Raw genomic sequence first — 57457 nt, forward strand, 5'->3', positions numbered from 1 at the left:
CCAGGAACGGCGAGGCGTCGAGGTTGGTGACGTGCGCCTGGAGCGGCGCGTCCTCCTCGTACGCCGGCGCCGGGATGGTGTCCAGCAGGGTGCGGAACAGCGGCTCCAGGTTGCTGCTGTCGTCCGGCACGGCGCCGTCGGCCGGCTGGGTGAGCGAGGCGATGCCGTCGCGGGCGCAGGCGTAGACGATCGGGAAGTCGATCTGCTCCTCGTCGGCGTCCAGGTCGAGGAAGAGCTCATAGGTGTCGTCCACGACCTCCTTGATCCGGGCGTCGGGGCGGTCCACCTTGTTGATCACCAGGATGATCGGCAGCCGGGCGCGCAGCGCCTTGCGGAGCACGAACCGGGTCTGCGGCAGCGGGCCCTCGCTGGCGTCCACCAGCAGCACCACGCCGTCGACCATGGTCAGGCCGCGCTCGACCTCACCACCGAAGTCGGCGTGACCGGGGGTGTCGATGATGTTGATGGTGACCGGGTCGCCGTCCGCCGGCAGGTACCGCACGCCGGTGTTCTTGGCGAGGATGGTGATGCCCTTCTCCCGCTCGAGGTCCATCGAGTCCATGACCCGCTCGGTGTCCTCACCACGGGCGCCGTAGGCGCCGGCCTGCCGCAACATGGCGTCGACCAGGGTCGTCTTGCCGTGGTCGACGTGGGCGATGATGGCGACGTTGCGGAGGTCGGTGCGTAGCTGCATACCCTCCATACTCCTGTCTGCGGTTGCCGGGGCACGCCTCGGGGTCACCCCGAGATCGCCCGGATCTGTGGCGAAAGTGCTGTGCCGACCGTTCCAGCGACTGGCATGCTGGCTCCCGTGCGGGGTGCCGGATGCCTGACCTGCTGAACTGGCTGCAGGAGCTGCCGCCCCTGCTGATCTACCTGGCCGCCGCGACGATCGTGGCGGGTGAGACCGCGGTGATCTTCGGGCTGCTGGTGCCGGGCGAGGCGACCCTGCTGCTGGTCGGCTTCCTAGCGTACGCGGGGACGCTACGGCTCGTCCCCGCGCTGCTGGCCATGGTGGCCGCCGCCGTGATGGGAGACACACTCGCGTGGCGGGCCGGGCGGCGGTACGGGCCGCGACTGCGCGCCTCCGGGCTCGGCGCCCGGATCGGAGCGCACCGCTGGCGACGCGCCGACGAGTTGCTGGAGCGCCTGGGCGGGCGGGGCGTGTTCGCCGCCCGCTGGGTGGCGTTCGCCCGCACGTTGGCGCCCCGGCTGGCCGGTGCGGCCGGGCTGCCGTACCGGCGGTTCGCGCCGTGGAACCTGGCCGGGGTGGTGAGCTGGGTCGGCGCCTCGGTGCTGGCCGGCTACCTGGCCGGCGAGTCGTACGAGCGGGTGTCGCAGCTGCTGGGCCGGGCCACCGGGGCGGTGCTGGTGCTGCTGGTGTGCCTGCTCGGCGTGGTGCTGGCCGGCCGGTGGCTGGGACGTAACCCGGACCCGGTCCGGGCGTTGGCGGCCCGGGCCGGCGCGTTGCCGCCGCTGCGCTGGCTGCGGAACCGCTACGGGGTGCTGTTCTTCCTGGTCGGCATGCGCGTCGGCCCGGTCTGGACGCTGCTGATCAACCTGGTGCTGGGGCTGGCGCTGCTGTTCGGCGCCGGGTTGGCCGTGGCCGCCCTGCTGGAGGCGGTGGTCCGGCACAGCGGGCTGGGCGTGCTCGACGGGCTGGTCGCGGACTGGTTCGCCGCCCGGCGTACCCAGGGGGTGGTCGACGCCGCGCTGGGCGCGGTGTCGGTGCTGCGCGGCTGGGTCCTCATCACGGCGGTCGCCCTGGTGGCGGTGGTGGTGACCGGCCGGCGGCGGTCCTGGCGCGCGGACCCGCTGGGGGTGGTGGGGACGGTCGGCGCGGCCGTGCCGTTGGTGCTGCTGGTGGTGGTGGCGGACCTGACCGGTCCGGGCGGGCCGGACGACGTCCGGGACCTGTTCCCCACCCAGAACGCGGTGGTCACCGCGAGCTTCGGCACGCTGGCCTGGCTGCTGTCGCGGGGGGCCCGCTGGCCGGTCGGGGTGGCGGTGTGGACCGCCGCGTCGGCGGGCGTGGTCGCGGTCACCGGCGCCCGGCTCTACCTGGGCTGGAGCACGGCCAGCGGCACGGCGTCCGCGGTGCTGCTGGGCGCCGCGTGGACCACCGTGTTCGTGGTCGCCTGGGCGACCCGGGACCGCGCGGCGGACGGCGACGGCGGGCCGGCGCCCGGGGCCGCCGCCCCGGGCCGGCCGGTCGTGGGGGAGGGCCCGCCGCGGCCCCGGGAGCGGCGGCCGGCGTCGCGGGTACCCCGCAGGCCCGTCGATCCCTGCTAGGGTGCGCCGGACGGGGACCACGGGGAGGTTCGATGCGGCGAGGAGTCAGCCGGTGGGCTGCGGCTGCGGTGGCGGCGCTGGTGGCGGCCGGTCTGGTGACCGGCTGCGGCGGCGAGGAGCAGCCGGTCCGGGAGGTGGCCGCGGAGCTGCCCACGGTGGCCCCGGTCGAGGCGCCGGAGGAGGCGCCCGCCGACGCGCCGAGCGAGGAGCCGCCGGCGGTCGAGGCGATGGGCGGGCGGCCCAGCCCGTCGGCGTCGGCGAAGCCCCGGCCGAAGCCGTCCCGCACGTCCACCAAGCCGCTGGCGAAGCCGAAGCCGCCGACCGAGACCCAGGTGCCGCCGGCCCCGCCGAAGCCGGCGCCCGCCGGCTGCAAGCCCAGCCACCGGGGCACCAAGGCGACGCAGAGCCAGGTGAAGGCGGCGCTGGCCGACGCCGCGGCCCGCACCTACTGGCCCACGTCGGCGCCGGACATCCGCATCCCGTCGGTCCTGATGAAGGCCACCGCCTGGCAGGAGAGCGGCTGGCAGTCCACCATCGTCGCCTGTGACGGCGGCGTCGGGCTGATGCAGGTCATGCCGGCCACGGCGGAGTGGATGAACCAGCGTTTCGGCCAGTCCTACGACATCGACGACTACCGGGACAACGCCTACCTCGGCGGCACCTACCTGGCCTGGCTGACCAAGTACATCGGCGACATGTACTTCGAGTCCGACTACCGGCTGGACGCCTCGCTGTGCACCGCCGAGTTGAACTCGTGCCTGCTCAACGCCGTGATCGCGGCGTACAACTACGGCCACGGCGCGGTCGCCCGGGAGGGGCAGCCACTGGCCATCCCCAACCCGCAGTACGTCTACAACGTGCGCGAGCTGATGACCAGCTGCGAGTGCCTGGCGTTCTGAGGCCCGTCGGGTGTCCGGGGGCCGGCGTGACGCCGACCCCCGGACGTCGGGTCAGTCCCGCGCGGTGACCGGTTCGGCCGGCGCGCCGGGCGCCTCGGCCGGCGCGTCCGCTTCCCGGCTGATCCGACCGGGCCACCAGAACCGGTCGCCGAGCAGGAACGCCAGCGCCGGCACCAGCACGGTGCGGACCAGCAGCGTGTCCAGCAGCACGCCGATGCAGACGATGATCCCGATCTGGGTGAGCGTGATCAGCGGGAGCACGCCCAGCACCGCGAAGACCGCGGCGAGCAGCACACCGGCGCTGGTGATGACGCCGCCGGTGACGCGCAGCGCGGAGAGCATCCCGTCCCGGGTGCCGACCCGGCGGGCGTCCTCCCGGGCCCGGGTGACCAGGAAGATGTTGTAGTCCACGCCGAGGGCGACCAGGAACACGAACGCCAGCAGCAGCACGCCGGAGTCCAGCGCCGGGAAGTCCAGCACGTGGTCGAAGAGCAGCCAGGCCGCGCCGAGGCTGGCGAAGAACGACGCGATCACGGTCAGCACCAGCAGCAGCGGGGCCAGCAGGCCGCGCAGCAGCAGCACCAGCACGGCGCCGACCAGCAGCAGGATGATCGGCAGGATCAGCCGGAGATCGCGGGTGTTGGCCTCGTTCGAGTCGTACGTGGCCGCGACCGTGCCGCCGACCAGCGCGCCGTCGGGGGCTTCCGCGCCGGCCACGGTCGGCGGCGCCGAGTTCGGCACGGCGGCGACCGCGTCGCGCAGCGCCACGACCGCGCGGTCGGAGGCGGCGGTGCCCGGCTCGGCGGTGAGCACCACGTCGACCTGGGCGACCCGGTCCCCGGCCAGGCCCGGGCGGACCGACGCGACGCCGTCCACCGCGTCGGCGGCGGCGACGACCGCCGCGGCGGCCTGCGGGTTGGTGAGCACGGCCACCGGCTGGGTGCTGCCGGCGGGGAAGGCCCGGGCAAGGGTCTCCGCGCCGGCGACCGCCTCGGGCTTCTCGCGGAACTGCTCGGTCTCGGACAGGCCGGTGCGGATACCGAGGCCGCCGAGCGCGAGGCCGGCCAGGAGCAGGGTGGCCAGCACCGCGACCGGCAGCGGCCGGCGGACGACCAGCGCACCGAGGCGTCCCCAGAGCCGGCCCTCGCGGGCGGCGCCGCCGACCCGGGGGACGAACGGCCAGAACAGGCCACGGCCGAAGAGCACCAGCGCCGCGGGCAGCACGAACAGGGCGGAGAGCATGGCGAACACGACGCCGATGGCGCAGGCCACCGCGAGCGCCCGGTTCGTTTCCTGCTCCGACAGCAGCAACGTCAGCACTCCGAGCACGACGGTGCCGCCGCTGGCCAGGATCGGCTCGGCGGTGCGGCGCAGGGCGGAGCGCATGGCGGTGAAGCGGTTCTCGTCCCGGCGCAGCTCCTCGCGGTAGCGCGCGATGAGCAGCAGGGCGTAGTCGGTGGCGGCGCCGAAGACCAGCACGCTGGCGATGCCGGTGACCTGGCCGCTGGGCAGGTAGATGCCGAGCGCGGGCACGACGGTCTCCACCGTGCGCAGGGTGAGCTGCTCGGCGGCGGCCACGACCAGCAGGGGTACGAGCCACAGGAACGGGCTGCGGTAGGTGACCAGCAGCAGCAGCGCCACGACGGCGGCGGTGACCAGCAGCAGGGTGGTGTCGGCGCCCTGGAACACCTTGCTCAGGTCGGCGGTGAACGCCGGCCCGCCGGTGACCTCGACGGTCAGGTCGGCGGGCAGGTCTCCGACCGCGTCGCGCACCTTGACCACCTCGTCGACCACGGCCTGCTGATCGCCGGCGGTGGACAGCGGCACGACGACCAGCGCGACGGTGCCGTCGGGGGAGACCTGGGCGGGGGCGACCCGGCCGCCGGCCGCGAGCGCGCCGAGCTCCGCCGCCGCGCCGTCGAGCGCGCTGCGGTCGGCGGCACTGAGCGGGGCGCGGTCGTCGCGGCTGACCACCACCAGGGCGGGCTGGGTGTCGCGGGAGGGCAGCTGCTCCTGGAGCCGCTCGACCTGCGTCGACTGCCACTCGACGGACAGGCCGGTGGCGGAGACGGGTTGGGGATTGTCCGGCTTGGGTAGGCCGAAGACGACCGCGCCGACGACGAGTGCGGCGACCACGGTGAGCCAGGCGGCCAACCGGCCCCGGGCGACGCGGGTGAACAGTGACATCGGTGCCCTCACAGGTTTCTTTGCGGGGGTGATTCTTGCCGAGAGAGTATCTTGATGAGCGAGATTATCCGGGGAGGGCCTATGCTGCAACCGGACCGGAGCGGGCAGGGGGTGGCGGCGAGCGGTGGCGGGGCACGGCATGTACCGGCGGCGGGACGACCCGCGGGGGCGGATGGTCGCGGAGATCACCAACGACCTGCGTCGCTACTCGTTCGACGCGCAGCACGTCGGGCACGCGTTCGCCGGCCTGCACGGGCTCAACGCCACCGACCTGCAGGCTCTCATCGCGGTGATGGAGGCCGAGCTGGTCGGCGAGCCGATCACCCCGGGACGGCTCGGTGAGGTGCTCAATCTCTCCTCCGGGTCGGTGACCGCGCTGGTCGACCGGCTGGAGCGCGCGGGCCACATCCGGCGCGACCGGGACACCGTCGACCGCCGCAAGGTCCTGCTGCACTACGCCGACCGGGGCGCCACCCTGGCGCAGAGCTTCTTCGGGCCGCTCGGCCGCCGCACCGACGAGGTGATGGCCCGGTTCACCGACGACGAGCTGGCCGTGGTGCACCGGTTCATGGCCGAGATGATGCGGTCCATGCGGGCGCACCGCGACGAGGTGCGCGCCGCCCGCGGCGAGCCCCGCCGCGCCGCCGCCCCCGACCCCGCCGGCGACCGCTGACCGTGCGACCGGTCACCCGGCTCGTCGCGGCGGCACTGCGGTTGCCCGCCGCCCGCACCGGCCGGGTGACCGTCACCCGGAACCTCCCGGTCCGGGTCCGTGACGGCACCTGCCTGCGCACCGACCACTACGCGCCGGATCTCGCCGGCGCCCCGTGCGTGCTGATCCGCACCCCGTACGGCCGGGGCGGGCCGGTCCGGTTGCTCGGTCGCCTGATCGCCGAACGGGGCTTCCACGTGGTGATCCAGTCCTGCCGCGGCACGGACGGCTCCGGTGGCGAGTTCGTCCCGCTGGTGCACGAGCGTGACGACGGCCTGGACACCCTCGACTGGTTGCGCCGCCAGCCCTGGTGGACCGGCGCGTTCGGCATGTTCGGCGCCAGCTACCAGGGGTTCGTGCAGTGGGCGGTGGCCGCCGAGGCGGGCGACGAGCTGCGCGCGATGGTCGCCGTGGTGACCGCCTCGGCCACCCGCGACTCGACGTACGCGGGTGAGTCCTTCGCGCTCGACACGGTGCTCACCTGGGCGGAGCTGCTCGAGGCGCAGACCGTGCCCTGGCTGGCCCGGCAGTGGGAGCTCAAACGCGGCCAACCCCGACTGGCCCGCGCGTTGTCCCACCTTCCGCTGGCCGAGGCGGACCGGGTCGCCACCGGCGTGACCGTGCCGTTCTTCCAGGAGTGGCTGCGTCACCACACGCCGGACGCCGACTACTGGCGCACCCGCGTCTTCGGCGACCGGATCACCGACGTGCGCGCGCCGGTGACCATGGTCAGCGGCTGGCAGGACATCTTCCTCCCGGCGCAGCTCGACGACTGGGCCCGGCTGCGGGCCGCCGGCGCCCGGCCCCGGCTCACCGTCGGTCCCTGGACCCACGGCAGCCCGGGGCTGCTCGTGGCGGCCCTGCGGGAGGGCCTGGACTGGCTCGACACGCACCTGGCCGGCCGGGTCCGGCCGGAGCGCGCACCGGTGCGGGTGCACGTGGGCGGCGACGGCGGCGGGTGGCGGGACCTGCCCGACTGGCCGCCGCCGGCCACCCCGACGCGCTGGCACCTGCGGTCGGACGGCCGGCTGGACCGCACGCCGCCGGACGCCGAGGCGCCGGACCGGATCTGGTACGACCCGGCGGATCCGACCCCGTCGCTGGGCGGACCGCTGCTGGTGGCCCAGCGGGCGGGCGCGGTGGACAACCGGCCGGTGGAGTCGCGGCCGGACGTGCTCACCTACACCACCGAGCCGTTGCCGGCCGCCGTCGAGGTGGTCGGGCCGGTGCACGCCGAGATCCACCTGCGCAGCGAACTGTCGTACCTGGACGTGTTCGTGCGACTGTGCGACGTGGACCGGCGCGGGCGGTCCTGGAACGTCTGCGACGGGCTGGCCCGGGTCGAGCCGGACCGGTTCCCCCGGGACGCCTCCGGCGCGGTCCGCGTTCCGGTCACGCTCTGGCCGACCGCGCACCGGTTCGCGTCCGGGCACCGGTTGCGCCTGCAGGTCTCCGGCGGCGCCCACCCGCGATACGCCCGCAACCCCGGCACCGGGGAGCCGCTCGGCACCGCCGTGACTCTTCGTGCTGGATGGCGCGATGTGCTGCACGATGGTGAACATCCCTCGGGGTTGGACCTGCCGTTGGCGCCGGCACCGTCCACAGCGGCCCGATAGTTCCAAATACCGCCTCTGAACTGGGCGTTTTCCCCAAACCGTGGTTAAGCTCGGAGCAGGTGCCCGGTGCCGTGCAACTCATCGGCGGGGCGCGACCGCAGATCGCAAGCCATCACGTGCTGTGATCGTCATGCCCTGCCGGCCATCGATCGGAAGGGGATCCACCATGACCTCGGCTCCGGCGAACCTGCTGGCGGTCCGCAACCTGTTGCTCACCTACCTCAACGTCGACAAGAACGCCGTACGGGATCAGGACCTGGAACCGGCCGAGGTCGGCATCGTCGGAGACGCGAACCACCGGGGCGGCTACCACTGTGGCTCCGACCGGGTGGTCGTCAACGACTACTCGGTGGTGGAGTCCATCCGGGACCGTTCCGGGCTGACCCTGTACGCGTCCGCGCTGGACGTCGGCACGTTCTCGGTCCGCTCCGGCGGCGCCACCCACACCCTGCGCACCTTCTCCACCTGGATGGCGGCGCAGTGCGCGGCGAACGCGGCCGACACCCGGGACATCCGGGAGATCATCTATTCCCCGGACGGCCGGACCGTGCGGCGTTGGGACCGGCTCGGCAAGCGCACCAGTGGCGACAGCAGCCACCTCTTCCACACCCACTTCAGCTTCTTCCGCGACTCCACCAAGGCGGGCCGGGACCAGACCCCGCTGTTCCGCCGTTATCTCACCGCGATCGGGCTGATCGCCCCTGTGAAACCGGAGGACGACATGGAACAGACCGACAAGCTCGTCGGCAACACCGGCTACCCGAACCGCACGGTCGGCGACGTGCTGGCCGACGTCGAGAACCTGCGCAACTGGCTGATCTCACCGGTCAACACGACCGGCCTGGTCACCCCACCGATGGCCAACTCGCCGTTGCAGCAGATGCTGGCGATGGCGCGGGCCTGGCCGGCGCTCGTCGCGCAGGTCAACGAGTTGTCGGGCAAGGACTTCACCGACGAGCAGCAGATCGTCAGCGGGGTCCTCGCCGGCCTCCCGCCGGAGAAGATCGCCGAGGCGATCCCGCCGCAGATCGCCCGGGACGTCGCTGACGAGTTGTCCCGGCGGCTGACCGCCTGACCGTCCGGTGCCGCGGCGTCCGCGTCGACGCGGACGCCGCGGCGTCCGAACAGATCCGCAACAGGTATTGCGCAACAACTCTTGCTAATGTCAGGGTGGGTGGCATGACAGAGCCCACCGTCCGGCAGGTCACCGACTCGCGAGTGCTCGCGGCGCTCGCCCACCCCCTGCGTCGCCGGCTGATGGACGTGCTCAAGGTGCACGGTCCGTGCACCGTCGGCCTGCTCGCCGAGCACACCGACCAGGCGCCCGCGAACGTCAGCCACCACCTCCGGGTCCTGGCCGCCGCCGACCTGTTGGTGGAGGCGCCGGAGCTGGCCCGGGACCGTCGCGAGCGGTGGTGGCGGCTGCGTGACCGGGGGGTGCGTTGGTCCACCACTGACTTCGACGGCGACCCCGCCGACCGGGCGGTGGCCGACGCGGCCGGCTCGCTGAACCTGGAGCGGCACGCGGAGCTGGTGCGGGCCTGGCACGCGGCCTCCGACGAGACCCGCGCCGCCTGGGGCGAGGGGCCGTTCAGCACCGACAAGTGGCTGCGGCTGACCCCGGACGAGCTGGCCCAGCTCAGCCAGGAGGTGATCGCGCTCTTCGCCCGGTGGGCCGACCGGCCCGTGCCCGAGGACGGGCAGCGCCGCGAGCCCGTCTTCCTGTTCTCCTACGGCGTCCCGGCCCGGCCGTGAGCGCCCCGGCCCGACCGTCCGCGCCGGCCGTCGACCGCCCGCGCGGCGGGCTGTTCCGGCACCGCGACTTCCGGCTGCTCTGGACCGGGCACACGGTCAGTGCCGTGGGCAGCAACATGACCACGGTGGCGCTGCCGTTGGTCGCCGTGGCGGTGCTCGACGCCACCACGTTCCAGGTGGCGGTGCTCACCGCCGCCGCCTGGCTGCCCTGGCTCCTCGCCGGCCTGCCGGTCGGGGCCTGGGTCGACCGGGTCCGCCGCCGCCCCGTGATGATCGGCGCCGACCTGGCCGCCGCGGCGCTGTTCCTCAGCGTCCCGGTCGCGGCGCCGCTCGGCCTGCTCACCGTCTGGCAGTTGCTGGTCGTGGCGCTCGGCGCCGGGCTGGCCCGGGTCTTCTTCGAGACCGCCGACCAGGTCTACCTGCCCACGCTGCTTCCGCCCGAGCAGGTGCCGGAGGCGAATTCGCGGCTGCACGCCACCCACACCGCGAGCTACCTGGTCGGCCCGGGACTGGCCGGCCTGATCGCCCAGCTCGCCGGCGCGGTCGTCGCGGTGGCGCTGGACGCGGTGAGCTTCCTGTTCTCCGCGCTGTGCCTGCACCGGATCCGGGCGGTCGAGCCCCGGCCGCGCCGCCCCGCCGGGGCGTCGTCGCTGCGTCAGGAGGTCGCCGCCGGGCTGCGCTTCGTCACCCGCGACCCCTACCTGCGGGTGCTGACGGTGTTCGGGGCGGCCAGCAACATCGGGCTGACCGGCTACCAGGCCGTGCTGGTGGTCTTCCTGGTCCGCTCGGCGCACCTGCCGGCCGGCCTGGTCGGCCTGCTGATCGGTGTGGCCAGCCTCGGCGGCATCGTCGGCGCGGCGTCCGCCGCCCGGCTGGCCCGCCGGCTCGGCACCGCCCGCGCGCTGCTGGTCGCCGGCGCCCTCACCGGCCCGCCCGCGCTGCTGATCCCGCTGGCCGGGCCCGGCGTGCGGGTGACCTGGCTGGTGCTCGGCGGGGTGCTGGTGAGCCTCGGCGTCGCGGTCGGCAACGTGGTCAAGGGCAGCTTCCGGCAGACCTACACGCCGCACCAACTGCTCGGCCGGGTGACCGTGAGCATGCACCTGCTGAACTACGGCACCATCCCGCTCGCCGCAGTGGTGGCCGGCGCGCTGGGCGCCGCCTGGGGGCCGGACGGCGCGATCCGGGTGATGACCGCCTGGCTGGCGCTCACCCCGCTGATCCTGCTGGTCGGCCCGCTGCGCCGGCGGCGCGACCTGCCGGCCGTGCCGGCCTGAGGAGTGCGGCGGCCGGCCGTGCCGGGCCGGGGGAATGCCCTGGTCGGCTGCCGGGCCCGAAGAATGCACTGTGGCGGCGGTCGGTGCTCCGACCGCCGCCACCGGCACGTCGCTACATCGGACGGACGTTGTCCGCCTGCGGGCCCTTCTGGCCCTGGGTCACCTCGAACTCGACCTTCTGGCCCTCGTTCAGCTCGCGGTAGCCACTGCTCTGGATGGCCGAGTAGTGGACGAACACGTCCGGGCCTCCGCCGTCCTGCTCGATGAAGCCGAAGCCCTTTTCCGAGTTGAACCACTTGACCGTGCCGGTTGCCATGCGTCTCTCCCTGTTCAATGCGGGTGAGCACCGGCCCCTCGGCCGATGATCGCCCTCTACCACCCTGACAGTAACCGGCCGAACCGGGATCCGCTGCCGGAAGTGCCGGCGTGGCACGTGAATACCTGCGAGCCGGAAATGCCCCCGGCGCCGATCGGGGCACGGCATGCTTGCCCCGATGACCACAACCACGGCACTGGCCGACCTGGAACAGGAGATCGCGGCGCCCGGCGCGGGCCCGGACCGCCTGCGGCTGGTCGGCACGCCGTTCGTGCCCGAGGTACGCCTGCACCTGGCCGAGGACGCGATCCTGTGGTGGGCGCGGATGGAGGCCGCGGCCGGGCGGTCGCTGCCGCCGCCGTACTGGGCCTCCGTGTGGGCCGGTGGGCAGGCGCTCGCCCGGCACCTGCTCGACCACCCCGACCTCGTCGCCGGCCGCCGGGTGCTCGACCTGGCCGCCGGGTCGGGACTGGTCGCCATCGCCGCCGCGCTCGCCGGCGCCGACCAGGTGATCGCCAACGACGTCGACCCCTACGCGGTGGCGGCCGTCACGGTCAACGCCCGGGCCAACCAGGTCCGGGTGACCGCCGACGGCGAGGACCTGCTCGACGGCGTCGCCGGCGTCGACCTGGTGGTGGCCGGTGACGCCCTCTACGACGCCGGGCTGGCCGCCCGGGTGCTGCCGTACCTGCGCCGGTGCGCCGAGCGCGGCGTCGAGGTGCTGGTCGGCGACCCGGACCGCGGGCACCTGCCGCCGGACGGCCTGGACCTGGTGGCCAGCTATCCGGTGCCGACCACCGAGCCCTCGGTCGACTCCCCGGTCCGTCGGGTGCAGGTGCTCCGCCCCCGCTGACCCTGAGGGGCCCCCGGGTCCGGCCTCCGGGTCGGGTGGGGGGTCACGCCCGATGTGCCGGGCGGTCGGTGGCGCATAGCGTGCTCATCATGACGGACCTGCTCGCCCAGCTCGGGGAGTTGCCCACCACGCTGCTGATGGGGCTCCTCGGCGTGGTGATGCTCGCCGACGCCGTACCCCTGCTCGGGGTGCTGGTGCCCGGGGACGCCGCGGTCCTCGCGGCGGTCGGCGCGGGCCGACCGGCGGGCGGGGCGGTGACCGTCGCGGCCGTGGTGGCGGGCTGCGTGGCCGGCTGGTCGTTGAGCTTCCTCGCCGGGCGGCGCTGGGGCGTGCGGTTGCGGCACGGCCGGCTGGGGCGCTGGATCGGCGAGTCCCGGTGGGCCGCCGCCGAGGCGCTGCTGCACCGCGGCGGCGGACGGATCGTGCTGGTGGCGCCGTTCCTGCCGGTGTTCAACGCGCTGTTGCCGCTGGCCGCCGGCGGGCTCCGGATGCCGTACCGGAGGTTCGTGACCTGCGCGGCGCTCGGCGCCACGCTCTGGGCCGGGCTCTACGTGGCACTCGGGCTGGCCGCGCGGACGCTGACCGTGCTGCTGCCCGGCGCGCCCGACCCGACGGTGCTCACCATGGCCGTCGGGCTGCTGCTGGCCGGGCCGGTGCTGCTCGGCGCCCGGCGCCGGCTGCGCGCGGTGACCGGCGCACCGGGCCGGGTCCGGCCGCCACGGGGGAGGCCGGACCCGGCGCGTTCACCAGCCGCGGGCCCGCCACTGCGGCAACGCCGCCCGCTCCGCGCCGATCGTGCTGTCCTTGCCGTGTCCCGGATAGAACCAGGTCTCGTCCGGCAGCCGGTCGAAGAGCTTGGCCTCGACGTCGTCGACGAGCTGGCCGAACCGCTCCGGGTCCTGGTCGGTGTTGCCGACCCCACCCGGGAACAGCGAGTCGCCGGTGAACAGGTGCGGGGTGCCGGCCGGGTCGCGGTAGAGCAGCGCGATCGACCCCGGCGTGTGCCCGCGCAGGTGGATGACCTCCAGCGCGCAGTCGCCGACGTCGACGGTGTCGCCCTCGCGCAGCGGCTCGGCGTCGATCGGCAGGCCCTCGGCGTCGTCGGCGTGCACCAGCGCGCGGGCGCCGGTCTTGGCGACCACCTCCTCCAGCGCCACCCAGTGGTCCATGTGCCGGTGGGTGGTCACCACCGCGGCCAGGCCGCCGTCGCCCACCAGCTCCAGCAGGCGGGGCGCCTCGTTCGCGGCGTCGATCAGCACCTGGTCGCCGGTGGCGTGGCAGCGCAGCAGATAGGCATTGTTGTCCATCGGGCCCACCGACAGCTTGCTGACGGTGAGCCGGTCGAGCTCGCGCACGGCCGGCGGGCCGCCGGGCGTGACGTCTCCGGTGTAGGTCATGACGGCGTTCAGATCCATTCCGGTGGGTTCGGCAGGGGACCGTCGGGGACGACGGTGAGCAGCTCGCCCGCGCCCCGGCCGGTCAGCCAGGCGGCGAGTTCCGGCGCGGGGCCGGTGACCGTGGGCGCCCCCTCGGGGTCACCCACGACGAGTTCGTGTGCGGCGCCGTCGACGCGCAGCACCATGGCCGGCGCGTCCGGGTTGCCGGCCAGCCCGGTCGTCACCTCGTGCAGCAGGCGCTGGGCGAAGGCCTCCGGCCAGTCCGCCGGGCGGTAGCCGGTCGCCAGGTCGACGTGGTGCACCTCGACCTCGCGCAGCCGGCCCCAGACCAGCAGCGCCGCCGGCCACGGACCGCGCCGGGCCTGCACCATGGCGCCCCACGCCTCGGCCGGCATCTGCGCCACCGCCGCGTCGAAGCGCTGGCCGCTGCGGCGCAGGTCGTCCAGCAGATCGGCCGGGCCCCGGCCGGCCCCCGCCTCGATGTCGGCGTTACGCGCCTCGACGGAGGCGTACATCGGGATCGGTTCGCCGGTGCGCGCGGCCGTGAGCAGGTTGACGAACCCGTCGGCGTTGCGGGCCAGGTGGGTGAGCACGTGCGCGCGGGTCCAGCCCGGCAGGAGCGAGGGCGCCGCGACGTCCGCGGCGGTCAGGCCGGCGACGGTACGCAGCAGCCGGTCGTTCGCCTCGGCCAGGTCACCGGTCAACAGCAGGGGGTCACTGGTCATCTCGTTCTCACGGGTTCGACAGTAGCGGGCGGGAACCGGCCGCGCCGCCGGGGAAATCGCTTTCGGCGCGTCGGCGCGGCCCCTACCGTCGGGGCGAACGACAGCGGCTCGCGGCGGGAACGCGCCGGGTCGACGTCGTGCCGGACGCGGGCGCCGGGAGTCGGAGCGGAGGTGGTGAGCATGCCGGTCGAAGCACGCGTGTTCCGCCGTGAACCCCCTCGACACCGATGAGGACACCATGAACCTGGACCTGACCGCCCTCGGCTGGGACGCCGACTGGGCGACCCACCTCGATCGACGCGCCGACCACCGACCCGGGCGGGTGGCCCGGGTGGACCGGGGCGTGTGCACCGTGCTCCGCCCGGAGGGGCCGGTGCGGGCGAGCCTCGGCGGCGGCGTCCTCGCCGCCGCGGCCCGCGACCTGACCGCGTTGCCCTGCGCGGGCGACTGGGTGCTGCTCGCCACCTGGCCGGACGGCGCGGTCACGGTGGAGGCGGTGCTGCCGCGACGGACCGCGCTGGTGCGGCGCACCGCCGGCAAGGACGCCAGCGGGCAGGTGCTGGCCGCCAACCTCGACGCCGCCGCGGTGGTCGAGCCGGTGCACCCGACGCCGGACGCCGCGCGGATCGAGCGGCTGCTCTCGCTCGCGCACGAGTCCGGCGCCGAGCCGCTGGTGGTGCTCACCAAGGCGGACCTGGCCGCCGACCCGGCCGCGGTGGCCCGGCAACTGGCCGACCTGGCGCCCGGGGTGCCGGTGCTGGCGGTCAGCGCCGAGCGGGGCACCGGCCTGGCGCCGCTGCGCCGGCACGTCGCCCCGGGACGCACCCTGGGCCTGCTCGGCCCCTCCGGGGCCGGCAAGTCGAGCCTGGTCAACGCGCTGGCCGGGGCGGACGTGATGCGGACCCAGGCGATCCGCCGGGTGGACGGCAAGGGCCGGCACACCACCACCTGGCGGTCGCTGGTGCCGCTGCCGGGTGGGGGAGCGGTGCTGGACACCCCCGGGGTACGCGCGGTCGGCCTGCTGGACGGCGTGGCCGGCCTGGACCGGGCCTTCGCCGACATCGCCGAGCTGGCCACCGGCTGCCGGTACGCCGACTGCGCGCACGACGCCGAGCCGGCCTGCGCGGTGCGGGACGCGCTGGACAGCGGCGAGCTGCCGGCGCGCCGCTGGGAGAGCTGGCGCCGGTTGCAGCGGGAGGTCGCGTACGAGGGCGGGCGTCGCGCGGCCCGGCTGGCCGCCGAGCGGCGGGGCGGGTGGCGTGGCGGGCGGCGGCGCACCGGGCGTCCGGCGACCCCGCCCGCGCCCGGCGCATTCTGAGTCGGCCCGGACCGGCCGGGCGGGGTTGGCCGCATCCCGCCCGACCGGTCTGAGCTGGGGGAATGTGCGCCCGACGGAAGTTGTCACACCTCGGGGCTAGAGTTGCCGGGGCGCCTTCCCTGCGCCTCGACAACCTGTGAGAACCGCCCAGACCTGACGTCTGGCGGACAGATCCGCCGCACATTCTTCTTCCGGGAGCACACGCACCGTGGCCGACCGTCTGATCATCCGTGGCGCGCGCGAGCACAACCTGCGTGACGTCAGTCTCGACCTGCCCCGGGACGCCCTGATCGTCTTCACCGGGCTGTCCGGTTCGGGCAAGTCGAGCCTGGCGTTCGACACCATCTTCGCCGAGGGGCAGCGCCGCTACGTCGAGTCGCTGTCGTCCTACGCCCGGCAGTTCCTCGGTCAGATGGACAAGCCCGACGTCGACTTCATCGAGGGCCTCAGCCCCGCCGTCTCCATCGACCAGAAGTCGACCTCACGCAACCCGCGCTCCACCGTCGGCACCATCACCGAGGTCTACGACTACCTCCGCCTGCTCTTCGCCCGCATCGGCGAGCCGCACTGCCCGATCTGCGGTGAGCGGATCTCCAAGCAGAGCCCGCAGCAGATCGTCGACCGGGTGCTCGCCATGGCCGAGGGCACCCGGTTCATGGTGCTCGCGCCGGTGGTGCGCGGCCGCAAGGGCGAATACGTCGACCTCTTCGCCGAGCTGCAGGCCAAGGGCTACGCCCGGGCCCGGGTCGACGGCGTGGTGCACCCGCTGACCGAGCCGCCGAAGCTCAAGAAGCAGGAGAAGCACACGATCGAGGTGGTCATCGACCGGCTCAGCGTCAAGCCGAGCGCCAAGCAGCGGCTGACCGACTCGGTCGAGGCCGCGCTCGGCCTCTCCGGCGGCCTGGTGCTGCTCGACTTCGTCGACCTGCCGGAGGACGACCCGGCCCGCGAGCGCCGCTACTCCGAGCACCTGGCCTGCCCGAACGACCACCCCCTGGCGATCGAGGACCTGGAGCCCCGGGTCTTCTCCTTCAACGCGCCCTACGGCGCGTGCCCGGAGTGCACCGGCCTGGGCACCAAGAAGGAGGTCGACCCCGAGCTGGTCATCCCGGACCCGGAGCGCTCGCTGCGCGAGGGCGCGATCCAGCCCTGGGCCACCGGGCACAACCTGGAATACTTCCTGCGCCTGCTGGAGGCGCTCGGCGAGGCCGAGCACTTCGACATCGACACGCCGTGGCGGGCGCTGCCGTCGCGGGCGCAGAAGACGATCCTGCACGGCTCCGACGACCAGGTGCACGTCCGCTACCGCAACAAGTACGGCCGCGAGCGCTCCTACTACACCGGCTTCGAGGGCGTGGTGCAGTGGATCGAGCGCCGGCACACCGACACCGAGTCGGAGTGGTCCCGCGACAAGTACGAGGGCTACATGCGGGACGTGCCCTGCGCCGCGTGCGGCGGCGCCCGGCTCAAGCCGGAGGTGCTCGCGGTCACCCTGGCCGGCAAGAGCATCGCCGAGGTCTGCAACCTCTCCGTCGGCGAGGCGGCCGACCTGCTGGCCGGCATCGAGCTGACCGACCGGCAGAAGATGATCGCCGAGCGGGTCCTCAAGGAGATCAACGCCCGGCTGAAGTTCCTGCTCGACGTGGGCCTCGACTACCTCTCCCTGGACCGCCCCGCGGGCACTCTCTCCGGCGGTGAGGCGCAGCGCATCCGGCTCGCCACCCAGATCGGCTCCGGCCTGGTCGGTGTGCTCTACGTGCTCGACGAGCCGTCGATCGGCCTGCACCAGCGGGACAACCACCGGCTCATCGAGACGCTGCTGCGGCTGCGCGGGCTGGGCAACACGCTGATCGTGGTCGAGCACGACGAGGACACCATCCGGGTTGCCGACTGGATCGTCGACATCGGTCCGGGCGCCGGCGAGCACGGCGGCAAGATCGTGCACAGCGGTTCGGTGCCGGCGCTGCTCGACAACGCCGAGTCGGTCACCGGGGCGTACCTGTCCGGGCGCAAGGTCATCCCGACGCCGGCCACCCGCCGGGCGCAGACGCCCGGCCGGGAGCTGGTGGTGCACGGCGCGCGCGAGCACAACCTGCGCAACCTCACCGTGAGCTTCCCGCTCGGCCAGCTCATCGCGGTCACCGGGGTCAGCGGCTCGGGCAAGTCGACGCTGGTCAACGACATCCTCTACACGGTGCTGGCCAACCAGATCAACGGCGCCCGGCTGGTGCCCGGCCGGCACACCCGGATCACCGGCCTGGAGCACGTGGACAAGGTCGTCGGCGTCGACCAGTCGCCGATCGGGCGCACCCCGCGTTCCAACCCGGCCACCTACACCGGGGTCTGGGACCACGTCCGCAAGCTCTTCGCCGAGACCACCGAGGCCAAGGTCCGGGGATACGGCCCGGGCCGGTTCTCGTTCAACGTCAAGGGCGGGCGCTGTGAGGCGTGCTCCGGCGACGGCACGATCAAGATCGAGATGAACTTCCTGCCCGACGTCTACGTCCCCTGCGAGGTGTGCAAGGGCGCGCGCTACAACCGGGAGACGCTGGAGGTGCACTACAAGGGCCGGACGGTCGCCGAGGTCCTGGACATGCCGATCGAGGAGGCGGCCGAGTTCTTCTCCGCCATCCCGGCCATCCACCGGCACCTGAAGACCCTGGTCGACGTCGGCCTCGGCTACGTCCGCCTCGGCCAGCCCGCGCCGACGCTGTCGGGCGGTGAGGCGCAGCGCGTCAAGCTCGCCTCCGAGCTGCAGAAGCGCTCCACCGGCCGCACCGTCTACGTGCTCGACGAGCCCACCACCGGCCTGCACTTCGAGGACATCCGCAAGCTGCTGATGGTGTTGGAGGGCCTGGTCGACAAGGGCAACACGGTCATCACCATCGAGCACAACCTCGACGTGATCAAGACGGCCGACTGGCTCATCGACATGGGCCCCGAGGGCGGTCACCGGGGTGGCACGGTGCTCGCCACCGGCACCCCGGAGGAGGTCGCCGAGGTTGCGGAGAGCCACACCGGCGAGTTCCTGCGGCCGATCCTCAAGCTCGACGGCGCGGCCAAGGGCGCCAAGGCCGCCACCACCCGGGCGGCCAAGGCCAACGGCGGGGCCAAGACCCGCGCCCGCAAGGTGCCGGCCGGGGCGCGCTGACCCACGGGCACGAGGGACGGGGCCGGCGGTCCGGCCCCGTCCGTCATCCGCACAGACGCCCGTTTCGTGACGCGACAGTATGAACCGTGCCGGATCCTGGTGCGTGTTGCACACTGTGGCCCCGGAGCATGACCGGTGGCGACAGCCGAGAGAAAGGCCGGAGATGAGTGACGACCAGGTGCGGACCGGACCGGTCACCCAGACCCGTCGGACCCTGCTCGCCGGTGCCGGAGCCGTCGGCGCGGCCGTGGTGCTCGCGGGATGCGGCGACGACGACGCGACCCCGGGGCTGGCCCCGACCAGCGGAGGCCCACCCGGCGCCACCGCGACCGGCGACGCGGGCGGTGGCGACCGGGACAGCAGCGCGCCGTTGGCCCGCACCACCGACATCCCGGTCGGCGGCGGCGCGATCTACGCCAGCAAGGGCGTGGTGATCACCCAGCCCGAGGCCGGCCAGTTCAAGGCGTTCGACCCGATCTGCACGCACCAGGGGTGCCCGGTGTCGAACGTCGACGGTGGCACCATCAACTGCACCTGCCACAACAGCCGGTTCTCGATCAGCGACGGCTCGGTCAAGCAGGGCCCCGCCACCAAGCCCCTGGCCGCAAAGGAGATCAAGGTCGAGGGCGACCAGATCACGCTGGCCTGACCGGCATCCCGCCCTCCCGCCCGCCGCTCGCGGGCGGGGGCGCGGCGGCGGCCGGGTGTCGGGGGTGCGGACTAGGCTTGGTCCGTGGCTGACCCCTCGACCTACCGTCCCGCGACCGGCACCATCCCGGAGTTGCCAGGGGTCTACCGCTTCCGGGACGGCACCGGCCGGGTGATCTACGTCGGCAAGGCGCGCAACCTGCGCAGCCGGCTCAACTCCTACTTCGCCGACCCGGTCAACCTGCACCAGCGCACCCGGCAGATGGTCTTCACCGCCGAGTCGGTGGACTGGATCACCGTCGCCACCGAGGTGGAGGCGCTCCAGCAGGAATACACCTGGATCAAGCAGTACGACCCCCGGTTCAACGTCCGCTACCGCGACGACAAGTCCTACCCCTACCTGGCGGTCACCCTCGACGAGGAATATCCCCGCCTGCAGGTGATGCGTGGCGCCAAGCGCAAGGGCGTGCGCTACTTCGGGCCCTACTCGCACGCCTGGGCCATCCGCGAGACGCTCGATCTGCTGCTGCGCGTCTTCCCGGCGCGGACCTGCTCCTCGGGCGTCTTCAAGCGGGCCGGCCAGGTCGGTCGACCGTGCCTGCTGGGCTACATCGGCAAGTGCTCGGCGCCGTGCGTCGGCAGCGTCAGCGCCGAGCGGCACCGTGAGATCGTCGACGGCTTCTGCGACTTCATGGCCGGCCGCACCGACACCATGGTCCGCCGGCTGGAGCGAGACATGCTCGACGCCAGCGAGCAACTGGAGTTCGAGCGGGCGGCCCGGTTGCGCGACGACGTCGCCGCGTTGCGCCGGGCCATGGAGAAGCAGACCGTGGTGCTCGGTGACGGCACCGACGCGGACGTGGTCGCCTTCGCCGACGACCCGCTGGAGGCGGCGGTGCAGGTGTTCCACGTCCGCGGCGGTCGGGTGCGGGGCCAGCGCGGCTGGGTGGTGGAGAAGACCGAGGAGCTGACCACCGGTGACCTCGTGCACCACTTCTGCACCCAGGTCTACGGCGGTGAGCAGGGCGAGGCCGACGTCCCGCGCGAGCTGCTCGTCCCCGAGCTGCCGGGGGACGCGGAGGCGCTGGCCGACTGGCTCTCCGCCCGGCGGGGCAGCCGGGTGTCGCTGCGGGTGCCGCAGCGGGGCGACAAGCGATCGCTGCTGGAGACGGTCGAGCGCAACGCCAAGGACGCGCTCGCCCGGCACAAGCTCAAGCGGGCCGGTGACCTGACCACCCGCAGCCAGGCGCTCGACGAGATCGCCGACGCGCTCGCCATGCGCACCTCGCCGCTGCGGATCGAGTGCTTCGACGTCTCCCAGATCCAGGGCACCGACGTGGTCGCCAGCATGGTCGTGTTCGAGGACGGGCTGCCCCGCAAGAGCGAATACCGCCGGTTCATCGTGCGCGGCGCCACCGACGACCTCTCCGCCATGTCCGAGGTGCTGCGTCGACGGTTCGCCCGCTACCTGGACGCCCGGGCCGAGACCGGGGAGCTGGGCGAGGAGACCGCCGCCGACCCTGACCGGCCCGGCATCGACCCGACCACCGGGCGGCCGCGCAGGTTCGCGTACCCGCCGCAGCTCGTGGTGGTCGACGGCGGTCCGCCCCAGGTGGCCGCCGCCGCGCAGGCGCTCGCCGAGTTGGGCATCGACGACGTGGCACTGTGCGGGCTGGCCAAGCGGCTGGAGGAGGTCTGGCTCCCCGACGACGAGTTCCCGGTCATCCTGCCCCGCACGTCCGAGGCGCTGTACCTGCTGCAACGGGTACGCGACGAGGCGCACCGCTTCGCCATCACGTTCCACCGCCAGCGACGCTCCAAGCGGATGACCGAGTCGGCGCTGGACAGCGTCCCCGGCCTCGGCGAGGTCCGGCGCAAGGCGCTCCTGCGGCACTTCGGCTCGTTGAAGCGGCTGTCCGCGGCCACGGTCGAGGAGATCACCGAGGTGCCGGGGGTCGGCCGGCGTACGGCCGAGGCGATCCTGGCCGCGCTCGACGGCTCCGACGCCGCCACCCCGGCCGGGTGACGTAGACGGGAGCACCACCGGCCGCACGAGGACACCGGCGCGGCGCGTTCCGCGCTGCCTGGCGACGCGGTACGGCGGATGGCGCGCGGGCGGACGCCGGTGGCGGCATGGTCGTGGTGGGCGTGGTTGTCGTGGCGCGCGGCGTTGGGGTCGGTTGGTCGGCTCTCCCCTTGGCTGCCGGGCGTGTCGGCCTGACCAGGAGGCATGCGCTGACACGGATACCTCAGAGAGGCATATCTCTGACGCTCAGTCATATCGGCGAAGAGGAGACATGCCCCTGGGTGGGACACGCGGTGTGAGGTGGCCTGCTGTCGGTGGCGTCGCGCGGCGCGATCCGCTCTCCCGCCAGCCGGCCGTCGAATGGCTGCGACCCGGGGTGTGATCGAGCCGGTGGCTCGGTCGCCGCCCGCGCACCGAGGACGGATCGGGCACAGCCCGGCGCCCGCAGCACTCGCCCTCCGCAACGCCTTTCGACCTGATATCAGAAACGACTCGGGGGGCCGGTGCCCGCCCGCGGCCGAGAGCGTGAGTTGCTTCGGGGCGTCGGTGCCCGCGATGGGAGCGTGAGTTGCTTCGGGGCGTTGGTGCCTTCCCGCGAGGAGAGCGTGAGTCGTTGACGGCATCAGCTCGAGAGGCACCGTGACAGGGCGCTGCCCGTCCGTGCCGGGTGGTCACCAGACGCCCCCGCCGGTGGTGCCCGCCGGCCCTCAACTGCGTCGGGTGGGGTGAGCTGACGCCTCGCCTCAGGATCAACGCTCCACCCTCCGGCACACCCGAGATCTCGTAGGAAACGGCCCCGATCGGGGGCCGCTCCCTACCGATCTCGGGACCGCCGACCAGAAGCGGGCGTCGGGCGCGGAGGTCGTCGACGGCGATGTGCCCGTGATGTCCGGTTCGGCGAGCCGCCGCGTGCGGGGCTGCGTGCCAGGAGCCGTTTGTCCGGTTCGGCCGTGGTCGGCGCCACCGTGAGCGTGGAATCGGTGCCGGGGGTCAGGCGTTGTACCGGGTAGACCGCGCGCCCCCCGACCGTCGCGTCGGCAGGCCAGGCCCGGTCGGAATGGATCGGCCGCCACTGGTGGTTACACACCCCGACCCCGGCAGGCCGCCCGGTTGGAATGACCGGCCCCCGGCCGGTGGTTACATCCCCCTGAGCCGCCCGTGCAGGCCGCCCCCGGCCGCCGCGCAGGCCCCCCTTCAGACTTTCCCCTCTTCGCACGGCACCCCCGTGCCGTGTCCCCCCAACCCCCCCCTTTGGGAGGCACCATCATGGCTACCACCCTGCTGCGTAAGACCGTCCTGACCGCTGCCGGTATCGCCGCGACCGCCGGTGGCATCGCCGGCCCCGCGATCGCCGCCCACGCCGCCCCCACCGGCACGACCACCGTTGTCGCCGACCGCAAGGGCCACGGTGAGCGGGAACTCGACGTGCGCTACGAAGCCCAGCCCAACTTCTACTACTGCGGCCCCGCCGCCGCCCGCAACGCCATCAGCGTCCTGGGCAAGAACATCGACGTCGACGCCATGGCCCGCGAAATGGGCACCACCGAAGCCGGCACCAACAGCATCAACGACATCACCCCCGTCCTGAACAAGGAAACCGGCAAGCCCTACCGCTCCGTCGAAATCAAGAGCGCTAAGGCCGACGACAAGCAGACCGACACCCTGCGCACCGACATCGTGCGCACCATCGACGACGGCCGCGCCATCGTCGCCAACATCGCCGGCACCGCCACCGACACCGACGGCACCACCCACTCCTTCGAAGGCGGCCACTACATCAGCGTCATCGGCTACCGCGACAACGGCACCACCGTCACCATCGCCGACAGCGCCAACCCCAACACCGCCACCTACCGGATGAGCATCGACAACCTCGCCGACTGGATCGCCACCCGCGGCTACAGCACCAGCTGACCCACCAACACAGCAAAGGGCCCGACCCCACCACGGGGCCGGGCCCTTTCTCATCCGTCGGCGAGTACCGCGAGGATTCCCTCGCCGTACTTGGCGAGTTTGTTCTCGCCGACCCCGTTGACGCGGGACAGTTCGGCCAGCGAGGCCGGCGGCTCGGCGGCGATCTGGCGCAGGGTGGCGTCGTGGAAGATCACGTATGCCGGCACGCCCTGTTCCTTGGCGGTGGCCGCGCGCCACGCGCGGAGCCGCTCGAAGACCGGCGCGGCGGTGGGGGAGAGGTCGGCGACGACGGTGGCCGCGCCCCGGGGCTTCGCGGCCCGGCCGGACAGCGGCCGCTCCGGCTCCTTGCGCAGGGTGACGGTGCGCCGTCGGCCGAGCACGTCGGCGCTGGCCTCGGTCAGCGCCAGCGTGCCGTAGTCGCCCTCCACCGCGAGCAGGCCCTCGGCCAGCAGTTGACGCACCACGCCGCGCCACTCGGCGTCGCGCAGCTCGGTGCCGATGCCGAAGGTGCTCAGCGTGTCGTGGCCGTGCTGGTCGATCTTGTCGGTGTGCTTGCCGAGCAGGATGTCGATGCTGTGCCCGGCGCCGAACCGCTGGTTGCGTTCGCGGTCGAGCCGGTAGACGGTGGAGAGCAGCTTCTGCGCGGCGACCGTGCCGTCCCAGGACTCCGGCGGGTCGAGGCAGGTGTCGCAGTTGCCGCAGGTGGCCGCGCCGGACTCGCCGAAGTAGTCGAGCAGTTGGGCGCGGCGGCACCGGACCGTCTCGCAGAGCGCCAGCATGGCGTCGAGGTGGGCGGCGAGGTTGCGCCGGTGCGCCAGGTCGCCCTCCGACGTCTCGATCATCTTGCGTTGCTGCACCACGTCCTGCAGCCCGTAGGCCAGCCAGGCCGTCGAGGGCAGCCCGTCGCGGCCGGCGCGGCCGGTCTCCTGGTAGTAGCCCTCGACCGACTTGGGCAGGTCGAGGTGGGCGACGAAGCGGACGTCGGGCTTGTCGATGCCCATGCCGAACGCGATCGTGGCGACCATGACCAGCCCGTCCTCGCGCAGGAAGCGCTGCTGGTTGACGGCGCGGGTGCGCGCGTCCAGGCCGGCGTGGTAGGGCAGCGCCGGGATGCCGTTGGCGACCAGGAACTCGGCGGTCTTGTCCACCGAGGCCCGGGACAGGCAGTAGACGATGCCGGCGTCGCCCGGGTGCTCGTCGCGCAGCAGGCTCAACAGCTGGCGGCGCGGCTCCCGCTTGGGCACGATCCGGTACTGGATGTTGGGCCGGTCGAAGCTGGCCACGAAGTGCCGTGCCTCGGTGAGCCGGAGCCGGGTGGCGATCTCGGTGCGGGTGGCCCGGGTCGCGGTGGCGGTGAGCGCGATCCGCGGCACGTCCGGCCACCGCTCGTGCAGCATCGACAGGTTGAGGTAGTCGGGACGGAAGTCGTGCCCCCACTGCGAGACGCAGTGCGCCTCGTCGATCGCGAACAGGGCGATTCGGCCGCGCTCCAGCAGGCCGAGGGTGGACCGCACCGCGAGCCCCTCCGGCGCGAGGTAGAGCAGGTCCAGCTCGCCGGCGAGGTAGGCGGCCTCGACCCGGCGTCGCTCGGTGGGCTCCTGGGTCGAGTTGAGGAAGCCGGCCCGGACGCCGACCGCGGTGAGCGCGTCGACCTGGTCCTGCATGAGCGCGATCAGCGGGGAGACGACCACCGCCACGCCGTCGCGGACCAGCGCCGGGATCTGGTAGCAGAGCGACTTGCCGCCACCGGTGGGCATGAGCACCAGCGCGTCGCCGCCGGCCACCACGTGCTCGACGACCTCCTGCTGGAAGCCGCGGAAGGCGTCGTAGCCGAAGACCCGGCGCAACACCCGCAGCGCGTCCTCGGTCCGCTCGTCGGTGGGGGAGACCATCCGCGCAGTCTACGAGCGCCCGCCGACAACGCCTCGTCCCGCGCGGGCGTGTGGCGGGTACGGGTACCCCGACAAATCGGGCAACCGCCTGTTCCGGTGGTCACCCCGTGGAATCCCGGGCGGGGTCGTAGCCGTTAGAGTCGGCGACTGACCATGCGCGGCCGCTCGGCCGCGGCGCCACGGCTGGGGGTAGCGGGTGAGCGAGGCGCGAACGGCGGGAGAGCTGGTGCCGACCGACACGGAGACGGTGCCGGTGCGGCCGGCGCCGACCGAGGCGGACACCTCCCTGGTGGTGGTGACCGGCCTGTCCGGCGGCGGGCGCAGCACGGTGGCGCGGGCGCTGGAGAACGTCGGCTACTACGTGGTCGACAACCTGCCCCAGGCGCTCCTGCTCGACATGGCCGAGCTGGCGTTCAAGGCCGGCGGCGCGGCCCGGCGTACGGCGATGGTGCTGGACGTGCGCTCGCGCGCCTTCTCCACCGACCTGGCCGGGGCGATCCGGGAGCTGCGCGAGCGTGGCTTCTCTCCCCGGGTGGTCTTCGTGGACGCCGACGACGAGGTGCTGATCCGGCGGTTCGAGAGCGTGCGCCGCTCGCACCCGTTGCAGGGCGACGGGCGGCTGGCCGACGGCATCGCGGTGGAGCGGGCGCTGCTGGAGGAGGCCCGCGACCAGGCCGACGTGATCATCGACACCAGCCACCTGAACGTCAACCAGCTGCGCCGCCGGGTGGAGGAGCTGTTCGGCGGGGAGGACGCCCGCCGGCTGCGGATCACCGTGCTGTCGTTCGGCTTCAAGTACGGCCTCCCGCCCGACGCCGACTTCGTGATGGACGCGCGCTTCCTGCCGAACCCGTACTGGGTGCCGGAGCTGCGGGAGCACACCGGCCGGGAGGAGGCGGTCAGCGCGTACGTGCTGGGCCAGGAGGGCGCGGACGCGTTCGTCGCCGGCTACGCCGACCTGGTCAACGCCACCACGGCCGGGTTCGAGCGGGAGGGCAAGCGCTACCTGACCGTGGCCGTCGGTTGCACCGGCGGCAAGCACCGCAGCGTGGCGATCGCCGAGGAGTTGGCCGCCCGGCTGCGCCGCTCCGGCATCGCCGCCAACGCGCAGCACCGGGACCTGGGGCGGGAATGACCCCGACCAGGGTGGTCGCGTTCGGCGGCGGGCACGGTCTCTCGGCGTCGTTGCGGGCGCTGCGGCACTGCGTACCCGGACTGGACCTGGACATCACCGCGGTGGTCACGGTCGGTGACGACGGCGGCTCCAGCGGCCGGCTGCGCGCCGAGCGCGGCGGCCTGCCCCCGGGCGACCTGCGCCAGGCGCTGGTCGCCCTGGCCGGGGACCACCCGGCCACCCGGCGCAGCGCGGCGCTCTTCCAGCACCGCTTCGCCGCCAGCGCGCCGGCGCCGACACCCGCCGCGCCGGTCGCGCCGGGCGCGGGTGATCCGCTGGTCGGCCACGCGGTCGGCAACCTGCTGCTGCACGGGCTGACCGAACTGCTCGGCGACCCGGTGGCCGCGCTCGACCACGCCGGCGCCATGCTCGGCGCGGTCGGCCGGGTGCTGCCGATGTCCCGCCAGCCGGTCGGCATCGAGGCCCGGGTGCGCGGCGTCGACCCGGCCCACCCGGACGAGGTGCGCACCGTGCGCGGCCAGCACCAGGTGGCGGTCACCTCGGGCACTGTGGAGTCGCTGCGACTGACCCCGGCCGCGCCGGCCGCGTGCGCCGAGGCGGTGACCGCGGTACGCGCCGCGGACTGGCTGATCTTCGGGCCCGGCAGCTGGTACACCAGCGTGCTGCCGCACCTGCTGGTGCCGGGCCTGGCCGACGCGATCGTGTCCAGCCCGGCCCGCCGGCTGGTGACGCTGAACCTGGTGGCCGAGAAGGAGACCTCCGGGCTCTCCCTGCCCGACCATCTGGACACCCTGCGGCGCTATCTGCCCGAGTTGAAGGTGGACATGGTGCTGGCCGACTCCACGGCGGTGGGTGACCCCGCGGCGGTCGAACGTGCGGCAGAATCGCTGGGTGCCCGGCTGGTCCTCGCCCCCGTCGCCGTCACCGACGGCACGCCCCGTCATGATCCGGCCGCACTCGGCGCCGCACTGGTGCCTGTCCTGGGCGCCGATCGTTAGACACGTACGTAATCACCGGCGACACGCCGGAACCGGTCCTGAGGGGGCGCTGGAATGGCGATGACGGCTGCGGTCAAGGACGAGCTGAGTCGGGTCGACGTGCCCAAGCCCTGCTGCCGCCGGGCGGAGATGGCGGCCCTGCTGCGCTTCGCCGGCGGCCTGCACATCGTGTCGGGTCGCGTCGTGGTCGAGGCGGAGCTGGACACCGGCGCGGTGGCCCGCCGGCTGCGGCGGGAGATCGCCGAGGTCTACGGCTACCCGAGCGAGATCCACGTGCTCGCCTCCGGCGGCCTGCGCAAGGGCAGCCACTTCATCGTGCGGGTGGTCAAGGACGGCGAGGCGCTCGCCCGGCAGACCGGCCTGCTGGACGTGCGCGGCCGCCCGGTGCGGGGCCTTCCGCCGCACGTGGTGGCGGCCAACGTGTGCTGTGCGGTGTCGGCCTGGCGGGGCGCGTTCATGGCGCACGGCTCGCTGACCGAGCCGGGCCGCTCCAGCGCGCTGGAGATCACCTGCCCGGGGCCGGAGTCGGCGCTCGCGCTGGTCGGCGCCGCCCGCCGGATCGGCATCACCGCGAAGAACCGCGAGGTGCGCGGCGTGGACCGGGTGGTGGTGAAGGACGGCGACGCGATCGCCGCGCTGCTCACCCGCATCGGCGCGCACTCCAGCGTGCTGGCCTGGGAGGAGCGTCGGGTACGCCGGGAGGTGCGGGCCACCGCCAACCGGCTGGCCAACTTCGACGACGCGAACCTGCGCCGCTCGGCCCGTGCCGCGGTGGCCGCCGCCGCCCGGGTCACCCGGGCGCTGGAGATCCTCGCCGACGACGCCCCCAACCACCTGACCTCGGCCGGGCGGCTGCGGCTGGAGCACCGTCAGGCCTCCCTGGAGGAGTTGGGCGCGCTCGCCGAGCCGCCGCTGACCAAGGACGCCATCGCCGGCCGGATCCGCCGGCTGCTCGCGCTGGCCGACAAGCGGGCCCGCGACCTGGGCATCCCGGATACGGAAGCGGCCGTCACGCCCGACATGCTCGTGGTCTGATAGGACCGGTGAGGCGTCGAGCTGCGAGGGGGATCACCACCCGGCGCAGCACGGCGGCGCGCGCTCGGATAAGGTCGCTGCGTACGGCAAGGGGGCCGGCAAAGGCATCCCTCGCCGTGCTCACCGCCTCGGGCGGTCTGGTCTCCTGGGACCGCGGCGGGGTGGCCGAGATGAACCGTCAACGGCCGGCTCCACCGGTCGGCGAACAATCTCCGCCGGCCGGGCTCCGACGCCGGCGGACCAGAACGCGAGGAGATGGGACCTGTGACCATCCGGGTTGGCATCAACGGCTTCGGCCGGATCGGCCGTAACTTCTTCCGGGCAGTGCTGGCGTCCGGCGCTGACATCGAGATCGTGGCGGTCAACGACCTGACCGACAACGCGACGCTCGCGCACCTCGTCAAGTACGACAGCATCCTGGGCCGTCTCCCGCACGAGGTGAAGGCCAGCGCCGACGAGATCACCGTGGGTGGCAAGGCCATCAAGGTGTTCGAGGAGAAGGACCCCGGCAAGCTGCCGTGGGGCGAGGTCGGCGTCGACGTCGTCATCGAGTCCACCGGCTTCTTCACCGACGCCACCAAGGCGAAGGCGCACATCGACGGCGGGGCCAAGAAGGTCATCATCTCCGCGCCGGCGAAGAACGAGGACGTCACCGTGGTCATGGGCGTCAACCAGGACCAGTACGACCCGGCCAAGCACAACATCATCTCGAACGCGTCCTGCACCACGAACTGCCTGGCCCCGATGGCCAAGGTCCTGCAGGACACGTTCGGCATCACCAAGGGTCTGATGACCACCATCCACGCGTACACGCAGGACCAGAACCTGCAGGACGCGCCGCACAAGGACCTGCGTCGGGCCCGGGCCGCCGCACTCAACATCGTGCCGACCTCGACCGGCGCCGCGAAGGCGATCGGCCTGGTGCTGCCGGAGCTGAAGGGCAAGCTGGACGGTTACGCGCTGCGGGTGCCGATCCCGACCGGCTCGGCCACCGACCTGACCGTCGAGGTCGGCCGGGAGACCACCGTGGACGAGGTCAACGCCGCGCTGAAGGCCGCCGCGGAGGGCCCGCTCAAGGGCGTCCTGGTCTACAACGAGGACCCGATCGTGTCCGCCGACATCGTCACCGACCCGGCGTCGTGCATCTTCGACGCGCCGCTGACCAAGGTGATCGGCAACCAGGTCAAGGTCGTCGGCTGGTACGACAACGAGTGGGGCTACTCCAACCGCCTCGTCGACCTGGTCAAGCTGGTCGGTTCCTCGCTGTGACAGGGATCCGCAACCTCGACGACCTGCTCGCCGAGGGGGTGTCGGGTCGGCGCGTGCTGGTGCGCGCCGACCTGAACGTCCCGCTCGACAAGCAGACCGGTGAGATAAACGATCATGACTCCGCCTCCGCGCCGCAAGGCGGCGCTCCGGACGGAGTAAGGATCGCCGACGACGGCCGGATCCGCGCCGTCCTGCCGACGCTGAGCGCGCTGGTGCAGGCCGGCGCGAAGGTGGTCGTCTGCTCGCACCTGGGCCGCCCGAAGGGCGCGCCGGACCCGCAGTTCAGCCTCCGTCCGGTCGCCGGCCGGCTCGGTGAGCTGCTCGGCGCCCCGGTGCACTTCGCCGAGGACACCGTCGGCGACTCGGCCCGCTCGACCGTGGCGGAGCTGGCCGACGGCCAGGTCGCCCTGCTGGAGAACCTGCGTTTCAACAAGGGCGAGACCAGCAAGGACGACACCGAGCGGGGCGCCTTCGCCGACCAGCTCGCCGCGCTCGGCGACGTGTACGTGGACGACGCGTTCGGCGCCGTGCACCGCAAGCACGCCAGTGTGCACGACGTGCCGGCGCGGCTGCCGCACGTCGCCGGCCGCCTGGTGCTGCGTGAGGTGGAGGTGCTCAGCCGGCTCACCGGCGACCCGGAGCGGCCCTACGTGGTGGTCCTGGGCGGCTCGAAGGTCTCCGACAAGCTGGCCGTGATCGAGGCGCTGCTGCCCACTGTCGACCGGCTGCTCATCGGCGGCGGGATGTGCTTCACCTTCCTCAAGGCCCAGGGCCACGAGGTGGGCACCTCGCTGCTGGAGGCGGAGATGGTGGACACCTGCCGCAACCTGATGGAACGCGCCCCGGGCAAGATCATGCTCCCGGTCGACGTGGTGGCCGCGGACGCCTTCGCCCCGGACGCCGCGCACGACACCGTGCCGGCCGACGGCATCCCCAGCCACCGGCTGGGGCTGGACATCGGCCCGGAGACGGTGGCCGGTTTCGCCGCCGCGCTGTCGCAGGCGAAGACCATCTTCTGGAACGGCCCGATGGGCGTGTTCGAGATGGCGGCGTTCGCGAACGGCACCCGCGGGGTGGCCGAGGCGATCACCAAGGCCGACGCGTTCAGCGTGGTCGGCGGCGGTGACTCGGCGGCGGCGGTGCGGGCGCTGGGCCTGGACGAGTCCTCGTTCGGGCACATCTCCACCGGCGGTGGCGCCTCCCTGGAATACCTGGAGGGCAAGACCCTCCCCGGCATCGCGGCCCTGGAGAACTGAATGGCGAGCACCACCCGCCGGCCGCTGATGGCCGGCAACTGGAAGATGAACCTGAACCACCTCGAGGCCAACCTGCTGGTGCAGAAGCTGGCCGCGAGCCTCAACGAGAAGCAGCTCACCGACGTCGAGTGCGTGGTGCTGCCGCCCTTCACCGACCTGCGCACCGTGCAGACCGCGGTGGACGGCGACAAGCTGCTGATCGGCTACGGCGCGCAGGACCTGTCGCCGTTCCAGTCGGGCGCCTACACCGGTGACATCGCCGGGCCGATGCTGGCCAAGCTGGGCTGCGGCTACGTGGTGGTCGGCCACTCCGAGCGGCGGCAGTACCACTACGAGGACGACGCGCTGGTCAACGCGAAGGTGGCGGCGGCGCTGGCGAACGGGCTCACCCCGATCCTGTGCATCGGCGAGGGCCTGGAGGTGCGCGAGCAGCTCCGTCAGGTGCCGCACTGCTGCGACCAGCTCGACGGCGCGCTGAAGGGGCTCACCGCCGAGCAGGTCACCAAGGTCGTCGTGGCGTACGAGCCGGTCTGGGCGATCGGCACCGGCAAGACGGCGACGCCGGAGGACGCCCAGGAGGTGTGCGGCGAGGTGCGCAAGCGGCTCGTCGAGACCTACGACGAGGCGACCGCGCAGCAGGTCCGGATCCTCTACGGCGGGTCGGTCAAGTCCTCGAACGTCGCCGCGATCATGGCGCAGCCGGACGTGGACGGGGCCCTGGTCGGGGGCGCCAGCCTGGACGCCGAGGAGTTCGCGAAGATCTGCCGGTTCCCGGAGCACACCGCCCGCTGATCGCTCGCTATCCTTGACGCTGCCCGTCCAGTGGTCGGTGCCGCCGTGCCCGACAGGTCCGGGCAGTGATCGTAACGAGAGGACTGACCCCCGCCATGCCGATCTGGTTCGCCTACACGATGATCACGCTGCTGGTCATCACGAGCGTCCTGCTCACCCTGCTGATCCTCCTGCACCGTGGCAAGGGCGGCGGTCTGTCGAGCATGTTCGGCGGCGGCGTCAGCTCCAGCCTGGCCGGTTCGTCCGTGGCCGAGAAGAACCTCGACCGCTACACCGTCCTGGTGGGGATCGTCTGGTTCGCGTGCATCGTCGGGATCGGGCTCTGGCTCCGGCTCCAGATGAGCAGCGGCACCTGAGCGAGCGCCGAGAAGCGTACAATCTGCGCGCGGTCCGTCACGGACCGCGCGCAGTTTTGTTTCTCCGCCCGTCGCCCGGCGCCGACCCCCTCCGGCGCCGGTCCCCTCCGACGACAGGGAGCGAGCAACCGTGCCCAGCAACAACGTCATCCGCGGCACCCGGATCGGGTCCGCCCCCGAGCGTTTCGACCAGCGCACCGAACCGGCGCCGCGCCGGCCGGTCGTCTACTGGTGCCGCCACGGGCACCGGGTCGAGTTCCTGATCGCCGCCGAGGCGGAGACGCCCGCCTCGTGGGACTGCCCCCGCTGCGGCGAGCCGGCCGGCCCCGACCCGGGCAACCCGCCGGGCCGCACCCGCGCCGAGCCCTACAAGACCCACCTGGCGTACGTGCAGGAGCGGCGCACGCCGGAAGAGGGGGAGGCGCTGCTCGCCGAGGCCCTCGCCGCGCTGCGCCGCCGTCGCGGCCGCGCCTGAGCCCAGGTGTTAAGAAGGGCCCCTTCTCTACCGGAGGCGTTAAGAAGGGGCCCTTCCTTACCGCTCAGCGGAGGCTGCGCGCGCGGGGCGGCACGTCGGCCGCCGCCGCCCGGTCCAGCAGCCAGAGGGTACGGGAGACACCCCGCACCCCCGCCGCCGGCAGTTGCCGGGATCCGGCCCCGGCCAGCGCCATGCCCACCGCCCGCGCCTTGTCCGCCCCGGCGGCGACCAGCCACACCTCCTCGGCCGTGTTGATCGCCGGCAGCGTCAGCGTGGTCCGCACCGGCGGCGGCTTCGGGCTGCCCCGCACCGCGCTGACCGGGCGGTTGTCGTGGTGCACCGGGTGCTCCGGGAACACCGATGCCACGTGCCCGTCCTCGCCCACGCCGAGCATCAGCACGTCGAAGTGGGGCAGGGTGGCGTGCCCCGGCCGGGCGGCGGCGGCCAACTCCCGCGCGTACCCGGCGGCGGCCGCCTCCGGGTCGTCGCCGGCCGGACCGTCCGACGCCGGCATCGGGTGCACCCGGGTCGGGTCCAGCGGCACCGCGTCCAGCAGCGCCGCCCGGGCCTGGGTCTCGTTGCGCTCGGGGTCGCCGGCCGGCAGGAACCGCTCGTCGCCCCACCACACGTCGACCCGGGACCAGTCCACGGCGTCCCGGGCGGGCAGCTGCCCGACCGCCCGGTAGACCGCCGCGGCGATCCGCCCGCCGGTCAGCACCACCGACGCCTGGCCCCGCTCGGCCTGCGCGTCGAGCAGCTTCACCACCAACCGGGCCGCCACCGCCTGCGCCAGCAGGTCGGGGTCGGCGTGTACGGCGACACTCGCCTCAGTCATCCGTGTGCTCTCTGTCCGACCGCCCCGCGGCGGTCACCTGTGCTGTCCGACCGCCCGGTCCGGGCGGTCACTCGTTCGCGGTCGCGCCCGCGTGCGCGGTCACGCCGGCCTCGGCCCGTCGGGCGGTCGCCGGGTCCTTCCACACGTGCACCCGCTGCGCCGGGCGCTGGTCCAGCCCGGCCAGGCCGGCCGCCGCGCCGAGCGCCTCGGCGTACACCTGGTCGGCGTCGAGCCGGCGCAGCTCCTCGGCCAGCTCGTCGCCGAGCGGCCGACGGACCAGCGGCAGCGTCCGGTCCTCCTGCCCGGTGCGGCGGAAGACGGCGATGCTGTCGTCCCGGGTCAGCGTCAGCTCGTCGCCGTTGGCGCAGCGCAGCTGCACCTCCCGCATCCGCGGGAACTCGTCGGTGTGCTCCCAGGCCGGGTCGATGCCGAGGCGGGCGTTGAGCCAGCCGCGCATCAGTGCCGCCGTGGGGTCGGTGCGGGGCGCCACCACCGTCGCCTCGGTGACCCGGGCCTGGGTGGTGTCGAACGCGCCCGCGACGAGCGTGCGCCACGGGGTGATCCGGGTCCAGGCCAGGTCGGTGTCGCCCGGGGCGTAGTCGTGGGCCCGCTGCTTCAGCGCGGCGATCGGGTCGGCGGCCTGCGCCGAGTCGGTGATCCGCCGGTCGGCCACCACGCCGAGGAAGTCGGTGGCGATCTCCTCCGGCGGCTCGCCGTGCCACCAGGTCACCACCGGCACGTCCGGCACCAGCAGCGGCATCACCACCGACTCGGCGTGCAGCGCGAGCCGGCCGTACATCCGGGTCACCACCGCCTCGCACGGCCCGAGCCGGCCGCCGACGACGATCTCCGCGTCCAGCCGGTTGCGGTCCCGCTCGACGTCGGAGCGGACCACCACGAGCAGCCGGCAGGGGTGCGCGGCGGCGGCGATGGTGGCTGCCGCCTCGGCCTCCCGGACCCGCTTCTCGTCCACCACGACGATCAGCGTGAGCGCCATGCCGCTGGCCACCCCGCCCGCGCTGCGTCGCTCCGCGGCCAGCGCCTTGACCACCTCGTTGCCGGTGGTGTCCCACAACCCGATCATGCTCTTCTCCAAGCCCGGCCCTCGCGGGCCAGCATCTCGTCGGCGGCCCGGGGGCCCCACTCGCCGGCCCGGTACGGCTCCGGCTTCGTGCCCTCCCAGGCGTGCTCCAGCGGGTCGACCACCTGCCAGCTCTGCTCGACCTCGGCGGCATCGGGGAACAGCGTCCGGTCGCCGATGAGCACGTCCAGCACCAGCCGCTCGTACGCCTCCGGGCTGGACTCGGTGAACGCCTCGCCGTACTGGAAGTCCATCGCGATGTCGCGGACCTCCATCGTGGTGCCCGGCACCTTGGAGCCGAACTTCAGCACCACGCCCTCGTCCGGCTGCACCCGGATGACGAGCTGGTTGGGGCCGAGGGACTCCATGTCCGCGGCGTTGAACGGCAGGTGCGGCGCCTTCTTGAACATGATGGCCACCTCGGTGACCCGGCGGGGGAGCCGCTTGCCGGCCCGGATGTAGAACGGCACCCCGGCCCAGCGCCGGTTCTGGATGCCCAGCTTCACCGCCACGTACGTCTCGGTGGTGGAACCCTCCGGGACGCCCTCCTCCTCCAGGTAGCCCTTGGCCCGCTCGCCGCCCACCCAGCCGGGCAGGTACTGGCCGCGCACGGTGTCCCGGGAGACGTCCCGGGGGACCGTGATGGCCTTGAGCACCTTGAGCTTCTCGGCCCGGATCTCGTCGGCGTCGAAGCTGGTCGGCTCCTCCATGGCCACCAGCGCGAGCAGCTGGAGGAGGTGGTTCTGGAGCACGTCGCGGGCGGTGCCGACGGAGTCGTAGAACGCGGCCCGGGTGCCGATGCCGACGTCCTCGGCCATGGTGATCTGCACCGAGTCGACGTACTTGGAGTTCCAGAGCGGCTCGAACAGGTTGTTGGCGAACCGCAGGGCGAGGATGTTCTGGACCGTCTCCTTGCCCAGGTAGTGGTCGATCCGGAAGACGTCCTGGCTGGTGAAGACGTCGTCGACCAGGTCGTTGAGCGCCTTGGCCGACGGCAGGTCGTTGCCGAACGGCTTCTCCACCACCACCCGACGCCAGCCGCCGGACTTCGCGTTGTCCGCCATGCCGGTGCGGGCGAGCTGTTTGAGAACCACCGGGAAGGCCGCCGGCGGGATGGAGAAGTAGAAGGCGGCGTTGCCCGCGATGCCGTGCGAGTCGCGCAGCTCGTCCAGCGTGCCGGCGAGCTGGTCGAACGCGGCGTCGTCGTCGAACGAGCCGCCGACGAACTTGATGTTGCCGGCCAGGCGGGCCCACACCTCCTCCCGCCACGGGGTGCGGGCGTGCTTCTTGGCCGCGTCGTGGGCGACCGACTCGAAGTCCCCGTCGCCCCAGTCCCGGCGGGCGAAGCCGAGGACCACGAAACCGGGCGGCAGCAGCCCCCGGTTGGCCAGGTCGTAGACCGCCGGCAGCAGCTTCTTCCGGGCCAGGTCCCCGGTGACCCCGAAGATCACCAGGGCGCACGGCTCGGGGATCCGCGGCAGCCGCCGGTCCTGGGGGTCGCGCAGTGGGTTCACCGGGCCACCTCCTCCTGCATCTCGGTCGGTCGATTCCAGGTCATTGATCGTCACGTGCGTGTCCGTCCGGCCGTATCCAGCAGTTGGGCGACGCCCGCCGCCCGCTCGGTCAGGTGCAGTCGCAGCACCGGTCGCTCCCGGCCGGCCAGGGCCCGCCGGTCGCCGGCGGCCCGGGCCGCCTGAAGTTCCGCGAAGGTGTACGGGCGACCGGGCACCGGCAGATCATCGGTGACCGCACCGGTGATCAGCAGATGCCGGCCGCGCGCGTCGGTGACGCCCGGGCGACGCGACCCCCACCCGAGGGTGACCGGTCGACCGGTGGCGCGGGCCAGCAGCGGGCGCAGCCCGGTCACCGCCGCGTCGGCCCGCCGGTCGAGGTAGGCGGTCACGGCGAGGTGCTCGTCCTCGCCCAGCCCGGCGCAGAGCCAGCGGAGCGCGCCGGCCAGGTCGGCGGGCGCGCCGGTCGGGGCGTACACCTCGATCGCGCCCTCGACGGACGACGGCGGCCCGGCGTCCGGCGCCGGCTCGTCGTCGCCGGCCGGGTCCGCCGGCTCGGCGAACGGGTCGACCCGCAGCGCCGCGGCGGCGACCGCGGCGGCGTACTCCCAGGTGAGGAAGTGGGCGCCGAGCGGACCGTTGACCGCGACGTCGGCGGCGACGCCGGGCCCGACGCCCGCGCCGAGGGCCCCGCCGAGGCCGACCGTCAGCACGCCCGCCCCGGTGGCGCCGGGAGCGTCGGGGGATTCCGCCGCCACCGGCAGCACGCGCCCGCCGGTCGCCTCGGCGAGCAGCGCGGCGGCCCAGTGGCGCAGCCCGTCGAGGCCGGTGCCGTCGGGCACCAGCGCGACGGTGGCCCGACCGTGCTCCGCCGCCCCGGCCAGGGCCGCGCCCAGCGCCAGGCCGGGATTGTCCCGGTCCCGGTCGAGCGCGCCGGCCAGCGCCGCCGCCTCGTCCAGCAGTTCGATCACCGGCGCGCCCGCGAGCGCCGCCGGGACCAGGCCGAACGCGGTGAGCGCGGTCCAGGGCCCGGCCACCTCCGGATCGGCCGGGATCACCACCGCGCCCAGCTCGTCGGCGAGCGCCTCCAGCGGGGAGCCGGGCGCGGTGACCACCACGACGTGCCGGGCGGCCTCCGGCCCGGAGTCGTCCCAGGCCTCGCGCCAGACCCGCAGGTGCGCGTCGGCGGTCCGGTCCAGGCCGTGCCGCGCGGCGAGCACCAGCACGGTACGCGCCGGCCGGTCGGCCACGGCCGCGCGGACCGGGCCCGGGTCGGCGGTGTCGAGGACGGTCAGCGGCCGGTCCAGGCAGCCGGCGATCACCTCGGCGGCGAGCGTCAGGTCAGCGTCGCCGGCGAGCACCACGTGGTCCAGGTCGCCCAGCTCGGCGGTCAACTCGGCGAGTTGGGGGAGCAGGTCGCGGCTGCGGCAGTGGGTGTCCAGCCAGCCGAGCCGGGCGCGCGCCGCCGCTTCGGCCCCGGGGCCCCAGAGGGCCGGGTCCTGGGCGGCCAGCCGCGCGGGGACGTCGTGGGCGACCAGCGCGGCGCGCGCGGACCGGTCGACCGCGTCCGCGCCGTGCACGGCCAGGCCGGCGGCGATGTCCGCCGGCCCGGCCAACAGGTCGCTCACGTTGCCACCTCTGATCGCGGCTGTGGGACTCGCACACGCGGCTCGCTCCGCGCGCTCACGGTGTTACCTCAGCTCGCGACTGCGGGGCTCGCAGGCCCGGCTCACTCCTCGCGCTCACGGGTGCCACCTCACCCGTTCCACGGTACGGCGGGACGCGTCCCGGGGCGGGGCCCCGGGACGCGTCGGACGCCGTCGGTCACGCGTTCCCGCCGGCCTGCTGGGCGGCCCGCGCGTTGTCCCCGGCGGCCTGGTGCGGGCGGTCCGCGCCCTTGGCCGCCTCGGCGAGGGACTTCTTGACCCCCTCGAGCAGCTCCAGCCAGCTGGCCTCGAACTTCTCCACGCCCTCCTTCTCCAGGGTGGCGATCACGTCGGCCAGGTCCACGCCGACGGACTCCAGGTCGGCGAAGACCCGCCGCGCGTCGTCGTACGCGCCGGTGATCGTGTCCGCCTGCGTCTCGCCGTGATCGGCGTAGGCGTGGATGACCGGCTCCGGCATGGTGTTGACCGTGCCCGGCGCGATCAGCTCCTCGACGTAGATGACGTCCCGGTAGTCCGGGTTCTTCGTCGAGGTGGAGGCCCACAGCGGGCGCTGCGGGTGGGCGCCGGCGTCGGCCAGCTTCTGCCAGCGGGCGGAGGAGAACACCTCGCCGTACCGCTCGTAGGCCAGCCGGGCGTTGGCCACCGCGGCCTTGCCGCGCAGCGCCTTCGCCTGGTCGGAGCCGATCTTCTCCAGCCGCTTGTCCACCTCGCTGTCGACCCGGGAGACGAAGAACGAGGCGACCGAGCCGATCTTCGACAGGTCGTGCCCGTTGGCCTGCGCCTGCTCCAGGCCGGCCAGGAACGCCTCCATCACCTGCGAGTAGCGGTCCAGGCCGAAGATCAGCGTGACGTTCACGCTGATCCCCTCGGCCAGCGTCTTCGTGATCGCCGGCAGGCCCTCCTCGGTCGCCGGGATCTTGATGAAGAGGTTCGGCCGGTCGACCAGCCACCACAGCGCCTTGGCCTCGGCGACGGTCTTGTCCGCGTCGTGCGCCGAGCGCGGGTCGACCTCGATCGACACCCGGCCGTCCACGCCGGCGCTGGCGTCGTACGAGGGCCGCATCACGTCGCAGGCCCACCGCACGTCGTACGTGGTGAGCATGCGGACCGCCTCCTCGACGTCCACGTCGCGGACGGCCAGGTCACGCAGCTGCCAGTCGTACTCGTCGGCGTCGCTCAGCGCCTTGGCGAAGATCGTCGGGTTGGTGGTCACGCCGGCCACGTGCTTCTCCCGGCGCAGCTTGTCCAGCCCGCCGGAGGTCAGTCGTACCCGGGAAAGATCGTCGAGCCAGATCGCCACCCCGGCGTTCTGGAGCTCGCTCAGCCTGTCCGTCATGCCGTCCACGCTCCCCTCAGTTGCCGGTCGTGAAACCGGTGATGTCGCCCACCCGGGTGAGCGCCGCGTGCGCGGCGGCCACGATCCGGTCGGGGGTGAACCCGAACTGCTCGAAGAGCACGGTGTAGGGCGCGCTGGCGCCGTAGTGCTCGATGCTCACGCACTCGCCGCTGTCGCCGACGATCGCCCGCCACGACATCGCGATGCCCGCCTCCACGCTCACCCGTGCCTTTACCCCGCGCGGCAGAACCGACTCCCGGTACGCCTCGTCCTGCGCGTAGAACCACTCCTGGCAGGGCATCGAGACGACCCGGGTGGGGGTGCCGTCGGCCTCCAGCCGCTCCCGCGCGGTGAGGCAGAGCTGCACCTCGGAGCCGGTGCCGACGAGGATCACCTGGGGCTTGCCGTTGGACGCCTCGGCCAGCACGTAGCCGCCCTTGGCGGTGCCCTCGGCGGAGCCGAACTCGCTGCGGTCGATGGTCGGCAGCGCCTGCCGGCTCAGCGCCAGCGCGGTCGGCCGGTCGGTGTGCTCCAGCGCCTGCCGCCACGCCCAGGCGGTCTCGTTGGCGTCGGCCGGGCGGACCACGTCCAGGCCGGGGATGGCCCGCAGCGCGGTCAGGTGCTCGATCGGCTGGTGCGTCGGGCCGTCCTCGCCGAGGCCGATCGAGTCGTGCGTCCAGACGTAGGTCACCGGCAGCTTCATCAGCGCGGCCAGCCGCACCGCCGGGCGCATGTAGTCGCTGAACACCAGGAACGTGCCGCCGTACGGACGGGTGCCGCCGTGCAGCGCGATGCCGTTGAGGATCGAGCCCATCGCGTGCTCGCGGATGCCGAAGTGCAGCGTGCGGCCGTACTCGTCGCCCGGGAAGTCCTTGGTGGCGTGCGCCGCCGGGACGAAGGACGGCTCGCCCTTCATGGTGGTGTTGTTGCTCTCGGCCAGGTCGGCCGAGCCGCCCCACAGCTCGGGCAGCACCGGGGCGAGCGCCTCCAGGACCTTGCCGGAGGCGGCCCGGGTGGCGACGCCCTTGGCGTCCGCCGGGAAGGTGGGCACCGCGTCGGTCCAGCCGGTCGGCAGCGTACGGGTGGCCATCCGGTCCCACAGCGCCTTGCGCTCCGGGTTGGCCTGCGCCCAGGCGTCGAACCCGGTGGTCCACTCCGCCTGCGCCTGCGCGCCGCGCTCCAGCACCTGGCGGGCGTGCTTGAGCACCTCCTCGTCGACCTCGAAGGTGCGCTGCGGGTCGAAGCCGAGGATCTCCTTGGTGGCCTTGACCTCGTCCGCGCCGAGCGCCGAGCCGTGGATCTTGCCGGTGTTCTGCTTGTTCGGCGCGGGCCAGCCGATGATCGTGCGCAGCGCGATGAACGACGGTCGGTCGGTCTCCGCCTTGGCGGCCAGCAGCGCCTGGTAGAGCGCCTCCACGTCCTCGTGGTAGTCGCCCTGGTCGGCGTCGCCGCTGCGCCAGTCGACGGTCTGCACGTGCCAGCCGTACGCCTCGTAGCGGGCCGCCACGTCCTCGCTCTTGGCGATCCGGGTGTCGTCCTCGATCGAGATCTCGTTGTCGTCGTAGATCACGCAGAGGTTGCCGAGCTGCTGGTGGCCCGCGAGCGCGCTGGCCTCGTGGGTGATGCCCTCCTCGATGTCCCCGTCGGAGGCGATGCACCAGATGTCGTGGCGGAACGGCGAGTCGGCGCGGTCCGGCTCGGGGTCGAACAGGCCCCGCTCGCGGCGCGCCGCCATGGCCATGCCGACCGCGTTGCCGAGGCCCTGGCCGAGCGGGCCGGTGGTGGTCTCCACACCGGGGGTGTGGCCGTGCTCCGGGTGGCCCGGGGTGAGCGAGCCCCACTGGCGCAGCGCCTTGAGGTCGTCCAGCGCCAGCGGGTAGCCGGAGAGGAAGAGCTGGATGTAGAGGGTCAGGCTGGAGTGCCCGGCGGAGAGCACGAACCGGTCCCGGCCGGGCCAGTTCGGGTCGGCCGGGTTGTGCCGCATGACCCGGTTGAAGAGCAGGTACGCCGCCGGGGCGAGGCTCATCGCCGTGCCCGGGTGGCCGTTGCCGGATTTCTCCACGGCGTCCATGGCCAGCACGCGGACCGTGTCGACGGCCCTGCGGTCGAGGTCGGACCAGTGGAGAGCGGGAAGCTCGGGTCGTTTGGCAGCCACGTTGATGTGCTCCTCGGCAGATGGGCGGAACCCTCACTGATGACCCTATCGAGCGTGGCTAAACGTCCGCCCGGGGATCTCGGCATGCTGTTCTCTACGGATCCGGCCCGATCGGGCGTTCAACCCCGGGTGTGACGGCCCGCACCGTTGCCGGGTCTGCGGGGCAGCCAAAACGACGACGCGTAGTGTGTGGGGCGGTGTGTGGGCCCGGACGGGTCCGGGCCGACCGACCTCCCCCGCCGATGCCGGAAGGTGGCAATCCGTGAGCATGATCACCGAGCGCCCCGTCAGCAACCCTGCCGGGCAGTCGCCGGTGGGCACGGTGGCGGAGGCGCCGGCGACCGGGCGGCGGGACGTACGGGCCGTGGTGGCCGCGTACGTGGCGCTGACCAAGCCGCGGATCGTCGAGCTGCTGCTGGTCACCACCGTGCCGGCGATGATGCTGGCGGACGGCGGGATGCCGTCGTTGTGGCTGGTGGCCGTGGTGCTGGTGGGCGGCTCGCTCGCCGCCGGCGCGGCCAGCGTGCTCAACTGCTACATCGACCGGGACATCGACCAGTTGATGCGGCGGACCAAGCGTCGGCCGCTGCCCGCGCACACCGTGTCGCCGCGCAGCGCGCTGGTCTTCGGTCTGGTGCTGGCGGCGGTCTCGGTGGCGCTGATGGCGGCGACCACCAACTGGCTGGCGGCCGGCCTGACGCTGGCCGCGATCGCCTACTACGACCTGGTCTACACGCTCTGGCTGAAGCGGACGACGGCCGCCAACACGTTCTGGGGCGGCGTCTGCGGGGCCGCGCCGGTGCTGATCGGCTGGGCCGCGGTCACCGGCTCGCTGTCCCCGGCCGCCTGGGGCCTGTTCGCGGTGGTCTTCTTCTGGCAGATGCCGCACTTCTACGCGCTGGCCATCAAGTACAAGGACGACTACGCGCGGGCCGGCATCCCGATGCTGCCGGTGGTCGCGTCGGTCCGGCGGGTCAACGCCGAGATCATCGGGTTCTCCTGGCTGACGCTGCTCTCCTCGCTGGCGGTGTGGCCGCTCGGCATGAGCCCGATCTACGGCGTGACCGCGCTGGTCGTCGGCGGGATCTTCGTGGTCGAGGCGCACAAGCTGTGCCGGCGCGCGACGCGCGGCGAGGCGGTCAAGCCGATGCGGCTGTTCCACTGGTCGACCACCTACCTCACCATCCTCTTCGCCGCCGTGGCCCTCGACGCCCTGCTCTGACCCGGCGCTTCCGGCACGTCTTCTCGTCCCGCTGGGGACACCACCCTTACCGCGTGATCACCGCACGGGTCCGGCTCTTTGACCCGGGTGGATGGTTTCCGCACGTGAGGCGGTTCATCAGAAATTTTTTCCGAGTCCACCGGACGGGGCCAACCGGGACAGAGTGTGACTATCTCGCCCGCCGGTTTTGCCCGGATATAGGCGACAAGAGTGCTCAAATTACCTGTGGTTCTCCTTAAACCAATGGGTAATTGGCATCACATTCAGTTCATCGTTCTCGCACATCCGGGTGGAACTCTGCTTAGGCTTCGCGTCATGGCAGATGGTTCCGATACGACGCTGACGGCTGACAAGACCGCGGAGCAGGCCCCCAACGGCCTGGTCGCGGGCATCAAGTCGTTCGCCGCCGGGCACGGCGGCGCGAAGGCGGTCATCGAGTACGTCGGCAAGCGCGGCGCACGGATCGTCCTCGTGGGTTCCGACGGGGTGTGGGCCGACCAGTTCGCCGACGGCACGGACGTCGCGCGGCAGGCCTGCGCCAAGGCCGGAGTCGACGTCGAGAACGCCTGGGAGCGTGAGCTGATGGACCAGATGCGTCCGAGCAACGACCTCTGGCGGTCGATGGCCCGGCGCACGATGGCCCGTTGACATAACCGCATGACCGCACACCACCAGTCGACCCGGGGGAAACCCCGGGTCGCTCTCGTCACCTGTGCCGCGCTGCCCGACCTCGACCCGGACGACCGGCTCGCGCTCGCCCCGCTCGACGCCCGCGGCGTCACCGCGGAGATCGCGGTCTGGGACGACCCGACCGTCGACTGGACCGGCTACGACCTGGTCGTCCTCCGCTCGCCGTGGGACTACGCGCTGCGCCGGGACGAGTTCGTGGCCTGGGCCCGCACCGTCCCGGCCCTGGCCAACCCGGCCGACGTGGTTGCCTGGAACACCGACAAGCGCTACCTGGCCGAGCTGTCCGCCGCCGGTGCGCCCACCGTGCCGACCGCCTGGGTGGCCCCGGGGGAGAGCTGGACGCCGCCCGCCGACGGCGAGCACGTGATCAAACCGGCGGTCAGCGCGGGCAGCCAGGACACCGGGCGCTACGACCTGACCGACCCGGAACACCGGGAGCTGGCGTCGGCGCACGTGCGGCGTCTCGGCGACGTCGGGCGGGTCGCCATGGTCCAGCCCTACCTGGACGCGGTGGACACCGCCGGCGAGACGGCGCTGCTCTTCCTGGCCGGCCCCGACGGCCTCGCGTTCAGCCACGCGATCCGCAAGGGCCCGATGTTGACCGGCCCCGACCTCGGCGAGGCCGCGCTCTACAAGGAGGAGCGGATCGACGCCCGCACCGCCACGGCGGAGCAGCGCGCGGTCGCCGAGAAGGTCCTGGCCGCCGTCCCCGGCGGCGCCGACCGGCTGCTCTACGCCCGGGTCGACCTGATCCCCGGCCCGGCCGGCACGCCCGTGCTGGTGGAGCTGGAGCTGACCGAGCCCAGCCTGTTCGTCGGCCACGCCGACGGCGCGCCGGAGCGGCTCGCCGAGGCGGTCGTAGCCCACCTGGCCCGTCGACCCTGATCCGCCGCCCGAGGGCCGTCAGTCGCGGTCGGTGTGGTTCCGGTCCCACCGACCGCCGATCGGCGGCGTGTCCAGCCGCAGGGCGGCCCGGGTCCCGGCGAGGTCGTTGTCCTCGACGGCGCAGGAGACGCAACTGCCCGCCTCGGTGACCCACAGCCCGTAGGTCTGGCTGTCGGCGTCCCGGTGCCAGATCCGGTTGTTCCGCACGGTGGCGGAGTCGAACGGGGCGGCGATGGTGATCCCGGCGCAGGCGGGCGGCCCGTCGGGCAGCTCGTACGCCGCGCCGGGCTCCGGGATCGCCTCGTTCCACCCGGTCATGCCGTCCGGCCGTACCTCGGCCAGGGAGAGCCGGTTGCCGGTGTTGTCGGCCACCACCGCGTCGCGGGAGTCGACCCGGACGACCTTGCCCCGGTGGCCGCCGGCCGGCCAGTCCGCCGCGCCGTCGGTGACCTCGCGCGGGCCGTAGCGCACCGCGTCGCCGGAGCCCCGATGGGCCGGCGCGGAGCGGCGGCCGTTGTCCCGGATGCGGTTGCCCACGATCGACGCGTCGAGCATCGGCCGGTCGATCCGGATCCCGTCCAGCGCGTTCTCCCGGATGTCGTTGCCCTCGATCACCACGTCCGCGGCCGCGCCCCGGTAGCCGTGGCCCAGGTCGTGCTCGTGGTAGCCGTACCCGCCGTTGTTGCTGATCCGGTTGCCCTGCACCGCGTACGGCCCGGGGGTGTTGCCCATGCTGATGCCGTCGCCGACGTTGCAGTCGATCACGTTGCCGGTGAGCAGGCCGCCGCGTCCGGCGATGCCGGCGGTGCCGTTGGCCGAGACGTCGAAGCCCGCCTCCAGGTTGTTGGTCATGGTGCAGCCGGAGACGATCAGGCCGTCCGCGCCCCAGTCCGAGATGCCGAACCGGTTGGCCTGGCTGTGGCAGCCGATGATGCGGATGCCGCGCGGCGGCTCCCAGTAGTCCTTCTGCAGCTCCAGGAAGATTCCGTTGGTGCCGTTGCCGAGCGTGGTGCAGTTGGCGATGGTGAGCCGCTCCACGTCGCCCCACCCGCCGATGCCGACGCCGATCCCGGCGCCGCCCCACTGCTGGCCGTTGTCCAGTCGGCCGCAACCCACCACGACCACCCCGTCGATCAGGCTGTCCTGGAGGAAGTCGCAGCCCAGGCCGGTGGCCCCGGTGTGGTGGATGTAGAGGTTGCGGAACACGCCACGGACGACGTACTGCAGGCCGAGGCCCTTGGCCAGGTAGTCGTACGCGGTCTGGGCCACCCCGGAACCGTCGATCTCGAAGTCGGCGAAGGTGCAGTCCGCGATGTGCCGGTCCCGGTCCGCGCCGTGCTGCACGGTGGTCCAGTAGGCGAGCGGCACCGGGGCGGCCCGGTCGCCCTCGTTGCTGAGCAGGAACCGGGTGGCCGCCGAGCCGGCGCCGATCAGGGAGACTCCGCTGCGCCAGACGGTGCCGGCGTCGCGGATCGAGTAGAGGCCCGGCGGGCAGTAGATCACCCGGGCCCGGCCGTCGGCGTCGTAGCCGGCGCCGAGGCGGTCGACCAGCGCGGCCAGGGCCGGCTGGTCGTTGGTCACCCCGTCGCCGGTGAGCCCGAACTCGCGGGCGTCGCACCACAGCGGGGCGCCGGCCACCGGGGTCATCCGCTGCGGGGTGGTCGTGGCAAGGCCCTTGCGCGACACCGGGAGCTCCCCTCGGGCGTACGGTCCGTGGTCCGGACCGCTTTCCCGCTCCCGCCGGGCGGTAACGCCCGGGTCAGGCCGCGGCGCCCACCGGTTCGGCGACGGGCGCGGCCGGGGCCGGCGGGCTGACCGGCTGGCGCTCCCGGGTGGCCCAGAGCACGCCCAGCGTGGCCAGCAGCACCAGGCAGGACCCGAGCATGTGGGCCGCGACGAGCACGGCGGGCAGGTGGGTGAAGTACTGGACGAAGCCGATCAGGCCCTGACCCAGCTCGACCGCGAGGAGCACCCCGGCGGCCCGCGCGGCGCGCGACGCGCCGACCGCCCGGAACGCGAAGAACAACGCCACGGACAGGCCGATCAGCAGGAACACGCCGTCGGCGTGCACCTGGGAGATCGACTCCGGGTCCAGGCCGTTGCGGGCCGCGCCCTGGTCGCCGGCGTGCGGGCCGCTGCCGGTCACCCAGGTGCCGACCACCAGCACCGAGGCACTCACCACCGTGGTGATCCGGGCGAGGGTACGCAGCGGCGTCGGCACGGTCGGGGTGACCGGCCCGTCCGGCTCGCCGGTGCGCCGCCAGAGTGCGTACGCGGCGGCGATCACCACCATCGAGGCGAGGAAGTGCAGCCCGACCACCCACGGGTTGAGGTTGGTGAGCACGGTGACGCCGCCGATGACGGCCTGCGCCGGGATGCCGAACAGCACGCCGACCGCCAGCGGCAGCAGCCCGCGACGGCGGGGCACCTGGGCCAGCACGGCCAGCACCACGGCCAGCGCGATGATCCCGACGGCGAAGGTGAGCAGCCGGTTGCCGAACTCGATCACCCCGTGCACGCCCATCTCCGACGTGGTGGTGTACGACTCGTCGGTGCACCGGGGCCAGGTGGGGCAGCCGAGGCCGGACGCGGTGAGTCGGACGGCCCCGCCGGTGACCACGATCGCGACGTTCGCGATGATCGAGGCGAACGCGAGGCGGCGCAGCAGCGTGGGGGAGACCGGGAACCGGACGGAACGCTTCACGGAGCGAATCCTACGCACCGTAGTTGATCCCGATCGGGTGACTCCGCCGACCCGGTGGTCGGAATCACCGGACCCCGGGTTTGCGGGGCTCCGACGAATTACGTAACGTTGCCGTTGTGAAAAACGCGGCAGCGCTGTCCGGAGAGCCGGTGACCAGTTCGGTCACCAGCGCGACGGCGTCCGCCGACCTGTCGACGCGGGATCGGGTGACCCAGCTCCTGCTGGAGCGGGGCGCCACCACGGCCGCGCAGCTCGGCTCCGCGCTGGGCCTGAGCCCGGCCGCGATCCGCCGGCACCTCGACGCCATGCTCGCCGACGGTGACGTCGTCGCCCGTGAGCAGACCGTGCGGGGCAGCCGGGGGCGGGGCCGGCCGGCCAAGGTGTTCGTGCTGACCGACGCGGCCCGGGTGCGCTGCGGCACCCACCACTACGACAACATGGCCACCGCGGCGCTGCGGTGGATCGCCCGCACCGGCGGCGCCGAGGCCGTCGCGGCGTTCGCGGCCGAGCAGGTCGCCGCGCTGGAGGCCCGCTGCCGGGCGGCCGTGGAGGACGCCGACGGCGACGCCCCGCTCGCGCGGGCCGAGGCGCTCGCCGAGGCGCTCACCGCCGAGGGCTACGCTGCGAACGCGTCCACGATCGCGTCCGGCGGCCAGCTCTGCCAGCACCACTGCCCGGTGGCGCACGTGGCCGCCGAGTTTCCCCAGCTGTGCGAGGCCGAGACCGCGGTGATCTCCCGTCTGGTCGGCACCCACGTGCAGCGCCTGGCCACCATCGCGCACGGCGACGGCGTGTGCACCACGCACATTCCCGCCCAGTCCGGTTCCACCGTCACCACTGTGAGGACAGATAGATGACCGAGCAGATCGTCCAGCCCCTGACCCAGGAGGAGCAGCTCGCTGCCCTCGGTCGTTACGAGTACGGCTGGGCCGACCCCGACGTCGCCGGGGCGTCCGCCCAGCGCGGCCTCAACGAGGCGGTGGTCCGGGACATCTCGGCCAAGAAGAACGAGCCGGCCTGGATGCTCGACCTGCGCCTGAAGGGCCTGCGGCTGTTCGACCGCAAGCCGATGCCGGCCTGGGGCGCCGACCTCACCGGGATCGACTTCGACAACATCAAGTACTTCGTCCGGTCCACCGAGAAGCAGGCCACCAGCTGGGAGGACCTGCCGGAGGACATCAAGAACACCTACGACCGGCTGGGCATCCCGGAGGCGGAGAAGCAGCGGCTGGTCGCCGGCGTCGCGGCGCAGTACGAGTCCGAGGTGGTCTACCACAAGATCCGTGAGGACCTCGAGGAGCAGGGCGTCGTCTTCCTCGACACCGACACCGCGCTGCGCGAGCACGAGGACATCTTCAAGGAGTACTTCGGCACGGTCATCCCGGTCGGCGACAACAAGTTCGCCGCGCTGAACACCTCCGTCTGGTCCGGCGGCTCGTTCATCTACGTGCCGAAGGGCGTGCACGTGGAGATCCCGCTGCAGGCCTACTTCCGGATCAACACGGAGAACATGGGCCAGTTCGAGCGGACCCTGATCATCGTCGACGAGGGCGCGTACGTGCACTACGTCGAGGGTTGCACCGCGCCGCTCTACTCCTCCGACTCGCTGCACAGCGCGGTCGTGGAGATCATCGTGAAGAAGAACGCGCGCTGCCGCTACACGACCATCCAGAACTGGTCGAACAACGTCTACAACCTGGTCACCAAGCGCGCCGTGTGCCACGAGGGCGCGACCATGGAGTGGGTCGACGGCAACATCGGCTCCAAGGTCACCATGAAGTACCCGGCGGTCTACATGACCGGCGAGCACGCCAAGGGCGAGGTGCTCTCGGTGGCCATGGCCGGCGAGGGCCAGCACCAGGACGCCGGCGCCAAGATGGTGCACGCCGCGCCGCACACCTCCTCGACCATCGTGTCGAAGTCGATCGCCCGGGGCGGCGGCCGCACCTCCTACCGGGGCCTGGTGCAGGTGCTGGAGGGTTCGACCAGCAGCAGGAGCACGGTCAAGTGCGACGCGCTCCTGGTCGACACCATCTCCCGCTCCGACACCTACCCGTACGTCGACATCCGTGAGGACGACGTGTCGATGGGGCACGAGGCGACCGTCTCCAAGGTCAGCGACGACCAGCTCTTCTACCTGATGAGCCGGGGCCTGAGCGAGGACGAGGCGATGGCGATGATCGTGCGCGGCTTCATCGAGCCGATCGCCAAGGAGCTCCCGATGGAATACGCGCTGGAGCTCAACCGCCTGATCGAGCTGCAGATGGAAGGTGCGGTCGGCTGACCGCGGCCCTCCGCATCCACTGACACCGTCGTCGCAGAACAGACCAAGGAAGAGATGACTACCCAGGCTTCCGCGCCGCCCACGACCAAGTCGCAGGCGCTCCGCTCGTACGACGTCGCCGACTTCCCGGCCCTGACCGGCCTGGAGGAGGAGTGGCGCTTCACCCCGCTCAAGCGCCTGCGTGGGCTGGCCTCGTCGGCCCAGGTCGCCACCGGCGCGGTCCGGCACGAGCACGGTGACCTGCCCGAGGGCGTCACCGTCGACCGGATCGGCCGGGACGACCCGCGGGTGGGCAGCGTGCTCACCCCGTTCGACCGGGTCAGCGCGCTGGCGTACGGCGGGGCCGACGGCGCGCTGCTGGTGCAGGTCGCCCGGGACGCCGTGGTGGCGGAGCCGGTGCGCCTGCGGGTGGTCGGCGAGACCGCCGAGGCGCTCGCGTTCGGTCACACGTTCCTCGAGGTGGGCCGCTTCGCCGAGGTGACCGTGGTGCTGGAGCAGGTCGGCTCGGCCACGCTCGCCGACAACGTCGAGGTGACCGTGGCGGACGGGGCGAAGCTGACCCTGGTCACGGTCGCCGACTGGGCCGACGACGCGGTCCAGGCCCAGCACCTCAGGGTCAAGCTGGGTCGCGACGCCAAGATCGTGCACGTGCAGGTCAGCCTCGGCGGCGACCTGGTCCGGCAGTACACCTCGGTGGAGTACACGCAGCGCGGCGGCGAGGCCGAGCTGTACGGCCTCTACTTCGCCGACTCGGGCCAGCACCTGGAGCACCGGCAGCTGGTCGACCACACCGTGCCGGACTGCCGCAGCAACGTCGGCTACCGCGGCGCGCTGCAGGGCGACGACGCGCACACCGTCTGGGTGGGCGACGTGCTGATCCGGGCCGAGGCGACCGGCACCGACACGTACGAGATCAACCGGAACCTGCTGCTCAGCGACGGCGCCCGGGCCGACTCCGTGCCCAACCTGGAGATCGAGACCGGCGAGATCGCCGGCGCCGGGCACGCCAGCGCGACCGGCCGGTTCGACGACGAGCAGCTGTTCTACCTGATGGCCCGGGGCATCCCGGAGGCCGAGGCCCGGCGCCTGGTGGTGCGTGGCTTCTTCGCCGAGATGATCAACAAGATCCCGGTCGAGGACCTGCGCGAGCGGCTCGGCGACGCGATCGAGGCGCGCCTGGCGAAGGCCGGGGCCTGATGATCAGGATCTGTTCGACCGAGGACGTGCCGAAGGGCACCGCGATCAGCGCCGACGTGGACGGCGTGCAGATCGCGGTCGTGCACGGCGAGGACGACGCGTTCTACGCCGTGCGCGACGAGTGCTCGCACGCCGCCGTCGCGCTCTCCGAGGGCGAGGTCGAGGGCTGCACGCTGGAATGCTGGCTGCACGGATCCCGTTTCGACCTGCGTACCGGTGAGCCCACCGGGCTGCCCGCGACCGAACCCGTACCCGTCTACCCCGTCGAAGTCCGCGACGGCGAGATCTACGTCAGCATGACGCCGAGCAATGGAGTGACCCGATGAGCACCCTGGAGATCCGCGACCTGAAGGTGTCGGTCAAGCTGCCCGAGGGTGAGCTCAAGCCGATCCTGCACGGGGTCGACCTGACCGTGCGCTCCGGCGAGACGCACGCCATCATGGGCCCGAACGGCTCCGGCAAGTCGACGCTCGCCTACTCGATCGCCGGCCACCCGAAGTACGAGATCACCGGCGGCGAGGTCACCCTCGACGGCTCCGACGTGCTCTCCATGTCCGTCGACGAGCGCGCCCGCGCCGGCCTCTTCCTGGCCATGCAGTACCCGGTCGAGGTCCCCGGCGTGTCGGTGGCCAACTTCCTGCGTACCGCCAAGACCGCCATCGACGGCGAGGCGCCGAAGCTGCGCACCTGGGCCGGCGAGCTGCGCGGCGCCATGGAGAAGCTCCAGATGGACCCGGCGTTCGCCCAGCGCAACGTCAACGAGGGCTTCTCCGGCGGCGAGAAGAAGCGGCACGAGATCGTGCAGCTGGAGCTGCTCAAGCCGAAGATCGCCATCCTGGACGAGACCGACTCCGGTCTCGACGTGGACGCGCTGCGCGTGGTCAGCGAGGGCGTGAACCGGGTCCGCGACACCGGCGACACGGGGATGCTGCTGATCACCCACTACACCCGGATCCTGCGCTACATCAAGCCGGACTTCGTGCACGTCTTCGTGGCCGGCCGGATCGTCGAGCAGGGCGGCCGTGAGCTGGCCGACAAGCTCGAGGAAGAGGGCTACGAGCGGTACGTCGCCGGGGCCGGCGCGGCGCGGGCCTGACCTGACATGACCTCGATCGCGATCCCGGCGGGCATGCCGCAGTACGACGACGTGCCCCGCTTCGACGTGGCGACGGTGCGGGCCGACTTCCCGATCCTGGACCGGGAGGTCAACGGCCACCCGCTGGTCTACCTGGACAGCGCGAACACCTCGCACAAGCCGCGGCAGGTGCTGGACGTGCTCGCCGAGCACTACGCGAGGCACAACGCCAACGTGTCGCGCTCGGTGCACACGCTGGGCACCGAGGCGACCGACGCGTACGAGGGCGCGCGGGCGAAGATCGCCGCGTTCATCAACGCCCCCAGCGTCGACGAGGTGGTGTTCACCAAGAACTCCACCGAGGCGATCAACCTGGTGGCGTACGCGTTCTCCAACGCCTCGCTGCGCGCGGACGCCGACCCCCCGTTCCGGCTGGGGCCCGGCGACGAGATCGTGATTTCCGAGATGGAGCACCACTCGAACATCGTCCCGTGGCAGCTGCTCGCGGAGCGCACCGGCGCGACGCTGCGCTGGTTCCCGGTCACCGATCACGGCCGGCTCGACGAGTCCGGCCTGGACGACCTGGTCACCGAGCGGACGAAGATCGTCTCGCTGGTGCACATGTCGAACATCCTCGGCACCGTCAACGCCACCTCGCGGATCACCGCGCGGGTCCGCGAGGTCGGCGCGCTGCTGCTGCTCGACTGCTCGCAGTCGGTGCCGCACCTGCCGATGGACGTGGTCGACTTCGACGCCGACTTCATCGTCTTCACCGGGCACAAGATGTGCGGCCCGACCGGCATCGGCGTGCTCTGGGGCCGGGGCGAGCTGCTCGCCGCGATGCCCCCGGTGATGGGCGGCGGCTCGATGATCGAGACGGTGACGATGGCCGGCTCGACGTTCGCCGCGCCGCCGGCCCGGTTCGAGGCGGGCACCCCGCCGATCGCCGAGGCGGTCGCGCTGGGCGCGGCGGTGGACTACCTCACCGGCATCGGCATGCCGGCCATCCAGTGGCACGAGAAGGAGCTGACGGCGTACGCGCTGGACGCCCTCGCCACCGTGCCGGGGCTGCGGATCTTCGGCCCGACCGTGCCGGTCGGCCGGGGCGGGACGATCTCCTTCGCCCTCGGTGACGTGCACCCGCACGACGTCGGGCAGGTGCTCGACTCGCTCGGTGTGCAGGTGCGGGTGGGGCACCACTGCGCCAAGCCGGTGTGCGCCCGCTTCGGGGTGCCGGCGATGACGCGGGCGTCGTTCTACCTCTACACCACCACGGCGGAGATCGACGCCCTGGTGGCGGGCCTGGACAAGGTGCGGAAGGTCTTCAAGTGATGCAGCTTGAGTCGCTCTACCAGGAGATCATCCTGGACCACTACAAGCATCCGCACGGCCGTGGCCTGCGGGAGGCGGACCCGGCGGCCCAGGTCGGCGAGGCGCACCACGTCAACCCGACCTGCGGTGACGAGATCACCGTGCGGGTGGCGACCGACGGCAGCGTGTTCACCGACATTTCGTACGACGGGATGGGCTGCTCGATCAGCCAGGCGTCGGCGAGCATCCTGCACGAGCTGCTGCGCGGCCGGGCCGCACAGGACGCCGCCGTGGTGCACGAGGCGTTCGTCGAGTTGATGTCCGGGCGTGGCCAGGTCACGCCGGACGAGGACGTGCTCGGAGACGGGGTGGCGTTCGCGGGTGTCGCGCGCTACCCGGCCCGGGTCAAGTGCGCGCTGCTGTCGTGGATGGCGTTCAAGGACGCCGCGGCACGCGCCGGGGTGGGCGTGAGCCCGGAGGTGAAGGCATGAGCGACGAGAACATGACCCCCGAGGCCGGCGCGGTGGCGACGGACGGCACTGCCGTCAACGGGGCTGTTGCCGACGGTGCGGCCGCGGGTGCGGCGGCGCCGGCCGGCGGCAAGGCCGCGATCGGTGACATCGAGGAGGCGATGAAGGACGTCGTCGACCCCGAGCTGGGCATCAACGTGGTCGACCTGGGCCTGGTGTACGGCGTGCACGTGGACGACGAGAACGTCGCCACGCTGGACATGACGCTGACCTCGGCGGCCTGCCCGCTGACCGACGTGATCGAGGACCAGGCCCGGCAGGCGCTGACCACCGGTCCCGGTGGCGGCCTGGTCAACGACATCCGGATCAACTGGGTCTGGCTGCCGCCGTGGGGCCCCGACAAGATCACCGATGAGGGGCGCGACCAGCTCCGCTCCCTCGGCTTCAACGTCTGACCGCTCCACGGTCACGGTTCCGGGCGCGTCACCCCTTCCGGGGTGGCGCGCCCGGCTCGTTGTCCCCCCGGCTAGCGTTTCGCCTCGCTCCGGCCCCTTCCGCGTCGGCCTGGTCTGCCGCGCGCCCCACTCCACTCACCTCGTCGCCCCCCACGTCCCGAAATCCGGGAGCCCGCGACCGCCAGTCAGGACAGCAGTAGATCTTGGTAGGAAACGGCCCCTATAGGGGCCATCTCCTACCAAGATCTCCGAGCCGAGCCGAGCCGAGTGACGCCGGCAAGCTGGGCGCGAGCCGGGCGGACACGGGGGGAAATCCGATGGCGGGGCGGGGGAGCGAGGTTGCAGGATGAGCGGGTGATCGAGGCGTACCCGAAGCAGGCTCCTGTCCGTGCGGCCACCGCCGCGCGTCGACAGCGTGACCTGCCGGCCGCCTCGACCGGTCGCCCGCCCTCGTGACCAGCGCGTTCCTCGCCGGGCTGGTCGCCGGCTACGGCGTCGCCATCCCGGTCGGCGCGATCGCGATCCTCATTCTCGGGCTGAGCGCCCGCGCCGGGTTCCGGGTCGGGGCGGCCGCGGCGCTGGCCGTGGCCACCGCCGACGGGCTCTACGCCGCGGCCGCCGCGCTCGGCGGCGCCGGGCTGGCCGGTTTCCTGGCCCCGGCCGCCGGGCCGCTGCGGGTGGTCGCGGCGCTGGTGCTGCTCGGCATCGCCGCGCACGGCCTGTGGCGGGCCTGGTCCGCGCGGCGGGAGGTGGCGAGGGCCCCGGTCGGGCGCGGGCTGCACACGCCGACCCGGGCGTACGCGGCGGTGCTCGGTCTGACCCTGCTCAACCCGGCGACGGTGCTCTACTTCGCCGCGCTGGTGCTGGGCCGCCGTGATGCCGCCGACCCGGACCCGGCAGCCGCCGCGCTGTTCGTCGCCGGGGCGTTCCTGGCCTCGGCGAGCTGGCAGCTGCTGGTCGCCGGCGGCGGTTCCGTGGTGGGGCGCGCGTTGTCCGGTCCCCGTGGTCGCCTGGTCACCGGGCTGGTCTCCAGCGCCCTGATCGCCGCCCTCGCGGTCACCACGCTGCGGCCCGGCTGACTAGCCTGTGGAGGGCGAGGAGGTGTGCGATGGGGGGCACCCGAGTTCTGACCGCGGGATTCGCGCTGGTGCTCGGCCTGCTCGTGGCCTGTGACGACGGGCGCGGCCGGGGCGACGCCCGGGTCGACGACGTCGCTGTGGACTGGTCGACCCCGGTGACAACCGTGTCCGCTCCCACCGGACACACGGTGGCGCTGCGCACCGGCGCGCCGGGCTGCTGGCGGGTCAGCGAGGTCCGGTCCGACGGCACGGAGACGGGAGCGGTCAGCGCGTGCCACGGCCTGCCCGCGACGGCGGCCTCCCGCGTGCTGGGCGTCGTCGTGGTGGTCACCGGCTGTTCGGGCGCGCCTTCCGTGGCGGTCGGGGACGCCGCTCGGCGGACGGTTGTCGAGGACGTCTCCGACGGCATCTTCCTGGTGCCGCCCGGTCTGCTCCCGGCGGACGCGCCCGCGCTCACGTACGCCTGCCGCACCGCCACCGGTGAGGACGGGCCGTGGGTGACGGTGGACGTCGCCGGCTGAGTTCCACCGCTGGGTAGGGTCGGTGCCATGAGCAGCCGACCCGCAGCCGGAGGCGGCCGGTGGGTGGAGGTCGACCCGGCCCGCGTCGTGCGCTGGGTCGAGGGCTTCGCCGAGCGGCACGGGCCGCCCACCACCACCGCCCTGGGGTACGGGTTGCTGCTCACCGCCCCGGACGGGGCCACCGCCGAGCTGCACACCCCGCCCGGCGCGCGCCCCGCGCCGGACCTGGCGGCGTTCGCCGGAGTGGCCGCCGCGCCCCGCCGGCTCGGGCTGCTGCTGGCCCGCAAGGGCGCGGTGGCGGTCGGGGTGGCCGACGGCACCGAGCTGGTGGTCTCCAAGGTGGACACCCGCTACGTGCAGGGGCGCACCGCCGCGGGGGGCTGGTCCCAGCAGCGGTTCGCCCGGCGGCGGGACAACCAGGCGAAGGCGGCGTTGGGCGACGCGGCCGATCTCGCCGTACGCCTGCTGTTGCCGGCGGTCGGGACGCTCGCGGCGTTGGTGTGCGGCGGTGACCGGCGGGCGGTGGACACGGTGCTGGCCGACCGGCGGCTGGCGCCGCTCGCGGCGCTGCGGGCGGAGCGGCTGCTCGACGTGCCGGAGCCCCGGCACGCGGTGCTGGTCGCGGCCGTCTCCGCCGCCCGGGCGGTCCACATCCTGGTCCGCTGAACGGGAAAGATCGCATCAAGTGCGGTCAATCGACGTCACCAGCGGTGCATCGAACGACGACGATGCATAGGGTCGGTGTCGTGACGTGGCGGGTCTCCGGGCGACCCGCCAGGGCAGCGTCACCTCCGCCAGTCAGGCACCGACATCGTTGGGAGACAGGAACTTCATGAGCGGATATCGAAACGCCCGGTGGCGCCACCGTGCGACGCGGCTCCTCGCCGCCGTGGCGGCGATGTGCGCCGCGGGCGTCACGTTCACGGCGGGCCCGGCCGCCGCGGGTGCCGGCACCGCCGCGTCGGCCGCGCCGACGGTCACCACCGTCACCGCGGGCGGCGCGCACACGTGTGCGATCGGCGCCGACGGGGGCCTGTGGTGCTGGGGCTCGAACTACGCCGGTCAGCTCGGTGACGGGACCACCACGAACCGGGGCGCACCGGCACGGGTCGACACCGCCACCTGGGCCGCCGTCGATGGTGGCTCCGGCCACACCTGCGGGATCCGGACCGACGGCACGCTGTGGTGCTGGGGCTCGAACTTCCGGGGCCAGCTCGGTGACGGGACCACCACCAGCCGGAGCGCGCCGGTGCGGGTCGGCACCGCCACCACCTGGGCCCGGGTCAGCGCCGGCCCGCAGCACACCTGCGCCGTGCGGACCGACGGCACGCTCTGGTGCTGGGGCTTCAACCGGACCTCGCAGCTGGGCGTCGGCACCTCGCCGTGGGTCGCGAACACCCCGCTGCAGGTCGGCACCGCGACCACCTGGGCGAGCGTCTCGACCGGCTTCGGGCACACCTGTGGCGTCCGCACCGACGGCACGCTCTGGTGCTGGGGTCTCAGCTCGGACGGGCAGCTCGGCCTCGGCTTCCTGGGCTCCCAGACGACGCCCGCGCAGGTCGGTGCCGCGACCACCTGGACCGGCGTCACCGCCGGGTACGCACACACCTGCGGCATCCGGTCCGGAGCGCTGTGGTGCTGGGGCGAGAACGGGTACGGGCAGCTGGGCGTGAGCGGCACCTTCCAGACCGCGCCGGTCCAGGTCGGCACGACCACCACCTGGAGCACGGTCGCGGCGAGCGGCGACGCGACGTGCGCGTCCCGCGCCGACGGCAGCCTGTGGTGCTGGGGCAAGAACACGACCGGTCAGGTGGGCGACGGCACCACCACCCACCGGTCCGCGCCGACCCGCGTCGGTGACGCCACCACCTGGACCGGCGGCCTCGCGGTGGCCGACCACGCGTGCGGGATCCGTACCGACGGCGGCCTGTGGTGCTGGGGCGACAACAGCGGCGGGCAGCTGGGCGACGGGACCACCGTCGAGCGGTCCACCCCGGCGCAGGTGGCAGTGCCGGCCTGACCGGTCGGGGCACGAGTCGGGCCGCCGGCCCGCCCGCTGTCGAGGTCAGCGGTGCGGGCCGGCGGCCCGGGCGTGGAGCCGGTCAGGCGTCCGGCGTCACTGGCTGGAGCCGAAGGTGTCGCAGGACTTCGGGTCACCGGTGGAGAAGCCCTTGGTGAACCACTGCTTGCGCTGCTCGGACGAGCCGTGGGTGAACTCGTCCGGGTTCACCGGCCGACCCGAACGCTGCTGGATGGCGTCGTCGCCGATCTTCTCGGCGGTGTCGATCGCCTGCTGGATGTCCTGGTCGGTGATGCTCTTGAAGATCTTCTGGCCGCCCTCGTCGGCGGTGCCGGTGGCGTTCTTCGCCCAGGCGCCGGCGTAGCAGTCGGCCTGCAGCTCCAGCTTGACCGAGAGCGCGTTGGCGTTCTGCGGGTCGCGCTGCTGCTGGCGGCGCATCTGCGCCTCGGTGCCGAGCAGGTCCTGCACGTGGTGGCCGTACTCGTGGGCCAGCACGTACGGCTGGGCGAACTCGCCCTCGGCGCCGAGCTGGTCGGCGAGCAGCCGGTAGAACGTGAGGTCGATGTAGACCAGGTCGTCGGCGGGGCAGTAGAACGGGCCCACCCCGGAGTCGGCGGCGCCGCAGCCGGTACTGACGTTCTGGCTGAAGAAGACCGTCTTGGACGGCT

The 57457-nt window shown here is 73.1% G+C and carries 51 protein-coding genes and 1 pseudogene (2 of these 52 cut by a window edge); 37 read left to right on the forward strand and 15 right to left on the reverse strand.

Going from position 1 to position 57457, the window contains the following annotated elements; all coding sequences use genetic code 11:
* Positions 1-694: the 5' end (the start) of a translational GTPase TypA gene (typA, locus tag CO540_RS28945; protein WP_091573382.1), read on the reverse strand. It extends 1172 nt beyond the left edge of the window; the window shows 694 of its 1866 coding nt (coding positions 1-694); it begins with the start codon at positions 692-694; the stop codon falls past the left edge of the window.
* A gap of 131 nt (positions 695-825) precedes the next feature.
* Between typA and CO540_RS28950 the strand changes: the two genes are divergently transcribed.
* Positions 826-2292: a DedA family protein gene (locus CO540_RS28950; RefSeq protein ID WP_099164372.1), complete on the forward strand. Its 1467-nt coding sequence runs from the start codon at positions 826-828 to the stop codon at positions 2290-2292.
* Between the two features lie 32 nt (positions 2293-2324).
* On the forward strand, positions 2325-3191 hold the full coding sequence (locus CO540_RS28955) for a lytic transglycosylase domain-containing protein (protein ID WP_091573384.1): 867 nt from the start codon (positions 2325-2327) through the stop codon (positions 3189-3191).
* A gap of 51 nt (positions 3192-3242) precedes the next feature.
* On the opposite strand, the gene CO540_RS28960 is transcribed toward CO540_RS28955, so the two are convergent.
* Positions 3243-5378, reverse strand: coding sequence for an MMPL family transporter (locus CO540_RS28960; protein WP_099164373.1), 2136 nt, complete (start codon positions 5376-5378; stop codon positions 3243-3245).
* A 139-nt stretch (positions 5379-5517) separates the two neighbouring features.
* On the opposite strand from CO540_RS28960, the gene CO540_RS28965 reads away from it, so the two are divergent.
* The 5 genes from CO540_RS28965 to CO540_RS28985 all read left to right on the forward strand — a co-directional run bounded on the left by CO540_RS28965 (position 5518) and on the right by CO540_RS28985 (position 10735).
* The gene (locus CO540_RS28965) at positions 5518-6051 is read left to right on the forward strand and encodes a MarR family winged helix-turn-helix transcriptional regulator (protein WP_099165008.1); all 534 of its coding nucleotides are present in this window, start codon (positions 5518-5520) and stop codon (positions 6049-6051) included.
* Positions 6052-6053: 2 nt separating this feature from the next.
* Entirely contained in the window at positions 6054-7706 is a 1653-nt protein-coding gene (locus tag CO540_RS28970; RefSeq protein WP_099164374.1) for a CocE/NonD family hydrolase, read from the forward strand.
* Positions 7707-7872: 166 nt separating this feature from the next.
* On the forward strand, positions 7873-8781 hold the full coding sequence (locus tag CO540_RS28975; protein WP_099164375.1) for a hypothetical protein: 909 nt from the start codon (positions 7873-7875) through the stop codon (positions 8779-8781).
* 104 nt (positions 8782-8885) lie between these two features.
* A complete protein-coding gene (locus tag CO540_RS28980) occupies positions 8886-9461 on the forward strand; it encodes a helix-turn-helix transcriptional regulator (protein WP_091573389.1) in 576 nt (191 codons plus the stop codon).
* Positions 9458-10735: an MFS transporter gene (locus CO540_RS28985; RefSeq protein WP_099164376.1), complete on the forward strand. Its 1278-nt coding sequence runs from the start codon at positions 9458-9460 to the stop codon at positions 10733-10735. The genes CO540_RS28980 and CO540_RS28985 overlap by 4 nt, the downstream gene beginning before the upstream one ends.
* A 112-nt stretch (positions 10736-10847) precedes the next feature.
* Here the strand turns inward: CO540_RS28985 and CO540_RS28990 are convergent, their stop codons facing one another.
* The gene (locus CO540_RS28990; RefSeq protein ID WP_013287480.1) at positions 10848-11051 is read right to left on the reverse strand and encodes a cold-shock protein; all 204 of its coding nucleotides are present in this window, start codon (positions 11049-11051) and stop codon (positions 10848-10850) included.
* A 178-nt stretch (positions 11052-11229) separates the two neighbouring features.
* On the opposite strand from CO540_RS28990, the gene CO540_RS28995 reads away from it, so the two are divergent.
* On the forward strand, positions 11230-11904 hold the full coding sequence (locus CO540_RS28995; protein WP_099164377.1) for a methyltransferase: 675 nt from the start codon (positions 11230-11232) through the stop codon (positions 11902-11904).
* An 89-nt stretch (positions 11905-11993) separates the two neighbouring features.
* Positions 11994-12665, forward strand: a pseudogene (locus CO540_RS29000) (DedA family protein); the annotation flags it as partial.
* Here the strand turns inward: CO540_RS29000 and CO540_RS29005 are convergent.
* Together CO540_RS29005 and CO540_RS29010 are read right to left on the reverse strand one after the other, a co-directional pair.
* Positions 12648-13301 carry an MBL fold metallo-hydrolase gene (locus CO540_RS29005; protein WP_099165009.1) on the reverse strand — a complete coding sequence of 218 codons (654 nt, stop codon included), beginning with the start codon at positions 13299-13301 and terminating at the stop codon, positions 12648-12650. The pseudogene CO540_RS29000 and the gene CO540_RS29005 sit on opposite strands and share 18 nt — an antisense overlap.
* A gap of 8 nt (positions 13302-13309) precedes the next feature.
* Complete coding sequence (locus CO540_RS29010; protein WP_099164378.1) at positions 13310-14026, reverse strand: maleylpyruvate isomerase family mycothiol-dependent enzyme; 717 nt, start codon at positions 14024-14026, stop codon at positions 13310-13312.
* Positions 14027-14264: 238 nt separating this feature from the next.
* Between CO540_RS29010 and rsgA the strand changes: the two genes are divergently transcribed.
* The 5 genes from rsgA (at position 14265) to CO540_RS29035 (ending at position 23083) form a co-directional block, all read left to right on the forward strand.
* Positions 14265-15344: a ribosome small subunit-dependent GTPase A gene (gene rsgA, locus CO540_RS29015; RefSeq protein WP_099165010.1), complete on the forward strand. Its 1080-nt coding sequence runs from the start codon at positions 14265-14267 to the stop codon at positions 15342-15344.
* 208 nt (positions 15345-15552) lie between these two features.
* Positions 15553-18495, forward strand: a complete 2943-nt coding sequence (gene uvrA, locus CO540_RS29020) for an excinuclease ABC subunit UvrA (RefSeq protein WP_099164379.1) — start codon at positions 15553-15555, stop codon at positions 18493-18495.
* 163 nt (positions 18496-18658) lie between these two features.
* Complete coding sequence (locus CO540_RS29025) at positions 18659-19144, forward strand: Rieske (2Fe-2S) protein (protein WP_099164380.1); 486 nt, start codon at positions 18659-18661, stop codon at positions 19142-19144.
* A gap of 84 nt (positions 19145-19228) precedes the next feature.
* The gene (uvrC, locus tag CO540_RS29030) at positions 19229-21169 is read left to right on the forward strand and encodes an excinuclease ABC subunit UvrC (protein WP_099164381.1); all 1941 of its coding nucleotides are present in this window, start codon (positions 19229-19231) and stop codon (positions 21167-21169) included.
* A gap of 1266 nt (positions 21170-22435) precedes the next feature.
* The gene (locus CO540_RS29035) at positions 22436-23083 is read left to right on the forward strand and encodes a C39 family peptidase (RefSeq protein ID WP_099161312.1); all 648 of its coding nucleotides are present in this window, start codon (positions 22436-22438) and stop codon (positions 23081-23083) included.
* Between the two features lie 50 nt (positions 23084-23133).
* Here CO540_RS29035 and recQ read toward each other — a convergent pair whose 3' ends face one another.
* Positions 23134-24975 (reverse strand): DNA helicase RecQ, encoded by a 1842-nt coding sequence (gene recQ / locus CO540_RS29040; protein ID WP_099164382.1) that lies wholly within the window; start codon positions 24973-24975, stop codon positions 23134-23136.
* 226 nt (positions 24976-25201) lie between these two features.
* On the opposite strand from recQ, the gene rapZ reads away from it, so the two are divergent.
* The 8 genes from rapZ (at position 25202) to CO540_RS29080 (ending at position 32291) form a co-directional block, all read left to right on the forward strand.
* Complete coding sequence (gene rapZ / locus CO540_RS29045) at positions 25202-26110, forward strand: RNase adapter RapZ (protein WP_371682253.1); 909 nt, start codon at positions 25202-25204, stop codon at positions 26108-26110.
* Positions 26107-27108 carry a uridine diphosphate-N-acetylglucosamine-binding protein YvcK gene (gene yvcK / locus CO540_RS29050; protein WP_099164383.1) on the forward strand — a complete coding sequence of 334 codons (1002 nt, stop codon included), beginning with the start codon at positions 26107-26109 and terminating at the stop codon, positions 27106-27108. Before rapZ ends, yvcK begins: the two co-directional genes overlap by 4 nt.
* Positions 27109-27162: 54 nt before the next feature.
* On the forward strand, positions 27163-28143 hold the full coding sequence (whiA, locus tag CO540_RS29055; protein ID WP_018788213.1) for a DNA-binding protein WhiA: 981 nt from the start codon (positions 27163-27165) through the stop codon (positions 28141-28143).
* A 264-nt stretch (positions 28144-28407) separates the two neighbouring features.
* On the forward strand, positions 28408-29412 hold the full coding sequence (gap, locus tag CO540_RS29060; RefSeq protein WP_099164384.1) for a type I glyceraldehyde-3-phosphate dehydrogenase: 1005 nt from the start codon (positions 28408-28410) through the stop codon (positions 29410-29412).
* 5 nt (positions 29413-29417) lie between these two features.
* Positions 29418-30668, forward strand: a complete 1251-nt coding sequence (gene pgk, locus CO540_RS29065; RefSeq protein WP_099165012.1) for a phosphoglycerate kinase — start codon at positions 29418-29420, stop codon at positions 30666-30668.
* Positions 30669-31460: a triose-phosphate isomerase gene (gene tpiA / locus CO540_RS29070; protein WP_098748182.1), complete on the forward strand. Its 792-nt coding sequence runs from the start codon at positions 30669-30671 to the stop codon at positions 31458-31460.
* Between the two features lie 95 nt (positions 31461-31555).
* A complete protein-coding gene (gene secG / locus CO540_RS29075) occupies positions 31556-31816 on the forward strand; it encodes a preprotein translocase subunit SecG (protein ID WP_099164385.1) in 261 nt (86 codons plus the stop codon).
* A gap of 130 nt (positions 31817-31946) precedes the next feature.
* Complete coding sequence (locus CO540_RS29080) at positions 31947-32291, forward strand: RNA polymerase-binding protein RbpA (protein WP_091573402.1); 345 nt, start codon at positions 31947-31949, stop codon at positions 32289-32291.
* Positions 32292-32355: 64 nt separating this feature from the next.
* Here CO540_RS29080 and pgl read toward each other — a convergent pair whose 3' ends face one another.
* The 6 genes from pgl to tkt all read right to left on the reverse strand — a co-directional run bounded on the left by pgl (position 32356) and on the right by tkt (position 40876).
* Positions 32356-33126 (reverse strand): 6-phosphogluconolactonase, encoded by a 771-nt coding sequence (gene pgl / locus CO540_RS29085; RefSeq protein WP_099164386.1) that lies wholly within the window; start codon positions 33124-33126, stop codon positions 32356-32358.
* Between the two features lie 67 nt (positions 33127-33193).
* Positions 33194-34210, reverse strand: a complete 1017-nt coding sequence (locus CO540_RS29090) for a glucose-6-phosphate dehydrogenase assembly protein OpcA (RefSeq protein ID WP_091573404.1) — start codon at positions 34208-34210, stop codon at positions 33194-33196.
* Complete coding sequence (zwf, locus tag CO540_RS29095) at positions 34207-35721, reverse strand: glucose-6-phosphate dehydrogenase (RefSeq protein ID WP_099164387.1); 1515 nt, start codon at positions 35719-35721, stop codon at positions 34207-34209. Before zwf ends, CO540_RS29090 begins: the two co-directional genes overlap by 4 nt.
* 50 nt (positions 35722-35771) lie before the next feature.
* Positions 35772-37346 (reverse strand): glucose-6-phosphate isomerase, encoded by a 1575-nt coding sequence (locus tag CO540_RS29100; RefSeq protein ID WP_099164388.1) that lies wholly within the window; start codon positions 37344-37346, stop codon positions 35772-35774.
* Between the two features lie 196 nt (positions 37347-37542).
* Positions 37543-38721: a transaldolase gene (gene tal / locus CO540_RS29110; RefSeq protein ID WP_099165013.1), complete on the reverse strand. Its 1179-nt coding sequence runs from the start codon at positions 38719-38721 to the stop codon at positions 37543-37545.
* A 16-nt stretch (positions 38722-38737) separates the two neighbouring features.
* Positions 38738-40876: a transketolase gene (gene tkt, locus CO540_RS29115; protein WP_099164389.1), complete on the reverse strand. Its 2139-nt coding sequence runs from the start codon at positions 40874-40876 to the stop codon at positions 38738-38740.
* Between the two features lie 262 nt (positions 40877-41138).
* Between tkt and CO540_RS29120 the strand changes: the two genes are divergently transcribed.
* The 3 genes from CO540_RS29120 (at position 41139) to CO540_RS29130 (ending at position 43673) form a co-directional block, all read left to right on the forward strand.
* Positions 41139-42098 (forward strand): heme o synthase, encoded by a 960-nt coding sequence (locus CO540_RS29120; RefSeq protein ID WP_091573408.1) that lies wholly within the window; start codon positions 41139-41141, stop codon positions 42096-42098.
* A gap of 315 nt (positions 42099-42413) precedes the next feature.
* A complete protein-coding gene (locus CO540_RS29125; RefSeq protein ID WP_013287454.1) occupies positions 42414-42746 on the forward strand; it encodes a hypothetical protein in 333 nt (110 codons plus the stop codon).
* 9 nt (positions 42747-42755) lie between these two features.
* A complete protein-coding gene (locus CO540_RS29130) occupies positions 42756-43673 on the forward strand; it encodes a RimK family alpha-L-glutamate ligase (protein WP_099164390.1) in 918 nt (305 codons plus the stop codon).
* A gap of 18 nt (positions 43674-43691) precedes the next feature.
* Here the strand turns inward: CO540_RS29130 and CO540_RS29135 are convergent, their stop codons facing one another.
* Positions 43692-45359, reverse strand: a complete 1668-nt coding sequence (locus CO540_RS29135; protein ID WP_099164391.1) for a right-handed parallel beta-helix repeat-containing protein — start codon at positions 45357-45359, stop codon at positions 43692-43694.
* Between the two features lie 73 nt (positions 45360-45432).
* A complete protein-coding gene (locus CO540_RS29140) occupies positions 45433-46395 on the reverse strand; it encodes a heme A synthase (protein WP_172967962.1) in 963 nt (320 codons plus the stop codon).
* A 98-nt stretch (positions 46396-46493) separates the two neighbouring features.
* On the opposite strand from CO540_RS29140, the gene CO540_RS29145 reads away from it, so the two are divergent.
* The 12 genes from CO540_RS29145 to CO540_RS29200 all read left to right on the forward strand — a co-directional run bounded on the left by CO540_RS29145 (position 46494) and on the right by CO540_RS29200 (position 56789).
* Complete coding sequence (locus CO540_RS29145) at positions 46494-47234, forward strand: helix-turn-helix transcriptional regulator (RefSeq protein ID WP_371682254.1); 741 nt, start codon at positions 46494-46496, stop codon at positions 47232-47234.
* The gene (sufB, locus tag CO540_RS29150) at positions 47231-48661 is read left to right on the forward strand and encodes a Fe-S cluster assembly protein SufB (RefSeq protein WP_091573412.1); all 1431 of its coding nucleotides are present in this window, start codon (positions 47231-47233) and stop codon (positions 48659-48661) included. Before CO540_RS29145 ends, sufB begins: the two co-directional genes overlap by 4 nt.
* A gap of 54 nt (positions 48662-48715) precedes the next feature.
* The gene (sufD, locus tag CO540_RS29155; protein WP_091573413.1) at positions 48716-49858 is read left to right on the forward strand and encodes a Fe-S cluster assembly protein SufD; all 1143 of its coding nucleotides are present in this window, start codon (positions 48716-48718) and stop codon (positions 49856-49858) included.
* Positions 49858-50184, forward strand: a complete 327-nt coding sequence (locus CO540_RS29160; RefSeq protein ID WP_091573414.1) for a non-heme iron oxygenase ferredoxin subunit — start codon at positions 49858-49860, stop codon at positions 50182-50184. Before sufD ends, CO540_RS29160 begins: the two co-directional genes overlap by 1 nt.
* Entirely contained in the window at positions 50181-50954 is a 774-nt protein-coding gene (gene sufC, locus CO540_RS29165; RefSeq protein ID WP_091573415.1) for a Fe-S cluster assembly ATPase SufC, read from the forward strand. The genes CO540_RS29160 and sufC overlap by 4 nt, the downstream gene beginning before the upstream one ends.
* A gap of 6 nt (positions 50955-50960) precedes the next feature.
* Entirely contained in the window at positions 50961-52265 is a 1305-nt protein-coding gene (locus tag CO540_RS29170) for a cysteine desulfurase (RefSeq protein WP_099164393.1), read from the forward strand.
* Positions 52265-52735 carry a Fe-S cluster assembly sulfur transfer protein SufU gene (gene sufU, locus CO540_RS29175; RefSeq protein ID WP_091577238.1) on the forward strand — a complete coding sequence of 157 codons (471 nt, stop codon included), beginning with the start codon at positions 52265-52267 and terminating at the stop codon, positions 52733-52735. The genes CO540_RS29170 and sufU overlap by 1 nt, the downstream gene beginning before the upstream one ends.
* Positions 52732-53169 carry a metal-sulfur cluster assembly factor gene (locus tag CO540_RS29180; protein WP_172967963.1) on the forward strand — a complete coding sequence of 146 codons (438 nt, stop codon included), beginning with the start codon at positions 52732-52734 and terminating at the stop codon, positions 53167-53169. Before sufU ends, CO540_RS29180 begins: the two co-directional genes overlap by 4 nt.
* A 452-nt stretch (positions 53170-53621) precedes the next feature.
* Positions 53622-54248 carry a LysE family transporter gene (locus tag CO540_RS29185; RefSeq protein WP_099164394.1) on the forward strand — a complete coding sequence of 209 codons (627 nt, stop codon included), beginning with the start codon at positions 53622-53624 and terminating at the stop codon, positions 54246-54248.
* Positions 54249-54277: 29 nt separating this feature from the next.
* Positions 54278-54769 (forward strand): hypothetical protein, encoded by a 492-nt coding sequence (locus tag CO540_RS29190; RefSeq protein ID WP_157779191.1) that lies wholly within the window; start codon positions 54278-54280, stop codon positions 54767-54769.
* 27 nt (positions 54770-54796) lie between these two features.
* A complete protein-coding gene (locus tag CO540_RS29195; protein WP_099164396.1) occupies positions 54797-55435 on the forward strand; it encodes an acVLRF1 family peptidyl-tRNA hydrolase in 639 nt (212 codons plus the stop codon).
* Positions 55436-55601: 166 nt separating this feature from the next.
* Positions 55602-56789 (forward strand): RCC1 domain-containing protein, encoded by a 1188-nt coding sequence (locus CO540_RS29200; RefSeq protein WP_099164397.1) that lies wholly within the window; start codon positions 55602-55604, stop codon positions 56787-56789.
* A 96-nt stretch (positions 56790-56885) separates the two neighbouring features.
* Here the strand turns inward: CO540_RS29200 and CO540_RS29205 are convergent, their stop codons facing one another.
* A protein-coding gene (locus CO540_RS29205; protein ID WP_091577241.1) for a neutral zinc metallopeptidase crosses the window boundary here: on the reverse strand, positions 56886-57457 show its 3' portion. Its footprint extends 346 nt past the window's final position; 572 of the gene's 918 nt are visible here — the last part of the coding sequence; the start codon falls outside the window, past its right edge — the gene reads right to left on this strand; its stop codon occupies positions 56886-56888.

The sequence above is a fragment of the Micromonospora sp. WMMA2032 genome (assembly GCF_002688545.1).
Taxonomy (GTDB): domain Bacteria; phylum Actinomycetota; class Actinomycetes; order Mycobacteriales; family Micromonosporaceae; genus Micromonospora; species Micromonospora sediminicola.

What these genes read in the sequence shown, in the direction of transcription:
- CO540_RS28950 (WP_099164372.1), top strand. Translation starts at nt 826, where the DNA reads ATGCCTGACCTGCTGAACTGGCTGCAGGAGCTGCCGCCCCTGCTGATC.
- CO540_RS28955 (WP_091573384.1), top strand. Translation starts at nt 2,325, where the DNA reads ATGCGGCGAGGAGTCAGCCGGTGGGCTGCGGCTGCGGTGGCGGCGCTG.
- CO540_RS28960 (WP_099164373.1), bottom strand. Translation starts at nt 5,378, where the DNA reads ATGTCACTGTTCACCCGCGTCGCCCGGGGCCGGTTGGCCGCCTGGCTC.
- CO540_RS28965 (WP_099165008.1), top strand. Translation starts at nt 5,518, where the DNA reads ATGTACCGGCGGCGGGACGACCCGCGGGGGCGGATGGTCGCGGAGATC.
- CO540_RS28975 (WP_099164375.1), top strand. Translation starts at nt 7,873, where the DNA reads ATGACCTCGGCTCCGGCGAACCTGCTGGCGGTCCGCAACCTGTTGCTC.
- CO540_RS28980 (WP_091573389.1), top strand. Translation starts at nt 8,886, where the DNA reads ATGACAGAGCCCACCGTCCGGCAGGTCACCGACTCGCGAGTGCTCGCG.
- CO540_RS28990 (WP_013287480.1), bottom strand. Translation starts at nt 11,051, where the DNA reads ATGGCAACCGGCACGGTCAAGTGGTTCAACTCGGAAAAGGGCTTCGGC.
- CO540_RS28995 (WP_099164377.1), top strand. Translation starts at nt 11,230, where the DNA reads ATGACCACAACCACGGCACTGGCCGACCTGGAACAGGAGATCGCGGCG.
- CO540_RS29005 (WP_099165009.1), bottom strand. Translation starts at nt 13,301, where the DNA reads ATGACCTACACCGGAGACGTCACGCCCGGCGGCCCGCCGGCCGTGCGC.
- CO540_RS29010 (WP_099164378.1), bottom strand. Translation starts at nt 14,026, where the DNA reads ATGACCAGTGACCCCCTGCTGTTGACCGGTGACCTGGCCGAGGCGAAC.
- rsgA (WP_099165010.1), top strand. Translation starts at nt 14,265, where the DNA reads ATGAACCTGGACCTGACCGCCCTCGGCTGGGACGCCGACTGGGCGACC.
- CO540_RS29025 (WP_099164380.1), top strand. Translation starts at nt 18,659, where the DNA reads ATGAGTGACGACCAGGTGCGGACCGGACCGGTCACCCAGACCCGTCGG.
- CO540_RS29035 (WP_099161312.1), top strand. Translation starts at nt 22,436, where the DNA reads ATGGCTACCACCCTGCTGCGTAAGACCGTCCTGACCGCTGCCGGTATC.
- recQ (WP_099164382.1), bottom strand. Translation starts at nt 24,975, where the DNA reads ATGGTCTCCCCCACCGACGAGCGGACCGAGGACGCGCTGCGGGTGTTG.
- yvcK (WP_099164383.1), top strand. Translation starts at nt 26,107, where the DNA reads ATGACCCCGACCAGGGTGGTCGCGTTCGGCGGCGGGCACGGTCTCTCG.
- whiA (WP_018788213.1), top strand. Translation starts at nt 27,163, where the DNA reads ATGGCGATGACGGCTGCGGTCAAGGACGAGCTGAGTCGGGTCGACGTG.
- tpiA (WP_098748182.1), top strand. Translation starts at nt 30,669, where the DNA reads ATGGCGAGCACCACCCGCCGGCCGCTGATGGCCGGCAACTGGAAGATG.
- secG (WP_099164385.1), top strand. Translation starts at nt 31,556, where the DNA reads ATGCCGATCTGGTTCGCCTACACGATGATCACGCTGCTGGTCATCACG.
- pgl (WP_099164386.1), bottom strand. Translation starts at nt 33,126, where the DNA reads ATGACTGAGGCGAGTGTCGCCGTACACGCCGACCCCGACCTGCTGGCG.
- CO540_RS29090 (WP_091573404.1), bottom strand. Translation starts at nt 34,210, where the DNA reads ATGATCGGGTTGTGGGACACCACCGGCAACGAGGTGGTCAAGGCGCTG.
- tal (WP_099165013.1), bottom strand. Translation starts at nt 38,721, where the DNA reads ATGACGGACAGGCTGAGCGAGCTCCAGAACGCCGGGGTGGCGATCTGG.
- CO540_RS29125 (WP_013287454.1), top strand. Translation starts at nt 42,414, where the DNA reads ATGGCAGATGGTTCCGATACGACGCTGACGGCTGACAAGACCGCGGAG.
- CO540_RS29130 (WP_099164390.1), top strand. Translation starts at nt 42,756, where the DNA reads ATGACCGCACACCACCAGTCGACCCGGGGGAAACCCCGGGTCGCTCTC.
- sufB (WP_091573412.1), top strand. Translation starts at nt 47,231, where the DNA reads ATGACCGAGCAGATCGTCCAGCCCCTGACCCAGGAGGAGCAGCTCGCT.
- sufD (WP_091573413.1), top strand. Translation starts at nt 48,716, where the DNA reads ATGACTACCCAGGCTTCCGCGCCGCCCACGACCAAGTCGCAGGCGCTC.
- CO540_RS29160 (WP_091573414.1), top strand. Translation starts at nt 49,858, where the DNA reads ATGATCAGGATCTGTTCGACCGAGGACGTGCCGAAGGGCACCGCGATC.
- sufC (WP_091573415.1), top strand. Translation starts at nt 50,181, where the DNA reads ATGAGCACCCTGGAGATCCGCGACCTGAAGGTGTCGGTCAAGCTGCCC.
- CO540_RS29170 (WP_099164393.1), top strand. Translation starts at nt 50,961, where the DNA reads ATGACCTCGATCGCGATCCCGGCGGGCATGCCGCAGTACGACGACGTG.
- sufU (WP_091577238.1), top strand. Translation starts at nt 52,265, where the DNA reads ATGCAGCTTGAGTCGCTCTACCAGGAGATCATCCTGGACCACTACAAG.
- CO540_RS29180 (WP_172967963.1), top strand. Translation starts at nt 52,732, where the DNA reads ATGAGCGACGAGAACATGACCCCCGAGGCCGGCGCGGTGGCGACGGAC.
- CO540_RS29190 (WP_157779191.1), top strand. Translation starts at nt 54,278, where the DNA reads ATGGGGGGCACCCGAGTTCTGACCGCGGGATTCGCGCTGGTGCTCGGC.
- CO540_RS29195 (WP_099164396.1), top strand. Translation starts at nt 54,797, where the DNA reads ATGAGCAGCCGACCCGCAGCCGGAGGCGGCCGGTGGGTGGAGGTCGAC.
- CO540_RS29200 (WP_099164397.1), top strand. Translation starts at nt 55,602, where the DNA reads ATGAGCGGATATCGAAACGCCCGGTGGCGCCACCGTGCGACGCGGCTC.